The organism is Motilimonas cestriensis (assembly GCF_021295315.1).
GTDB classification, from domain to species: Bacteria; Pseudomonadota; Gammaproteobacteria; order Enterobacterales; family CBDFNC01; genus Motilimonas; species Motilimonas cestriensis.
The window spans coordinates 57672-115342 of record NZ_JAIMJA010000016.1; the positions used below are offsets into that span (position 1 = coordinate 57672).

Annotated in this window: 59 protein-coding genes (2 of these 59 cut by a window edge); 18 read left to right on the forward strand and 41 right to left on the reverse strand. The window is 44.3% G+C overall.

Annotated features, from left to right (window positions below; all coding sequences use genetic code 11):
* The 3 genes from K6Y31_RS15205 to rsuA form a co-directional block, all read left to right on the forward strand.
* A protein-coding gene (locus K6Y31_RS15205; protein ID WP_233053807.1) for a hypothetical protein crosses the window boundary here: on the forward strand, positions 1–163 show its 3' portion. It extends 29 nt beyond the left edge of the window; the window shows 163 of its 192 coding nt (coding positions 30–192); its start codon lies beyond the left edge, outside the window; its stop codon occupies positions 161–163.
* Between the two features lie 102 nt (positions 164–265).
* Positions 266–1048 (forward strand): substrate-binding periplasmic protein, encoded by a 783-nt coding sequence (locus K6Y31_RS15210; RefSeq protein WP_233053808.1) that lies wholly within the window; start codon positions 266–268, stop codon positions 1046–1048.
* Positions 1049–1192: 144 nt separating this feature from the next.
* Positions 1193–1879, forward strand: a complete 687-nt coding sequence (rsuA, locus tag K6Y31_RS15215) for a 16S rRNA pseudouridine(516) synthase RsuA (protein ID WP_233053809.1) — start codon at positions 1193–1195, stop codon at positions 1877–1879.
* Between the two features lie 52 nt (positions 1880–1931).
* On the opposite strand, the gene K6Y31_RS15220 is transcribed toward rsuA, so the two are convergent.
* The 4 genes from K6Y31_RS15220 to nadE form a co-directional block, all read right to left on the reverse strand.
* Entirely contained in the window at positions 1932–2285 is a 354-nt protein-coding gene (locus tag K6Y31_RS15220) for a DUF6572 domain-containing protein (RefSeq protein ID WP_233053810.1), read from the reverse strand.
* A gap of 1 nt (position 2286) precedes the next feature.
* Positions 2287–2775 (reverse strand): hypothetical protein, encoded by a 489-nt coding sequence (locus K6Y31_RS15225; RefSeq protein WP_233053811.1) that lies wholly within the window; start codon positions 2773–2775, stop codon positions 2287–2289.
* Between the two features lie 9 nt (positions 2776–2784).
* Entirely contained in the window at positions 2785–3444 is a 660-nt protein-coding gene (locus tag K6Y31_RS15230; RefSeq protein ID WP_233053812.1) for a YecA/YgfB family protein, read from the reverse strand.
* A 92-nt stretch (positions 3445–3536) separates the two neighbouring features.
* Positions 3537–4367: an ammonia-dependent NAD(+) synthetase gene (nadE, locus tag K6Y31_RS15235; protein WP_233053813.1), complete on the reverse strand. Its 831-nt coding sequence runs from the start codon at positions 4365–4367 to the stop codon at positions 3537–3539.
* A gap of 263 nt (positions 4368–4630) precedes the next feature.
* On the opposite strand from nadE, the gene K6Y31_RS15240 reads away from it, so the two are divergent.
* The 3 genes from K6Y31_RS15240 to K6Y31_RS15250 all read left to right on the forward strand — a co-directional run bounded on the left by K6Y31_RS15240 (position 4631) and on the right by K6Y31_RS15250 (position 8137).
* Positions 4631–5320, forward strand: coding sequence for an NUDIX hydrolase (locus K6Y31_RS15240; RefSeq protein ID WP_233053814.1), 690 nt, complete (start codon positions 4631–4633; stop codon positions 5318–5320).
* 97 nt (positions 5321–5417) lie between these two features.
* Positions 5418–7568 (forward strand): sensor domain-containing diguanylate cyclase, encoded by a 2151-nt coding sequence (locus K6Y31_RS15245; RefSeq protein WP_233053815.1) that lies wholly within the window; start codon positions 5418–5420, stop codon positions 7566–7568.
* 275 nt (positions 7569–7843) lie between these two features.
* Positions 7844–8137, forward strand: coding sequence for a hypothetical protein (locus K6Y31_RS15250; protein WP_233053816.1), 294 nt, complete (start codon positions 7844–7846; stop codon positions 8135–8137).
* 4 nt (positions 8138–8141) lie between these two features.
* On the opposite strand, the gene K6Y31_RS15255 is transcribed toward K6Y31_RS15250, so the two are convergent.
* A complete protein-coding gene (locus K6Y31_RS15255; RefSeq protein ID WP_233053817.1) occupies positions 8142–8810 on the reverse strand; it encodes a DUF2161 family putative PD-(D/E)XK-type phosphodiesterase in 669 nt (222 codons plus the stop codon).
* Positions 8811–8880: 70 nt separating this feature from the next.
* Here K6Y31_RS15255 and K6Y31_RS15260 point away from each other — a divergent pair, with 70 nt between their 5' ends.
* Positions 8881–9882, forward strand: coding sequence for a metal-dependent hydrolase (locus K6Y31_RS15260; RefSeq protein ID WP_233053818.1), 1002 nt, complete (start codon positions 8881–8883; stop codon positions 9880–9882).
* Between the two features lie 89 nt (positions 9883–9971).
* Here K6Y31_RS15260 and K6Y31_RS15265 read toward each other — a convergent pair whose 3' ends face one another.
* A complete protein-coding gene (locus K6Y31_RS15265) occupies positions 9972–10463 on the reverse strand; it encodes an Lrp/AsnC family transcriptional regulator (protein WP_233053819.1) in 492 nt (163 codons plus the stop codon).
* 127 nt (positions 10464–10590) lie between these two features.
* Between K6Y31_RS15265 and K6Y31_RS15270 the strand changes: the two genes are divergently transcribed.
* Positions 10591–11640 carry a PLP-dependent cysteine synthase family protein gene (locus K6Y31_RS15270; protein ID WP_233053820.1) on the forward strand — a complete coding sequence of 350 codons (1050 nt, stop codon included), beginning with the start codon at positions 10591–10593 and terminating at the stop codon, positions 11638–11640.
* A gap of 304 nt (positions 11641–11944) precedes the next feature.
* Here K6Y31_RS15270 and K6Y31_RS22445 read toward each other — a convergent pair whose 3' ends face one another.
* The 4 genes from K6Y31_RS22445 to K6Y31_RS15290 form a co-directional block, all read right to left on the reverse strand.
* Positions 11945–12547: a WHG domain-containing protein gene (locus tag K6Y31_RS22445; RefSeq protein ID WP_233053821.1), complete on the reverse strand. Its 603-nt coding sequence runs from the start codon at positions 12545–12547 to the stop codon at positions 11945–11947.
* A 128-nt stretch (positions 12548–12675) separates the two neighbouring features.
* Entirely contained in the window at positions 12676–13785 is a 1110-nt protein-coding gene (locus K6Y31_RS15280) for a substrate-binding domain-containing protein (RefSeq protein ID WP_233053822.1), read from the reverse strand.
* A 199-nt stretch (positions 13786–13984) separates the two neighbouring features.
* Positions 13985–15472, reverse strand: a complete 1488-nt coding sequence (locus K6Y31_RS15285) for a chitinase N-terminal domain-containing protein (protein WP_233053823.1) — start codon at positions 15470–15472, stop codon at positions 13985–13987.
* Between the two features lie 334 nt (positions 15473–15806).
* Positions 15807–17897: a glycosyl hydrolase family 18 protein gene (locus K6Y31_RS15290; protein ID WP_233053824.1), complete on the reverse strand. Its 2091-nt coding sequence runs from the start codon at positions 17895–17897 to the stop codon at positions 15807–15809.
* Positions 17898–18317: 420 nt separating this feature from the next.
* On the opposite strand from K6Y31_RS15290, the gene K6Y31_RS15295 reads away from it, so the two are divergent.
* Together K6Y31_RS15295 and K6Y31_RS15300 are read left to right on the forward strand one after the other, a co-directional pair.
* On the forward strand, positions 18318–18716 hold the full coding sequence (locus K6Y31_RS15295; protein ID WP_233053825.1) for a hypothetical protein: 399 nt from the start codon (positions 18318–18320) through the stop codon (positions 18714–18716).
* 182 nt (positions 18717–18898) lie between these two features.
* On the forward strand, positions 18899–19609 hold the full coding sequence (locus K6Y31_RS15300) for a DUF445 domain-containing protein (protein ID WP_233053826.1): 711 nt from the start codon (positions 18899–18901) through the stop codon (positions 19607–19609).
* An 89-nt stretch (positions 19610–19698) separates the two neighbouring features.
* Here K6Y31_RS15300 and trpB read toward each other — a convergent pair whose 3' ends face one another.
* From trpB to K6Y31_RS15390, 18 genes are all read right to left on the reverse strand, one after another.
* Positions 19699–20922, reverse strand: a complete 1224-nt coding sequence (gene trpB, locus K6Y31_RS15305) for a tryptophan synthase subunit beta (RefSeq protein ID WP_427901906.1) — start codon at positions 20920–20922, stop codon at positions 19699–19701.
* A 216-nt stretch (positions 20923–21138) separates the two neighbouring features.
* A complete protein-coding gene (locus K6Y31_RS15310; RefSeq protein ID WP_427901907.1) occupies positions 21139–21711 on the reverse strand; it encodes a uracil-DNA glycosylase family protein in 573 nt (190 codons plus the stop codon).
* Positions 21711–22061 carry a hypothetical protein gene (locus tag K6Y31_RS15315; protein ID WP_232802659.1) on the reverse strand — a complete coding sequence of 117 codons (351 nt, stop codon included), beginning with the start codon at positions 22059–22061 and terminating at the stop codon, positions 21711–21713. Before K6Y31_RS15315 ends, K6Y31_RS15310 begins: the two co-directional genes overlap by 1 nt.
* Before the next feature lie 351 nt (positions 22062–22412).
* Positions 22413–22829: an NUDIX hydrolase gene (locus tag K6Y31_RS15320; protein ID WP_233053828.1), complete on the reverse strand. Its 417-nt coding sequence runs from the start codon at positions 22827–22829 to the stop codon at positions 22413–22415.
* Between the two features lie 19 nt (positions 22830–22848).
* The gene (locus K6Y31_RS15325) at positions 22849–23649 is read right to left on the reverse strand and encodes a hypothetical protein (RefSeq protein WP_233053829.1); all 801 of its coding nucleotides are present in this window, start codon (positions 23647–23649) and stop codon (positions 22849–22851) included.
* Positions 23650–23992: 343 nt separating this feature from the next.
* Positions 23993–25156 carry an alpha-D-ribose 1-methylphosphonate 5-triphosphate diphosphatase gene (locus tag K6Y31_RS15330; protein ID WP_233053830.1) on the reverse strand — a complete coding sequence of 388 codons (1164 nt, stop codon included), beginning with the start codon at positions 25154–25156 and terminating at the stop codon, positions 23993–23995.
* Positions 25157–25235: 79 nt separating this feature from the next.
* Complete coding sequence (phnE, locus tag K6Y31_RS15335; protein WP_233053831.1) at positions 25236–26081, reverse strand: phosphonate ABC transporter, permease protein PhnE; 846 nt, start codon at positions 26079–26081, stop codon at positions 25236–25238.
* Entirely contained in the window at positions 26074–26871 is a 798-nt protein-coding gene (locus tag K6Y31_RS15340; RefSeq protein ID WP_233053832.1) for a phosphonate ABC transporter ATP-binding protein, read from the reverse strand. The genes phnE and K6Y31_RS15340 overlap by 8 nt, the downstream gene beginning before the upstream one ends.
* A gap of 5 nt (positions 26872–26876) precedes the next feature.
* Positions 26877–27764 (reverse strand): PhnD/SsuA/transferrin family substrate-binding protein, encoded by an 888-nt coding sequence (locus K6Y31_RS15345; RefSeq protein ID WP_233053833.1) that lies wholly within the window; start codon positions 27762–27764, stop codon positions 26877–26879.
* 222 nt (positions 27765–27986) lie between these two features.
* A complete protein-coding gene (locus K6Y31_RS15350) occupies positions 27987–28538 on the reverse strand; it encodes a DUF2878 domain-containing protein (protein ID WP_233053834.1) in 552 nt (183 codons plus the stop codon).
* A gap of 5 nt (positions 28539–28543) precedes the next feature.
* Positions 28544–29806 (reverse strand): SAM-dependent methyltransferase, encoded by a 1263-nt coding sequence (locus tag K6Y31_RS15355; protein ID WP_233053835.1) that lies wholly within the window; start codon positions 29804–29806, stop codon positions 28544–28546.
* A complete protein-coding gene (locus tag K6Y31_RS15360; RefSeq protein WP_233053836.1) occupies positions 29799–30581 on the reverse strand; it encodes a DUF1365 domain-containing protein in 783 nt (260 codons plus the stop codon). The genes K6Y31_RS15355 and K6Y31_RS15360 overlap by 8 nt, the downstream gene beginning before the upstream one ends.
* Positions 30578–31834 (reverse strand): NAD(P)/FAD-dependent oxidoreductase, encoded by a 1257-nt coding sequence (locus K6Y31_RS15365; protein ID WP_233053837.1) that lies wholly within the window; start codon positions 31832–31834, stop codon positions 30578–30580. The genes K6Y31_RS15360 and K6Y31_RS15365 overlap by 4 nt, the downstream gene beginning before the upstream one ends.
* A complete protein-coding gene (locus K6Y31_RS15370) occupies positions 31834–32559 on the reverse strand; it encodes an SDR family NAD(P)-dependent oxidoreductase (RefSeq protein WP_233053838.1) in 726 nt (241 codons plus the stop codon). Before K6Y31_RS15370 ends, K6Y31_RS15365 begins: the two co-directional genes overlap by 1 nt.
* A 10-nt stretch (positions 32560–32569) precedes the next feature.
* Entirely contained in the window at positions 32570–32995 is a 426-nt protein-coding gene (locus K6Y31_RS15375; RefSeq protein WP_233053839.1) for a nuclear transport factor 2 family protein, read from the reverse strand.
* Positions 32996–33033: 38 nt separating this feature from the next.
* On the reverse strand, positions 33034–34413 hold the full coding sequence (gene phrB, locus K6Y31_RS15380; protein WP_233053840.1) for a deoxyribodipyrimidine photo-lyase: 1380 nt from the start codon (positions 34411–34413) through the stop codon (positions 33034–33036).
* Positions 34410–35240, reverse strand: coding sequence for a MerR family transcriptional regulator (locus tag K6Y31_RS15385; protein ID WP_233053841.1), 831 nt, complete (start codon positions 35238–35240; stop codon positions 34410–34412). Before K6Y31_RS15385 ends, phrB begins: the two co-directional genes overlap by 4 nt.
* Positions 35241–35292: 52 nt before the next feature.
* On the reverse strand, positions 35293–36249 hold the full coding sequence (locus K6Y31_RS15390; RefSeq protein ID WP_233053842.1) for a YbgA family protein: 957 nt from the start codon (positions 36247–36249) through the stop codon (positions 35293–35295).
* A 308-nt stretch (positions 36250–36557) separates the two neighbouring features.
* Here K6Y31_RS15390 and K6Y31_RS15395 point away from each other — a divergent pair, with 308 nt between their 5' ends.
* Both K6Y31_RS15395 and K6Y31_RS15400 read left to right on the forward strand, forming a co-directional pair.
* Positions 36558–37121, forward strand: a complete 564-nt coding sequence (locus K6Y31_RS15395) for a mechanosensitive ion channel domain-containing protein (protein ID WP_233053863.1) — start codon at positions 36558–36560, stop codon at positions 37119–37121.
* Positions 37122–37143: 22 nt separating this feature from the next.
* On the forward strand, positions 37144–38481 hold the full coding sequence (locus K6Y31_RS15400) for a magnesium transporter (RefSeq protein ID WP_233053843.1): 1338 nt from the start codon (positions 37144–37146) through the stop codon (positions 38479–38481).
* A 56-nt stretch (positions 38482–38537) separates the two neighbouring features.
* On the opposite strand, the gene K6Y31_RS15405 is transcribed toward K6Y31_RS15400, so the two are convergent.
* The 3 genes from K6Y31_RS15405 to K6Y31_RS15415 are packed head-to-tail and all read right to left on the reverse strand — an operon-like array spanning position 38538 to position 40953.
* On the reverse strand, positions 38538–39617 hold the full coding sequence (locus tag K6Y31_RS15405) for a succinylglutamate desuccinylase/aspartoacylase family protein (RefSeq protein ID WP_233053844.1): 1080 nt from the start codon (positions 39615–39617) through the stop codon (positions 38538–38540).
* Positions 39604–40509, reverse strand: a complete 906-nt coding sequence (gene rimK, locus K6Y31_RS15410) for a 30S ribosomal protein S6--L-glutamate ligase (RefSeq protein WP_232802677.1) — start codon at positions 40507–40509, stop codon at positions 39604–39606. The genes K6Y31_RS15405 and rimK overlap by 14 nt, the downstream gene beginning before the upstream one ends.
* A 12-nt stretch (positions 40510–40521) precedes the next feature.
* The gene (locus K6Y31_RS15415) at positions 40522–40953 is read right to left on the reverse strand and encodes an ATP-dependent zinc protease family protein (RefSeq protein WP_233053845.1); all 432 of its coding nucleotides are present in this window, start codon (positions 40951–40953) and stop codon (positions 40522–40524) included.
* A gap of 239 nt (positions 40954–41192) precedes the next feature.
* On the opposite strand from K6Y31_RS15415, the gene K6Y31_RS15420 reads away from it, so the two are divergent.
* Entirely contained in the window at positions 41193–42173 is a 981-nt protein-coding gene (locus tag K6Y31_RS15420) for a zinc transporter ZntB (protein ID WP_233053846.1), read from the forward strand.
* Positions 42174–42234: 61 nt separating this feature from the next.
* On the opposite strand, the gene K6Y31_RS15425 is transcribed toward K6Y31_RS15420, so the two are convergent.
* Positions 42235–42576 (reverse strand): MaoP family protein, encoded by a 342-nt coding sequence (locus K6Y31_RS15425; RefSeq protein WP_233053847.1) that lies wholly within the window; start codon positions 42574–42576, stop codon positions 42235–42237.
* 107 nt (positions 42577–42683) lie between these two features.
* Here K6Y31_RS15425 and hdfR point away from each other — a divergent pair, with 107 nt between their 5' ends.
* Positions 42684–43529, forward strand: coding sequence for an HTH-type transcriptional regulator HdfR (gene hdfR, locus K6Y31_RS15430; protein WP_233053848.1), 846 nt, complete (start codon positions 42684–42686; stop codon positions 43527–43529).
* Positions 43530–43571: 42 nt separating this feature from the next.
* On the opposite strand, the gene fadA is transcribed toward hdfR, so the two are convergent.
* Positions 43572–44747 (reverse strand): acetyl-CoA C-acyltransferase FadA, encoded by a 1176-nt coding sequence (gene fadA, locus K6Y31_RS15435; protein ID WP_233053849.1) that lies wholly within the window; start codon positions 44745–44747, stop codon positions 43572–43574.
* A gap of 12 nt (positions 44748–44759) precedes the next feature.
* Positions 44760–46904, reverse strand: a complete 2145-nt coding sequence (fadB, locus tag K6Y31_RS15440) for a fatty acid oxidation complex subunit alpha FadB (RefSeq protein ID WP_233053850.1) — start codon at positions 46902–46904, stop codon at positions 44760–44762.
* Positions 46905–47186: 282 nt separating this feature from the next.
* On the opposite strand from fadB, the gene K6Y31_RS15445 reads away from it, so the two are divergent.
* Positions 47187–47387 (forward strand): hypothetical protein, encoded by a 201-nt coding sequence (locus K6Y31_RS15445; protein WP_233053851.1) that lies wholly within the window; start codon positions 47187–47189, stop codon positions 47385–47387.
* A gap of 30 nt (positions 47388–47417) precedes the next feature.
* On the opposite strand, the gene K6Y31_RS15450 is transcribed toward K6Y31_RS15445, so the two are convergent.
* Positions 47418–47747 (reverse strand): peptidoglycan recognition protein family protein, encoded by a 330-nt coding sequence (locus K6Y31_RS15450; RefSeq protein WP_233053852.1) that lies wholly within the window; start codon positions 47745–47747, stop codon positions 47418–47420.
* Between the two features lie 127 nt (positions 47748–47874).
* Between K6Y31_RS15450 and K6Y31_RS15455 the strand changes: the two genes are divergently transcribed.
* The gene (locus K6Y31_RS15455; protein ID WP_233053853.1) at positions 47875–48231 is read left to right on the forward strand and encodes a HopJ type III effector protein; all 357 of its coding nucleotides are present in this window, start codon (positions 47875–47877) and stop codon (positions 48229–48231) included.
* A gap of 132 nt (positions 48232–48363) precedes the next feature.
* Positions 48364–49041: a 2OG-Fe(II) oxygenase gene (locus K6Y31_RS15460; protein WP_233053854.1), complete on the forward strand. Its 678-nt coding sequence runs from the start codon at positions 48364–48366 to the stop codon at positions 49039–49041.
* Between the two features lie 42 nt (positions 49042–49083).
* Here the strand turns inward: K6Y31_RS15460 and K6Y31_RS15465 are convergent, their stop codons facing one another.
* The 6 genes from K6Y31_RS15465 to K6Y31_RS15490 all read right to left on the reverse strand — a co-directional run bounded on the left by K6Y31_RS15465 (position 49084) and on the right by K6Y31_RS15490 (position 56616).
* Positions 49084–49476 (reverse strand): GtrA family protein, encoded by a 393-nt coding sequence (locus tag K6Y31_RS15465; protein WP_233053855.1) that lies wholly within the window; start codon positions 49474–49476, stop codon positions 49084–49086.
* On the reverse strand, positions 49469–50443 hold the full coding sequence (locus K6Y31_RS15470) for a glycosyltransferase family 2 protein (RefSeq protein WP_233053856.1): 975 nt from the start codon (positions 50441–50443) through the stop codon (positions 49469–49471). The genes K6Y31_RS15465 and K6Y31_RS15470 overlap by 8 nt, the downstream gene beginning before the upstream one ends.
* Positions 50444–50499: 56 nt before the next feature.
* On the reverse strand, positions 50500–52575 hold the full coding sequence (locus K6Y31_RS15475) for a DUF2298 domain-containing protein (RefSeq protein ID WP_233053857.1): 2076 nt from the start codon (positions 52573–52575) through the stop codon (positions 50500–50502).
* 2 nt (positions 52576–52577) lie between these two features.
* Positions 52578–54572 (reverse strand): DUF2298 domain-containing protein, encoded by a 1995-nt coding sequence (locus K6Y31_RS15480; protein ID WP_233053858.1) that lies wholly within the window; start codon positions 54570–54572, stop codon positions 52578–52580.
* A gap of 267 nt (positions 54573–54839) precedes the next feature.
* Positions 54840–55193 (reverse strand): hypothetical protein, encoded by a 354-nt coding sequence (locus K6Y31_RS15485; RefSeq protein ID WP_233053859.1) that lies wholly within the window; start codon positions 55191–55193, stop codon positions 54840–54842.
* A gap of 274 nt (positions 55194–55467) precedes the next feature.
* Positions 55468–56616, reverse strand: coding sequence for an iron-containing alcohol dehydrogenase (locus tag K6Y31_RS15490; protein ID WP_233053860.1), 1149 nt, complete (start codon positions 56614–56616; stop codon positions 55468–55470).
* Between the two features lie 177 nt (positions 56617–56793).
* Here K6Y31_RS15490 and K6Y31_RS15495 point away from each other — a divergent pair, with 177 nt between their 5' ends.
* Positions 56794–57671 carry the 5' portion of an AraC family transcriptional regulator gene (locus tag K6Y31_RS15495; RefSeq protein ID WP_233053861.1) on the forward strand. Its footprint extends 4 nt past the window's final position, so the window shows 878 of its 882 coding nt (coding positions 1–878); the start codon lies at positions 56794–56796; its stop codon lies off the right edge, out of view.

The following is a 57671-nucleotide window of genomic DNA, read 5'->3' on the forward strand; positions in this document are numbered from 1 at the left end:
CGACAAAAAAACACAGCAAAAGCAAAGAGTAAGAAAGGAAATTGTACTGACTCATCAAGATCCAAAAGGACATAGTTTCCACGCTAGCTGTGATATGCAAGAGCAAGAAATCGTGTTTACTTCTCTTTGGGAAAACAACACAACTCCACAGGTTGGACTGTAAAGAGCCACTCGCGCAGCATTAAATGACTTTCGAACTGGTCAACATACAGATAAAAAGGCTATATTTATTTTATCTTTTGACCGCCATGAAATAATAAAGCTTATGTTGCTGCGCTTTGCACTCTCATTCTTTTTTCCATTATGCTTTTCTTTAAGTGCATATGCTCACACAAAAATAACCATTAAAGTCGGTGGCTATCCTTTCTCTCCTTACGTTACTAAAGCGTCCGATGGCACTTATTCCGGCTTAACCTTAGATGTACTTAAGCAGCTGAATAAAGCACAGAATAAATACAACTTCACCTTTGTCTCAACTTCTAGCCTATATCGCTACCAAGCGTTTAGCCGTAACCGTTTCGAATTAATCTTATTTGAAAATAAAATGTGGGGATGGCAACATGTCGACTTTCATACCATACCGCTCCCCCTTGATGACGGCGAAGTCTATATCACCCAGAATAAGCCCGATCGCGGCCAAGACTTCTTTGATGACCTAAAAAGCAAAAAACTGATTTTAGTCGATGGCTATCACTACAACATAACCCGTGATATCACCGACCAAACCCTGCTAAATAAACAGTTTGATGTTTCATTCGTGAATAACAATCACGCCAGTATCGAGGCCATCTTAAGAGGGCGTGGCGAGGTTGCCCCTGTTACTTGGTCTTACTTACAGTTTTATTTAAAGCATTATCCAGAAAAGAGAGCCTTACTATTAAGCTCTGAACGTTGGGATCAGCGCTACCAGCATCAAGCCTTGTTGAGCCATGGCGCACTTATTTCACAAGATGAGCTGATCGCTTACCTTAAGCAACTGGAGCAAAGTGGCACTTTGGATAAGCTGGCTAAAGACTACAATTTATCGCGCAAGATAAATTACAGATAAGTCCTAAAAACCATTATCTATCTCTTAGTGCAAGTTATAGATAACCTCATAAAGCGATATCCACTGGTTTCACTGCTGGTTCTTGATTAGACTGCAGCCTTGTTGAGTGGAGCGCCACTCATACCATCAAAAAAGAGAATCGGCATGCGTCTAGATAAATACCTATGTGAAACCACCCAGCTATCTCGGGCTGACGCCAAAAAAGCGATTTTGCGCGGCCGAGTAAAAGTAGCGGATGTGTTAATCACTAACCCAGCACAAAAAATAGATACCACACAAACCGTGTTATTTGACAGTGCTCCTCTCACATTAACCGGCCCACTCTACATTGCACTGCACAAACCGCAAGGGTATATCTGCTCGACTCTAGATGAAGTGTATCCTTGTGTCCTGAACCTTATTGAGCATGAGAAGAAAGACAAACTGCATCCAGCGGGTCGGCTTGATGTTGATACCACAGGCTTAGTGCTGCTCACCGATGATGGCCAATGGTCGCACCGCGTCACTTCACCCAAGAAAAGCTGTGAAAAGACCTATATGGTAGAGCTAGCAGAACCCTTACGTGACGATGCCGCAGAACGCTGTGAGCAAGGCATTATGCTACACAATGAAAGTAAACCGACTCTGCCAGCCAAGCTTGAGCTGATTAGCCCAACACAAGTCAAAATAACCCTACAAGAAGGCAAATATCATCAAGTAAAACGAATGTTTGCGGCGCTAGATAACAAAGTAATTGGATTGCACCGTGCCACGATAGGCCAAGTTGATTTAACAGATTTGGCGGAAGGCGAATGGCGTTTTTTAACTGCGCAAGAAGTAGCGCAGTTTTAATGTTTAAGACGCGCGAACATTCATGTTCGCGCAAATAAACAGTGATTCAACGTTAACCGTCACTGTCTACATACCCGGTAGCGGGGTTAGGGCCATAGCTAAATTTCACGCGTGTTTGCTCGTAAAGCATGGTTTCCACTTTTGCTAAAAAGGCTTCAGCGGCGGCATGAGGCTTGTGCTTAAACATCACTTCAATGGCCATGCGCATGCCTTTTGCATCAGGCTCTGCCTTGTATACTTCACCGGTACGAATAAACTCAAGATACGCATTAACCTTACTTTGCAGCGTAAATAAGTGAACATCTTCTTCATCCCACTCAAGGGCATCTAAAATGGTTAGCACTAAGGTTTCACTTTCCTTGTCGATACTCATCAAGTCGACTTTTTCTAACTGCTCTACGCTCATGTTAACTCTCTACTGCTTGTAAACTTTGCACTATTAATGCAGGAATATTATCAAGTTCACTATCTTGATTAAAATGCCCAACTACTGCGTCAGCCATTTTAACTAAACTCGCTTGCTGGTAACCGTCTGATTTTATTTGCTGGTATAACTGCTGTAAAAAGCCTTCAGCGCCGAGATGCTGCCATTGCGCTAAATGCACTAGTTCGCGGCAATGCAGTGACCAGTCATCAGCATGCTCTCGCAAAATGTAATAACCGTGGGCATATGCGATGGAGCGTAAATCTTTCGGCATAAACTGCTGTGCCAACATCCCTTTCAGGCCAGTCAGATTGGGCAACGGTAAAGTGTCCACCACCATGAACGCGGTTTGCTGTAAATATGGCTCAGGAAAGTAACCTTTCAAGTAAGGCTGTAATACTGCGCAGCCATGTAATTCACCTTCATGCTCACGCGCAAGAGCTTGCATCCAAGTTAATATTTGCTCAGTCACGTTTATTTCCTATTGGCTATCGTCAGCATCGCCTTCTTCGTCCCAATCATCCTCAGCAATTAAACCTGAAGCCAATGCCGCTTCTTCGACTAGGGCTGCAAAACCCAAACTGAAATCAGGCATTAGGCCATACATTTCTTGGCTAAAAGTTTGTAGATCGCCATTATCTTGAAATTCTGCTATCGCTTCTGCGTTGGCTTTACTCGCAAAAAAACTCAGGGTCATATAAGCCATCGAAAAGGCTTCAAATAAATCTTCATCTTCCGGCAAGGCATCCATGAGGTCTTGGGCATAAAAACCACTTCCCACCGCAAAACCTAAACACCATTCATGTAATGGGTGTCCCGCCAGAAAGTTAGCTTCACAACCTGCCGAAAACTCTAATTGTTTTGGCAGTTTCATGCCTTCTTCATAAACTTGATTGCCAATTTGATTATGCAGCGTAATCAAAGCAAACAGCTTGTCTTCTGCAATATCAGCAGGTAACTCGCCACCTAAAATCTGGCTTAACCAGACATCGGTCTCAATGGGCTTAGGGGCGCAAACCAAGGCGAATAAAAACCCTTTGGTCGCCATCAACGAGAAGGTGTTATTCGGTGTTTCGGCGCTGTTTAACCAAGCTGACAATAATACTTCATCTTGCTGGCTAAGACTTGAGGCTAGTTCCACGTTATTAGATCCAAAAATAGTGCGGTGGCAAACCGGTCGCCACCGAATAAACATCATAAATAGTTGGCCATTACTATCGTAACAACAGTAACTTAATCATAAATGGTAGGTATTGGCTGACGCTTGTGCTGAGTACGTTGGTAAATAGCAATCAACTTAGCTTCGATGTCAGCGGGCACCAATTTACCTTCTAAAAAATCATCGATTTGATCATAGGTCATTCCGAGTGCGACTTCATCTTCTAGTTGTGGCTTAAGTGATTCCAAGTCGGCAGTCGGCGCTTTATGTACTAACAGTGCTGGCGCGCCTAAGGCGTTAGCCAATGCCCGTACTTGTCGCTTATTTAAGCCAAATAAAGGCGCTAAATCACACGCACCATCGCCAAACTTAGTGTAAAAACCCGTAATGTTCTCCGCACTATGATCTGTTCCAACCACTAGCCCGTGAGTCAAACCTGCCACTTCATATTGCGCCACCATGCGCTGGCGCGCTTTCACATTACCTTTTACGAAATCAACAACACCCTCTTCCGGCAAACTCAAACCAGAGAGCAATAAGCCCGCAACACTGGCGGCATGTAACCCTTCGACGGCATCTTTAATATTGACCGTAACGCGCTGACTTGGTTGAATAAAATCTAGCGCTAATTGTGCTTCGTCTTCATCTTGCTGCACACCATAAGGGAGACGCATGGCGATAAATTGATAATCGGAACAGCCTTGCTGCTGGTTCAACCCTTCAATCGCGAGCTGACATAAACGACCAGCCGTACTTGAGTCGACACCACCACTGATGCCAAGCACTAAGCTTTTACAACCAGACTGGGTAAGGCGTGACTGAATAAATTCAATGCGTCGGTTTATTTCAAACTCAACATCGATTTCAGCCTGAACCTTCATTTCAGCCAAAATTTGCGCCTTCATACCTGTATCCCTTATTGCCACTAACGATAAATAGGTTACAAATTTAGCATTATCGGGCGGCTGGGCAAAGCTTACATCTTAGCCCTAATCGTAAAAATGGCTAATGCATGCGATCTGAACTAAAGAAATGACCAATTTGCAGCAACAAAATCTTTACCAAATGACAGAAAGTAACTAAATTTCATATAAGTACCTATTTGGTACTTAAACTAATAAAGACGCGCCTGGTAGTAGGCTCATCATGCATGCCCCAAGGATAAAATATGATTGGTACCATTGAAGTATGTTGTTTCCGTTTACAGCAAGGACAGCTGCAAGTATTGCTGTCTAAACGTAAAAGTGAACCCTACCTCAATCAGTTTGGCTTGATCGGAGGGGGGATACTGCCCGCGGAAGATACCGATATTCGCGACACAGCGATTCGAATATTGCGACAGCGCGCCAATATTTCCAGTCAATATTTAGAGCAAGTGAATACCTTAGCGAATAATCATCGTGACCCAAGAGATTGGTCTATTTGCTGCCTGTTTCTCGCCATCATTACACCAGAGCAAAAGGTACTGCCTCACTGTAAATGGATTAATGTGTTTGATTTAATTAACTCAAAAGTGAATTTAGCCTTTGATCATTTATCTTTGATTCAACAAGCCTTGCTGCGTTTAATCAACAAAACACAATATTCCAGCCTGCCGGTGCATTTTTTCCAAGACCAGTTCACCTTACCCGAACTACAAGATGCGTTTGAGACCATATTACGTAGCAAACTGCCCAAAGCCGCTTTCCGACGTCGCCTGAATCGGCCTGATATTTTAGTCGAAACCGGAGAGAAAGATCGCAGTCAGAATCGCCCTGCGGCATTGTATCGAAGTGCTGAGCAGCATTTATTGGTGCACTATGATCAACTAATGAAAGGGCACAGCACCACTCATTCCGAGATAGAAAGAATGCTTTAGGTCAAAACTCAGCCCGTTACTGTGTCATAAATTAATAAATTACTAAACCGGGTGAGCTTTTGTCTATATTATTCAGATAGACTCTTTGAGGATGCGAGTGGAACCGTTGGATTTATCTGTCACACAAGTTAATGAAATACAAAAACAGTTAGAGCAATGTCAGCAATCAAATGAGCTGATAGCCTTGACGCTCGAATTGTTTCTGTCGACGAGCCAAGTAACTGAAATTAGATTAATTGATTTGCATCCAGAGCCCTATCAACTGGCAGAGCAAATTGTAGGCCAAACTTGTGTGTTTAACTCAGCAGACGCCAATGCACTGCCTCGCCAACAACTTATAGCCGCAACAACAAGAGACCAAGAGGGTTGGCATTATCAAGCTACTCCAGCTAATAATTATCACATACTTGCTTGGCCGAAAAAGATCAGTCCCGATTTATGCTTGGTGTTTGCTAGTAAGCACTTTACCCGCACTTGGCTGAAGCAGCGCCCACTGCTTGAAGGGCTACTAAGACAGATAGGCTATCAATATCAACAACAAAAAACCCAGCGTTCTTTGGAGCAAAAAGTACAAGCTAAACAGGAATTTGCCAATCAAGCCAAAGCGCAAAAAGAACAAGAAGCGCAATTTATTGAGTCCTTGATGCTGCTGCAAAATATAAACCTTAAGCTGAGTAATGCACCCTCACTAGATCAACTGCATAAACAAGCCGTGGAAAGCTTGCGCTCCCCCCTCGGGTTTGATCGATCTGCGCTATTTTTGATGAATCCCCTAACATCCACTTTTAATCCAACTTACGGTACCGATGAACAAGGCAACACCACAGATGAGCACACTCATGTTTATGATATGCATAAAATGTCGCCCATATTTATGCAAACTTGCTTACAGACTAGAGAGTATTTTGTGGTGCTAGAGGACGTACCTCTTTTCACCAACAGTTGCATCGTTGGCTACGGCTGGAATGCAATGCTGATCCTACGCGACGGTGAAACATTACTGGGCTGGATCGCACTGGATAACCTAATTAATAGCAAGCCAATAACACGACATGATAAAGAAATACTGCGTTCGTTTTCTCATATGTTCAGCCAAATTTTAGTACGAAAACGCGCCGAAGAAAGCCTAAAGATGCTCTATAACAGCGCCGAGCAATTATCACACGCTGATACATTATTAGATGTTTGCCGAGCGGCAGTGATACTGGCAAAAAAAGAATTGATGTTGGATCGCGTAGCTATTTTTCTTACCGACGATAACGGCCAAACAATGCGCGGAACCTATGGCTCAGATCTCGAAGGCAATCTCGTCGATGAAACGGGTTACCAGAATATATTGCCTAATAACAGGTTAATTCAACATGCTATCGCTCATGACGATATCTTTGTTATAGAAGAGCCTGCCACTCTGTACCATAACGGGGAGGTAGTTGGCACTGGTTGGAACGCCCTGTTACAACTGCGCAGCGATAACAAGGTGATAGGCTTTATCATTGCTGATAATTTAATTCATGGCCATGCGCTTAACTTACATACTCAACAGTTAATCCGGATCTTTGGTACCAATCTTTCTGAAATGATTGCCCGCAAACAAGCAGAAGAAAACTTAATTAAACTCAATAAAGATTTAGAAAAAAAAGTACAACAAAGAACCCAAGAGCTAGAGTTCGCGAATCAAAACCTAGCGCAAACCAACTTAAAACTAGAACAGTTAACCCAAACCGATGCGCTTACTGGCGTGGCAAACCGTCGCTCTCTTGATCAGCGCTTACAATTCGCTTGGAATCACGCCTGTCGCAACCAAATCCCTTTGATCGTAACCATGTTAGATGTCGATAATTTCAAAACATATAACGATAATTATGGCCATTTAAAAGGTGATGATGCACTCAAAGCAGTGGCTCAGGTGCTCGCCGAACACTTTCGCCGTGCTGATGACACCATCGCCCGCTACGGGGGTGAAGAGTTTGCCATCATTATGCTTGGGGTTGAGTTAGAAGAAGCGGCTACGAGAGTTAATCAAGTCATCTCCGCATTAGCTAACAAGGCCATTACTCATCATGCTTGCGCCCATGGCATCGTGACGATCTCAGCGGGTATGGCGCAATTGGATTACGCCCAACCACAAAGCCAAGCAAACTTAGTGAACCAAGCCGACGTAGCCCTTTATCAAGCAAAAAAAAATGGCAAAAACCAGCTCATTATTTACTCGCTCAATGCTGCCGCTAGCGCACTAAAAAATGAGTAAACCCAAAACGGCAAATGTGCTTCGCCGTTAGCCTATTTTAATTTCCGCACTACTGCAGCCTGCCATTGCCGGAGAGCGCCTATTTGTACGCAATATTTCATTTTCATGGATGAAAACAAAGTACAGGCATCCGAGATCAGCATTTCTCATTTTTTTAACCCCATTAAAGCATGATGCTGTTTAATCCAATTGTCATACCAATGCATTAAAACAACAAGCATATTAGGATAGGTGGGAAAACAATGGAAATGTCTCTGACAGAAGCAATCGCTAGAATGAATGAAATTCAAGGTTATAAACAAGTGTTGCTTTATCACCACCACCAGGTTCGTAGTTTTTCTATCAAGGATGAGGTCAGCCTTAGCGCACTGAAACAAGAGCTGCAAACATTGCGCGCTTTTGAGTTGTTTATTTCTCATCGTGAAGGGGATGAAATAATAGTAAGTGGGGTAAAATTTGCTCAAAACCAATTCGCCGATGTGGCCCCAGTTGAACTGGCGAATAAGCTAAATCACGCTGGCTTATTCACGAAAGATATGAGCTATCGCCGTCTTGTCACGAGCCATTAACGCGTTAACGCCATTGGTTAATTTCGACGCATCCCTGTTTAGACAATTGATAGATTCCTTTCGATACGCGCTCAAACCAACCATACAAATTATTCGCCAACATCGCCCCAGCCTTTGGCTCATCGACGCCCTCTGCAACTTGCGCCGCCTTGGTTGCACCATGGCTTTCTAAGTAAAGCGCCAGCCTTATCATACGCTGTCGGTACACCGTCATTTTTTTACTGCTATTGTTAGCTCCCCCCTGCTCTGGGTCACCTTGACGTTGATGAAACTCATTTAAAGCCATCTTAACTTTGCCATGATTTTTACGCGGCTGATAGTCACCCGGCGAAACCATGGTTTCAACATAGGTTTGCTCGCCAACAAACGCTACCACAATTAAACCGAGGCCCAAGCGTCGCAGTAATTTAACTATACTCTTTTGCTGCTTTTTAATCGGAGCACAATCCGCAGGCACCGCAATATAAACATAATCCGTTAACGCCAAACGCTCAACGGCCTGTAGCACTAAGGTCAAATTAAGCGTGGTTTTAAGCTCAACCACCAGCATTTGCTCTGCACGCACAGCCATCACGTCACACTGCTTTATTTCACCTTTCACCAAAAAACCTTGTTGCTCTAGCATATTTTTAATTGGTGGGTATAAATCGGTTTCTAATCGTTTTATTGTCATAACTCGCACAGTAAAGTAATGTTTTAATTCAACAGCAGTGGTATCTTACCGCGAAAGGAAAATTACTGTTATGGATTCAGTCACGCAAATTGCGCTAGGCGCGTCAGTCGCCGCCGCAATAGGGTTTAAACCCTTTGGCAAAAAAGTATTACTAACAGGTGCTCTATTGGGTACGCTGCCCGATATGGACGTGTTAGTTAACTACGGTGATGATATTGCAAATTACACCAGTCACCGCGGTTTTAGCCATTCATTATTTGTTCTTACCGCCCTTGCCGGCGTGCTATTTTTGCTGGCTAGGCAATATTGGCAAAGTGTGAGAGAGCATCCATGGACTGGATTTTTGGTTATTTGGCTCGCGTTAATCACCCACCCACTACTCGACTCGTTTACCACCTATGGCACGCAAATTTGGTGGCCACTGACTTCTCCGCCAGTTTCTTGGTCCAGCGTGTTTATTATCGACCCGCTTTACACCCTGCCACTACTGGTGGCTATTATTGGCTTAGCCAAAAGCAAACACGCTTCACGCTGGCAAAAAATTAACACTTGGGCATTAACATTCAGCTGTTTATATCTCGCGGCCGGACAATTTTCAAAGTGGCAAGTGCAGCAACAACTGAGTGCCGATGAAGCCGCCAGTCAGCAAATTTTTGTGGCGCCTACGCCGTTTAATATTTTTGCTTGGCGCATCTTGCGTTACCAACAAGACAGTTACGCCGAAGGCTTTACTTATGTGTTTAACTCGCGGCCAATAAAGTGGCAGCACTACAGCACCGGTCGACAATATCTCAACCATTATCAATCTGACGATCTTGACCGATTAGAATGGTTTAGCCAAGGCTTACTGCTGTTTTCGCCACTCAATGAACAGCTGCAAGTGACCGACCTACGTTTAGGTATGGGCGGCTATTACCCATTTAGTTTTGCCATCGCGCAGAATGAGCCTAATAGTAATCTCTGGCAAACCATGGTGCCAACGCAACTGCCTTCCCCTACCGTTGATTTTTCAGCCTTGGTTGAACGTTATAGAAACATTGCCAAAGCCGAACCCGCTAGCGATGCAGAGTAATTGCCTGCAGTATCGTTAATTCGCGCCTCACGCTATGGCTTTTAGTGTTGCCGACATAAGGCGTGAGGTTATGTTAGTTGCGACATTAACTATGATTCGAAATAATGATCCTTGGTCAAGGCCGCTGAAAGAGGCAGTTCTGTGGTGTATTTGAGTTGCTCCATAGCAAAACTAGACGTGACCTCCGTTAACCCGGACACTCTGTTAACGAGTTTTTTGTAAAAGGCATCAAAGCTGCGCATGTCTTTCACTACCACTTTGAGCATGTAATCGTATTCTCCCGCCATCCGATAGCATTCCATCACTTCATCCAAATCCTTTACGTGAGATAGAAACGCCTCAGACCAAGTCGCGCTGTGCTGCTGCGTTTTAACTTGCACTACCGCGGTTAGATCTAAGTTGAGTTGTTGTGGATCCAGTAAAGCAACTTTATGACGAATAACACCTTCATCTTGTAGCCTTTTAATTCGCTTCCAGCAGGGGGTAGTGGTTAAGTTAACTTGCTCAGCGATATCACTGACCGACAAACTGACATCGCGTTGTAATAGTTCCAGTATCTTTATATCGACCTTATCCAGCATAAATTTCCAATTTAAAACAAATAGAAGAATTATTTTCTAAATTGTAGGTATTTTAGGGATTTATTGGCACATTTTTTCTCCCCGTTATTCTCTATCATTAAGCCATTATTTATTCAGGGCGTTCACCATGCCGCAGCAACCGACTTGGCTCCAACAAGCAATACAAACAATAGAAGCTGACGTGCAACGCTCAGCCGATACCCATTTAATCAAGCTCGACATGCCGCAATTTTCAGGCATTGATATATACCTTAAAGATGAAAGTACTCATCCAACGGGCAGCTTAAAGCACAGATTAGCACGATCGTTATTTTTGTACGGCCTATGCAATGGCTGGATCAAGCAAGACACGCCTATTATCGAAGCCTCAAGCGGCAGTACGGCCATTTCAGAGGCTTATTTTGCCCGCTTACTGGGCTTACCTTTTATTGCGGTAATGGCGAAAAATACCGCGAAAAAGAAAATCGAAGAAATTGAGTTTTATGGCGGCCGGGCCCACTTAGTCGATTCCACAGAGCAGATCTACAGCACCGCTCAGCAATTAGCTGATGAGCTTAATGGTCATTATATGGATCAGTTCACTTATGCCGAGCGCGCCACTGATTGGCGCGGTAACAACAATATTGCCGATTCTATTTTTAATCAAATGCAACGAGAGCCATACCCAGAGCCAAGCCACATTGTAATGAGTGCAGGAACTGGCGGAACCAGCGCAACGATAGGCCGTTACATTCGCTATCAGCAACTTTCCACCCAGCTGACAGTAGTAGATCCTGAAAATTCCGTGTTTCATGCTTATTACCAAACCGGCAATAACGATCTATCCAGCAACCAAAGCAGTCGCATTGAAGGTATTGGAAGACCCAGGGTTGAGCCGTCGTTTATTCCCAGCGTGATCGACAATATGATGACCGTACCCGATGCAGCGTCTGTTGCTTGTATGCTCTGGCTACACCAAAAATTGAATCGCAAGGTTGGCCCCAGTACAGGCACTAACTTATTTGGCGTACTCAAATTGGCGCAACAAATGCAAACTCAGCAACAAACGGGCTCAATTGTGACGCTAATATGTGACTCAGGTGAGCGCTATTTAGACTGCTACTACGACCAAGTATGGGTTGAACAGCATATTGGCTCACTGCAGCAGCACCAAACTTGGTTAGCCCAATGGAGTTAACATTGCTACTAGTTTAACCTCAGTTTTGCCTAAGCCTATTACAAATGGATAATGTATATTTTTACTGAAAATTTCGTTTTCAGGGATGAAAACGCAAAGCGTATTGGGACATATTCACCGCGTTTTGCAGGGGAAAGATACTATTTTGCTTATCCAAATTCGGGTTAGTTTAAATAAGCCGAATTTTGGATAAGCAAAACTGAGGTTTAGCAAATAACCCCAGTTCTGCTTGAGCCTGTTGCTTGCCCATAGAAGACGCTTGAATGATAACTTTAAAAGGTTATAAATCAATACAATGACTCATTTAAGCTTTATAAACCGCCTTATAACTGTCGGTTAATAAACCTGAATAAAGATTCTCTAATACTTGGCGCTTCGCTTCTTGCGATAGCGACTCCGATAATGGCGACAGCCGGTTTGCTTGAATGTGCGCCAAACCTTGGATCATCGACCAAGCAGAGAGGGACAAAACAGGTTCATATTTTGCGACAAACACGCCTTTTTCAATGCCTTCTTTAATCGTTTGCTGTAACAAAGCAAAGTTAGCATGAGCAATTTCCGCAAAGTTTTGATCTAACCATTTGTCTTTGTCTTCATAACTAAACATATAGTTAAATAAGCCGGGATGGCTTTCAGCAAAGTCCAAGTACATCATCCCCATGTCGATCAAACGTTCGGCAGGGGTTAATTGATGATCGGCACTGGAAATAAAGCGCGCCAATAAACGATTGGCTTGTTTGGCTAATTCAAAATTTAAGCCAGCGTCGTCAACAAAGGTGTCAACTACACTCGCGTAACTATGTTCGGTATGTGCCACCACTGATTCAACATCAGTTAGTTTTAAATGGCCAGCGTCTAGCGCAGCGATCACGTCAGAAATAATGGTTACTTTTAACACTTCACTCACGGGTTATCCTCCTTGATAACTAATAAAGTCAGTAACCAGTCTATAGCTATTTGCCTATTTTGTATTTGATAAAGCAAGAGTTTAACGAAAAAACTTTATCAAATAATTAGATAAACACCCGCTTATGATTATTCGCTGGCTAATGAATAACGGAACGCTCTTTTTTTATATTCTTCTAATTTTGCCGGGTGAATACGCTTATCGACAAGCTTAAAATCACCCGAAAAAACTTGTGGAATGAGCTTCGCCTGACCTTGAAGATCTAACTTAATAGCTTCTGCCATCGCGACCCCATTATCATCATTCATTCGCATCACCGTCACATCTAACTCACCGGATAAGATAGCGTCTAACTCCTTTTCGCCACCACCCCAACCATTAACTGCTATTTTATGTGTTAATTGTTCTTCTCTAGCAAGAGCAGAGGTTATGCCAAATGCTACATCCGTTGAACAAGCATAAATAAAGTCAACCTGCTGATGTTCCTTTAACATATCGCGGGTAGCCATCGCTGCGCTGTGCTTGGAAGCATCGGAATAATGAGAATCAACCAATTGAGCACCAGTAGCTTGTTGCATGCGAATAAAACTGTCGCCACGCATTTCACTCACATATCCAGGACTTCGATAAACTAAGCCATATCTTGCCTTAGGGTAGTGTTGGGTAAAGTAGCTATGCAGAAGCTTAGTGCCTTCTACGTGATCAAAGCCGACGTACATAAAGGGAGGGTTGGCTTGCCATGCTTTATAAGGCGTTGTGATATTTTGCAAAATAAGTTTCATCTTATGCTGCTCAAGCACATGGGCGATCAAATTTGCATGTTCGGATACATCTAAGGTAAAAATGAAGTAATCAGGCTGGTAGCGTTCTGCTTTTTCAATTAAGCGCTGTTGCTGCTCAACGGCAACAGTTGGCCGAGTGTAATGATTGTAGATTTGATAGCGAATATTAAGCTCATCTAAACGCGCGGTAAGAGAAGCAATGCTACGGCGCCAATAGTCAGACACTTGATGCCCGGGATACACCACGAAAATACGAATCTCTTCATCTTGCTCTACAGATAAGGGCTGACTTTGCCCTTGCACTAATTTTTCAAAATCGGAACTAAGCTTGATTTGTTCAGGAAAGGTTTGGTAAAACTCATCAAGGGACCAATATTCAGATGAAGAATTGCTTTGGGCGAAACCAGTTGAAGCAATTAAAAACAACCCCGCAAGCAGCGAAAAATTGAGCTTCATTGGTAAACTATCCTTATCTCATCGAACCACATACAAGCGCGTTGAGTATAAGATAAAACGACAATAATTGCTTACCTATGACCACACCTTTTCGCTGAACCGTCAATACACAAAATAGGCCGTCGCTAACGGCGACAGCCTACTGGACTCAACTTACCTCTAGTGGTTAAAAATCATTCAAGGTAAACACGTTTTGTCGCTACTTTGCCATTAAAACCACTGAGCCAGCATGGGGTTTCACATTGACCAAGTACTGAGTAGCAGAAACTACGGTCACTTTAGGCTGCTCTTGAGCTGCGTTTAGGTAACTAGCAGACAAGCCTGATACATCTTGATCGGTGTTTACTACTAATGTCAGCTCGGTCTCATCAGCAAGATACTTTTGACATTGTGCATCTGACAAATCAAAACTAACCACTAGGTTACCATTGTACTGAGCGTCTGTTTGAGTAGCACAACTACGACGCGACATACCATAACGGATAATATCACTCGCACCAGCAACCCAAAGCTTACCTTTATCCACCAACGCTTTAACGTAATCTAAGTGGCCTTGATAACGGGTTAACGGCACCATTTCCCATGATGTATCTTCTACACCGTGGAATGTACGTAGCGCCCAACCCCCTTTGGCAACTGCGTCATCAACGTAGGCACGTAAAATATCATCACTGCCTTCATACACCGACCAAATACCAGAGTTGGTGAACAGATCGTTTTTAATAAAATATGGGTCAAAGGTGTTCGCGTCATTCACGCCCCGAGCTTGCCAATAATTCACCGAACGCATGCCGATTAAGTTTGGCTCCGCTTTTAATGCGGCAATAGAGCCTTGCGTGGCTTGATCTTCAGGGAAGGCGTAAAACTCGATAGCGGCAGGTGCGTGTTGTTCAATTTTTTGCTGAGCTTGGCTGATTTCGACCGCATCAGACCATGTGTCGCCAACTGGGCTCACATGCATCCAAGAATGGTTAAATATTTCATGACCAGCAGCGGCAAACTTCTCTACAGCTTGCCAATGATAGTCGGCACAATTTCCCGCGATGACACCCACAGAGCCCTGCAAGCCACGCGCTTCTAGCTCAGGAATACCGTTATGAATGATACCATCCGTAATATAGGCACAAAGATCATCATGTTGAATGGTATAAGCAGCTTGAGCATTGTCTTTCCAAGTGGCCACTTGCGCTGACAGAGCAGCCCCTTGCTCTGTTACAAACGCCCACACTTTCGCTGGCGGTTGCTCATTTTTAGTCCACCACTGTGCTTGGTAAATCTTTTTACCAACTAAAATAAAGCTACCTGCCGGATAAGCGATTTCCGCTTGCCACGCAAGCAGCTCTGGCTCTTCGGCAATCACTTTGTGTGTCGCACTGTTAGTGCAACCATCGTCATTACAGAGAGATACTTGAAGTTGGTTTTCACCCGGTAAAAATTGCGTCTGACATGATGCAGACTGCTTACTGTTGCCGTTTACCACCAGCTCGCCAAAGCAAATTTCCTCGCCATTGTTAAGCAAGCGCCATTGCTGAGCATTTTCGCCCCACCACATATTCCAACTCACGGTATGTGTCTCATACACGCTTGTTTTAGTAGGTAATACATCGAGTTGTGCTGGGTTTGGCGCAGCCACTGCTGTGCCACATAAAATCGTCATTAGTCCTGCAAGATAAGTTAATTTAGCCATAGTTCCTCCGTGTGAATGGCGTTAAAGCCCTTTCATCATGCAGTAAAAACACAAGCAAACTAGGCGGTTACGCCCTTGGCTTCACCAATGACCAAAAAGAAACAACAAAAAAATTAATAATCAAACACTTACATACGATCAAACATAGCTTTTATTACACCAAATACGCAGTTGCTAGATTATCGGTTTAAAACATCCCAGCGTACTATTTACTAGAGCAGCTTTATCTGCAAAATATAATTAAAACATTCACCAAAAACACTCAAAAAACAAAATTTAAACAGCTGTAACAACGACTTAATATCAAGCAAGTTAGTCTGTAAACATCACCAAATCACGCACTTTGACTCCACCACTGAGGGAACAACTCTTGGATCCATTGCAAATAACTCTTAGAAACGGGCACCACGTCGCCACAGTCTAAACGTAATTGCCATTTGCCTTTTTGCAGCTTTTCTAAGCAGACAACTCGATTAGGATTAACCAACCAAGAACGATGTACTTGTAGCAAGGTTTGATTGTCAAAATACAATTTAATGCCCGTCAATCTTAATAAAATATAACTCGGCTCGGCTTGGCCATCTAAATACAGACCACTGTAGCCGCGCTCAGCCTTGATATACCTTAATTTATCTTTGCTCTGCGCAATCGCGTGTAACTCACCCAACAATTGCGGCTGGCGGCATAGCTGCATTAAATACTGTCGACACTGACCTAATTGATCCGTTAATTGGCGATAGTGCCCCTCATGATTATGCTCAGGGCTCACTTGCAGTTGCAGCACACAAGCATCCAAGTCATCTAGCAGTAACTGAATAGACTGACTATCTTCACCATGCTGCGGATCATCGCTGGCCGCAAGTTGCCGATCGCCCTGATATACACTGGCCGACTTCACCCCCGGTTGGCGGGAAAACCAACTGACTAACTCTTGGTGCAAAGCTTCAACACTGCGACTCTGTTGCCACACCGGTAAAATATCGCGAGCGGGCTCGGTATTCGATTCGATAGCGAGCGCTTGCTGTTGCCACGACTGCAGTTTTTGCACCATTTGCTGCATTGGCTCAGGAACATCTTGATGGTTATGTGCCCCCTGTTCGATTAAAGACACTAAATCAGGCAAGCTGATCGGCGCTTCTTGTTTAGCTGGCTTAAATTTGCGATAAGCCATCAACAGAGAAAGTAAGATGGCAAGGCTAATGAAGCCAGCAATTAACCATTGTCGGCTATCGATCCAAATACTTTGCCAAGGTGCATCAAACTGATGGATCTGCAGTAACACGCTGCCCGAGCCAGACGCATCGCCAGGCAAAGTCCAAAGAGCAGTACCAGCCAATCTTTGTTGTTGGGCAAAGTTCAATTTCGCGTCGATCCCTTGCGGGCTATCATAAGATAGCCAAATCTGTTGTTCTGGATGATACAGCCAAGCCGTTTTTGATTTGCTATCAAAGCCTTGCTGCCATGACGGGTCCTTAGTAAAACGCTGAATATCTTGCTGAGAAAAGACACCACTGGCTCCCGTCTGTTCATTATCCCAAGAGCCTAGTGGCACACCTTTGGTTGGCTGACCCACTCCCGGCGAGCTCACCCCTTGCCAACTGGTACCTTGACTCGCGATCATCAAAACTAACTTGTCACTTTGGCCACCCAAGGCATTAAAACGTGTGATCGCGGCGCCAACGCTCAACTCTCCGGCTGGCGCGTTTAATGGCACATAATGACCGGTTTTATCATTCCAGCTACCATGAAAATCAATACTTAATAAGCTAATAAAGTCGACATACAACTGCATTTCAGGCAACGGCCAATGCTCCATCATCTGATCATCAGCACTCAAGGTGACACTCAAGCCATATTCTTGCCCGGTTTCCTTTGTGAGTGCTAGCAGCGCGGCACGCGTTGCCTTGATTAACGTAAAATATTGTTCGCGTTGCTGCCAATTAGCTGGCTGACCACGATGCTTCATCACCGGCGAGCGCCAATCTAACTCAATACCATTAAAGCCGTGCTCACGCACAAAGTTAGCCGCACTGCGAGCAAAGGTGTCAGGATCACGCGCAGCATTGGCAAAATACTTGGAATAACTCCACCCACCAATGGCGATGAAGGTTTTGATATGAGGATAAGCTTTTTGCATTTGCCGCAACTGGTTATAACTTCCGCGCTTGCCACCTAACGGTGAATCATTTTCATAGATACGATCAACATCGGCGTATTTATCCCCTAATGCCACTTCACCTTGCTCGGTGATGTTAGCGTAGGCATAAATCACATGCGTTAAGCGTTCGGCAGGAATATCAGTAACATGATAAGACTGACTATAGGTAGCCCAAAATGGAAAATAACCGGCTCGGATCGACTCAGCAAAGGCTGAATGAGACCCAAACAAAAACAGCCAAACTAGGCTGGTAACAAACAATTTCATAGCTGCAATCCTTTGCTGCAATAAAAACATAATGACGAGGTAAGCTTCCCTTATCCACATCATACCGAGCCAACACGCTAACTCGGCCAAAATCAGGATCGACAATATACCCTGAACCGAGCAACAAAAGGACAGCAAAGCTCACAAAGTCCTAGCGAGCCAGCATTAGTCAAAAATTATTAGCACAAAACTTAACGAGTGATGTGATTTCGAGCGATTACCTCAAAAATATATTTCCACGGGCTACATAGAACAAAATAGCGATAAAAAAGCGCTTTATCGGCGTAAATATTTATTGCTAAAAAGAACGGAAATGTACTAATTTTGCTTACAGATAACGAGGCCCCTAGATCAACACGTTAGGTAAAGATCTAGGCCATATATTTTTGCTTATTTTCATTTTTTACCGGGATTTAAAACATGATTGAACAATTTTTGGGTGATTGGCAGTTACTACCCGAACGTGCCGACATTGAGTTTGGCAGCCCCCCTGTTAGCGGGCACTGTTTAATAAGTGAAGAAGACGATACATTGGTTATTTCATTTTTTAGTAAAAATGAACGGGACGTAGAAAAAAAGCACCATTATGAACAGGTACCCGATGGTAAATTCCGCCCGTATACTGGCAAAGGCTCAGGTGATGAAGATTGTTTGGAGCTTAAAAAGCCTAATTTATTAGAAGCAATTATCCTAAAAGATTCCGAAGTATTTTTTAGTAAAACCTTAGAGATCAAACCCGATGGCTGCCTAAAACTCATCATGACCAGTGCTCTACCAAGCCACGAACTCGTATCAAATACTTACTACTTTGAAAAGTAGACGCCTCTATACCCAAGTTACTTCAAGATGCTTGGGTATATAATATCGGTGAGGCTTGCGCAAAGCAGGCCCTATTAGCCTGTAACACGCTATACACCATCAATCACCCATTAACGCCATAAGCCACTTCCAGAAACCCTAAGCGATTGCTAAAATTGCAACTTTTTTGGAGGCATTTAGTAATGAACAAAAGTTTAGTGACCAATCTACTGGCTTTAATCGCCCTTGCTGCGGGTTACTGGCTAGACCAATCGATGCTATTATTTGCCGGTTTATTTGCTTTCTCGGGCGCCATCACCAACTGGCTTGCTATACACATGCTATTTGAAAAAGTACCGGGTTTGTATGGCTCAGGCGTGATCCCCGCTCGCTTTGAAGATTTTAAGTTAGGCATTAAAAGCCTAATGATGGAACAATTTTTTACCACAGAAAACATCGACCGATTTCTCAGCCAAGAAATGAACAGCGCAGCGTCTATTGATCTAAAGCCAGTGATTGAAGAAATCGATCTAGAACCAAGCTTCGATGGCCTAGTCGAAGTGATTTTAAACTCACAATTTGGCGGTATGTTAACCATGATGGGCGGACAAGAAACGTTAGCGCCTTTGAAGCAGCCGTTTATTGAGAAAATGAAGCAGTCAATGCTGGACATCAGCCAGCAAGACGAATTTAAGCAGAACTTAAAAGCCCAGCTTGAACAGCCCGATATGCTCAACGATATTCGCGCCAATGTCGACAGTATTATCGACCAACGCTTGAGCGAACTAACGCCGCAATTAGTTAAAGAGATTATTCAGAAAATGATCCGTGAACATTTGGGCTGGTTAGTCGTCTGGGGCGGCGTATTCGGCGGGGTAATTGGGGTGTTGTCTGCGCTTGTCGGTGTAAGTTAAGCTCGCACTCGCTAATGACTATTAAATAGAATATGGGCCATTATTTTGCATAAGTGAATAACGGCCCACCGCCTAAATCGCGGCTCTGATTAGCTTAACAGTGACTCAATACCATATTCAGGCCCATAATTTTCAATCACAAAATCAATGTCTTTATCACCACGACCCGATAGGTTCACCAAAATAGAGCCTTTCTCTCCTTGCTGCGCCAGCTTAATGGCGTGCGCAATGGCATGAGACGATTCAATAGCGGGAATAATGCCTTCCATACGCGACAGTTCAAAAAAAGCATCAATGGCCTCTTTATCATTGATGTGCGTGTAATTAGCACGGCCAGACTCTTTTAAGAATGCATGTTGTGGCCCCACTGACGGGTAATCCAAGCCACTTGCAACCGAGTAAACCTGTTGCGGCTCGCCTTCACTGTCTTTAAGCATATAAGACTTAAAGCCATGCATAATGCCCGGCTCACCCAAGGTTAGCGTAGCAGCATGCTCACCCGGGTCTAGGCTACGACCCGATGGCTCAACGCCATATAAAGTAACGTCTTTATCTTCCAAAAATGCACTAAACAAGCCCATCGCATTAGAGCCACCGCCGACACACGCGACTAAATTGTCAGGCAATTTACCTGTCATTTGTTGAAATTGCTCACGCGCTTCATTACCAATAATTGATTGGAAGTCACGCACCATCGCAGGGAATGGGTGCGGACCCACGACTGAGCCAATGGCATAAATTTGTGTGATCGGGTCTTTCATATAAGCTTCAAACGCCGCATCAACCGCTTCTTTTAAGGTTTTTCTGCCATGAGTCGCAGGGATCACCCGTGCCCCGAGAATGCGCATGCGCACTACGTTTGGGTGCTCTTTTTTAATATCTACTTCACCCATGTAAATATCACACTCAAGCCCAACTAACGCCGCTGCCGTTGCTAGGGCCACACCATGTTGACCTGCCCCCGTCTCCGCAATCAGCTTCTTTTTGCCCATTTTTTTCGCCAGCAGCGCTTCACCTAAACAATGGTTAATTTTATGGGCGCCAGTGTGGTTAAGGTCCTCACGCTTTAAATAAATATCGGTGCCGTATTTTTCTGATAAATTTTGTGCATGAAAAATAGGACTAGGTCGGCCAACAAAATGTTTATATAGCCGGGCAAGCTCGGCGCGATATTCAGGATCATTTTTACACTCATCGTAAGCCACGCTGATTTGATCCATGATTTTTTGTAGCTCTTCAGGAATAAAGCTGCCGCCAAATTCACCAAAATAGCCCTGTGCGTTAGGCTCTGGATGTTGAAAGGTATTTTCCATTTTCGTCATATCCTTATTTTGAAAAGAGATGCCTTTTTATAACGACAAAACCACAATAAAAGTATGACTACTTTGAAAATCTGTTAGCTCGGGCATATTTTCATGGGACGAAATGATGGAGTTAGCAATAAAACGAGCCTCGCTTATGGGGCCTCATATAACCAATCAACTTGAGAAACATGTTTCAAGCATCTCCAGGTTGATGGCATAGATGGATTAAATAAGCTCTGAAACCCGTTTGCGTAACTCAGGTACTAACTCAGACTCAAACCAAGAGTTACGCCTTAACCAAATATTGTTTCTTGGGCTAGGATGAGGCAAGGGGACAATACTGGGCCAACATTGCTGCCACGCGCGCACCTGATCAGTCACCGATAATCGAGCGCCTCCTAAGTGATAATCCTGAGCATACTTGCCAATAACAAGCGTTAACTCGACCTGCTGCAGTTGCGCGAGTAACCTTTCCCGCCACAGTTTTGCACATTCCGGTCTTGGTGGAAGATCGCCACCCTTACCCGTGCCAGGAAAGCAAAAACCCATAGGTAAAATGGCAACTAACTTAGGGTTATAGAATTTTTCACGATCTATACCTAACCATTCTCGCAATCGCTCACCACTCGCATCATTAAACGGAATGCCTGATTCATGCACCTTACGTCCCGGTGCTTGGCCAGCAATTAAAATTTTGGCATCAGGATGGATTTGCACCACAGGACGCGGCTCATGAGGTAAATGCGCTAGGCAATGGCGGCAACTACGTACATCCTTTAATAAGGTTGAAAATGACACTATTGGCCACGCACCGTAATATTAGCGTCACTAATCACGACGGTGATATCCGATCCTAAGGTATAAGAAGGCACGATAGCGGTGCTGATTTTACCACTGGCATAATTCGCTTTAAATTTTATCGCCCCTTGCTCCTTAACCTCAAATGGCACTTCTTGGCGCGGCGTTAGCGACCCCAAGCTTTTAATCTGACCATCCCAACTCGCGGTAACATTAATGGCTTCACTGCTGCTATTTTTGATATAAAAAGTGGTTTTCGCCAACTGTAAGTTAACCGCATAAACCACAATCGCAACGAACATAAGGAAAAACGCCAGCGCTCGTTTCGACAATTTTTTGTTTACAGGCATCACCACACCTTAGTAAATATTAAAGAATGAGGCTGGTATTATGGCTCATAATAGTCTCATCAGAAACAGTGGACCCTGCTTGTTTACGCAATGAAACGACTCCCTACACGCGCTTTTTTTAGCCCACATCAATCAGCCCCCGCGCCCTCCCTTTAGCTAGCAGAGATCAGATTAACAAACACCTTGCCAACTGTATCGAGATCACGACCTTCACAGTGCTGATTTTCAGGCTTAATTCGCTGTTGGGTGAAAGGCATTACGGCGTTCAATACGGCTGCTAATAGATAAAAAGCCCAAGCGCTCCGCAACATAGTCCAACGGCAAAAATACCGAACGCACGAACTAAGCGCATTACCATTGAACTGCTGTGTAACCACAGCCCGTTAATCGGAGATATTCTGCGAGGGCGAGCTTATCCGCATCAGTATCCAACTCATATTTGGCATCGGCAAACGATCGCCAATACACCGCATCCGCTTCAAATGCGGCAATGTCACCCAACCAAGATAACACGGCATAATAATGAATGAGTTGAAGTTCAGTGCTGGGATGGTATAGCGAGCAAATATGCACAAACTGCTGCGCCTGCACACCTAGCTCTTCTTTTATTTCTCGCAATAACCCTTGCTCAGGTGACTCGCCAGCCTCTAAATGGCCGCCGGGGATCGCCACTAAATTTGGATCGCAAGCCTTGTGCTCAGAGCGTTTTTCCAGTAACACTTGGCCATCTTTGATTAACAAAAAAGACGCACATGGATGGGTTTTCATGTTTTTTCACTCCGTTCGATTAAGCCAGTTTGCAGCCGCGAGTTAAATTCGCCATTTGATCATGATATTCAATCGCTGGCTCACGGGAAAAATCGCGACCAATCGCCTTAACTAATCTCACCACGGAAAACTGCTGCGCCGCATACTCGTAATCTTTCGCCCAATCTTCATAAACTTGGGTTTCACAATCGAGCGGCGTTTTGAGTTTAATGGTTTTAATCCGCATCCGATAAGGCTTAGGCGTTAAGCGCGCTCGATAACACTTTTGCTTATTGGATAGCTGCACATACAGCCAATCCACATGCAGCTTATGCAACAAGTTAGTATGAGCACGTTCGGCGGGGTCTAAATACGTTCGACAGATGACGCGAATACCTTTTGCGGTTTCATAAATCCGAAAGTCGCCGCCAAGCTGCGGATAACGCGTTAGGTTTTCTTCAAACTTAAACACAATGCGTTCTTTTAGGCTTAACTTACGCAAGGGCTTGAAAATATCGAGCCAACCTTTACGGTAATGATCCAAATCCAAAATGGTGTATTGCGTGGTGTTCCAAATTTTTGCGCCATAGCGACAGACCGTCACTATATTCTTATCATCAATAATCTGCGCCACATGCTCTTTAATCACAGCATCGTATTCATTTAATGGCTTCGGCTGCTGCTCGGCAATGCGCTGTTCAATCACCTTAGCTCGTAGCGCGCCTTCCTCGGCAGCCACCGCTTTTGAAACATTTGAGCCAACCAGTAATTGAATGGTTTCGACTTGGTTGCCAACCCTTATATCGAACGGTTCTTTGACCCAAAATTTAAAATATTTCATGCCGTTAAAATTATGAATAAATGAGTAACAGCCATTCTATCGACTATTTTTCTAGGGTCGAGAATAACTTAAATCAAGATTCTCAGACCATAAATCCTGTTCGATATAATCAAGTTGCTTGTTCAGAAACATCTGACTGTTTCGCCGTTCTTATTTTCATCTTTAGCCAACTAAATCAACGGTGGTTTTAGCCACCTCTTCGGGGGTTAAATTGGACGTTTTAAATAAACAAAGTGACTTTATTTTAATTACACTGGTTTTGCGCTATTGCCCATCATCCAAAATTTCAGGTTCAACTTCGTCTGAAGTGAAGCGAGCCCGCTTAAAATAGTTAATATAAAGTTTAAGCTAAGCTACTTTTAGTAAATACTTTCCTACCCTTAACCCAAGTAGATGAAATGGACAAAGGCGAGCCATCTAACTCATTAAGTAGAATAAAGTCAGCATCGAAACCTTGCTCTATTTTACCTTTTGTATCGCCTAAACTCGCTGCTTTGGCTGGATTTTCACTCACAAATTTCCATGCTTCATAGAGAGATAAACCATTGCTCGTCATCGCTGTAAATGGTGCGCAGAATAAACTTGGGTAGTGATAGTCACTACACAGAATATCAACTAAGCCATGCTCAATTACCTCTTTTACGCTGATCGCACCAACATGAGAGCCTCCTCTCACCAAATTAGGCGCCCCCATTAGAACCGCAGCTCCGCCTTTTTGGCATTCGCGAGCAGCTAATTCCGACATCGGAAACTCTGCTATAGAAACCCCTAATGCAATTGAGCGAGCAACCTCTTCTAGCGTTTCATCATCGTGAGATGCCAGCGAGACTCCCTGTTCAGCGGCAATGTCGGCTAAGGCTTTAGCTTGTTCCTCGCCCAGTTCTCGGTATTGCTGCAGCTGATGAAGAAATTGATTAATATCCTCTACCGACATTGAAACGCGCCTACGCATGCCCGCTAAGTAACGTTGTATTTTCCGCTCGTTATTTAAAGGCGGTAAGTGATCATTTAATGATAGTAAATGTATTCTTCCACTAAGAAGCCAATCCACTAATTCTTCATGCTTCTCAACATTCACTTTCTCGTGGCGAATATGAATGCGTGCTTGGCAACTAAACCGAGGCATTAACCTCTCGATCGCGAGTAGTAGCTCGCGCACAGTGTCACGACTTCTGGGGCCCGGCTCAAAGCCATCGGTAATACTGTAGTAAAAAGTAGTAATACCGCTTGCTACTAAGCTGGCGTCGTTAGCGGCTAATGCCAACTCTAAGGGGAAATGGGCTCCTGCACGTGGCGCGATATGTCGTTCGAAGGCATCACCGTGTAAGTCGATAATACCGGGGAGAATATACTGGCCTTGAACATCAATTCGCTGGGCATCAGGGTCACTAACCGCCTCGCCAATCGCACTAATTTTACCGCTTTTAATCAACAAAGATACGGGTTCACTCCAGCCTTGTTCACTTAATATTTTAACATTTTCAATAACTACATTGTTGTTATTCATTACTTTCTACTATCTCTTAATTTGTACACCGAGCCTGATCGAAGGTTTGCAAGACTAAGTTTTGCTTATTCCAAGGTGATTATTTGCTCTGGCCTAACAGCCGGTTGCGAGTTGAAGAAGAAAACTGTTCTACTGCAAAAACCAAAATGAAAATCATCAAGACAATCATTGCTGCTTGGTCATAGCGGAACATTTCCATCGAAACAGCTAACTCAGCACCTATTCCACCCGCGCCAACTAAACCTAAAACAACCGAAGAGCGCACCGCCTTTTCTAAGGAAAATAGACTAATGTTGATAAAGCTGGGCATCGCTCCAGGCATTAATACAACTGCAATTCTGTCCATAGGGCTAGCACCAATTGAAGCCAGAGCTTCTGAAGGCCCGGGGTCAACTTCCTCCATAGACTCTGCAAAAAAGCGCGCACAAAAACCTATTGTATCAACGATGATAGTTAAGGTTCCGGCGAATGGCCCTAACCCCACTGAGGCAACAAAAAATAGCGCCCAAGCTAAGTCTGGCACGGTTCTAAAAAAGCTAACCACCGAACGCGTAATATGACGGACTATCGGATGCGGTGAAGTATTGCGTGCAGATAAAATAGCAATGGGGATGCTAACCGCGATACCAATCACCGTTCCGACCAGCGCCATTTGAAACGTAACCAGTATGGCGTTGGCCATCGGCCAAACGCGATCGGTAGCTGGCGGTACCATTTCGCCAGCTATTGTGGCCATGTTTGGAAAACCTGATAGCAATTCAGATATTGATAGGCCTGCGTTAGCGGTAGACCACAAAAAAAACAGAACAAATAAGGCAAATAGAACGTGACTTATAATACTCGGTCGCTCAAATCGAAGCGGCGTTTCAAAGGTTGCTTTGGTCATATCGGCGTCTTTAGTAAACTCATTATTTAGCTTATCCATAAAATGCTCGCAAACTTTGTAGACTTTGCGTATGTGTCACGCTGTCTAAAGACAGCCTGCGCTCTTGCAACCCTAATACTCGATCGGCATATTTCAATGCATGCTCAATATTATGTGAGACAAAAAATAGCGTCAGGCCGTTATCTTTTACCAACCGCTCAAACAGCTCCATAATCTCTTGTCCTGACTGAGGGTCGAGACTTGCTGTTGGCTCATCTGCAAATAAAATGGTTGGTTGCTGCATTAAGGCTCGAGCAATGGCCACTCGTTGTGATTGCCCACCAGAGAGTTGGTCGCAGCGTTTAGTGGCTAGATGCGCCAAACCAACTTGCGCTAAACAATCCATGGCACGCTCTCGAACCTCTTGCCTTGCAAAGCCATGCAGCCAATTTCTTGGCCCTTGGCAATAGGCTAAATTACCGTGAATGACATTACTTAAGACAGACAAACGCGGCACTAAGCAGTGTTTTTGAAAGACAAAACCCACTTTATTTCTCACTTTACTTAAGCTTCGTCCTGACTTTTTATCAATCGCCTCGCCATCAAAAACAATTGATCCCGAATCAGGTTCAATTAGTCTTAAACAACAGCGCAACAAAGTACTTTTTCCCGCGCCATTTGAGCCTATGAGAGCAACAGATTGAGAGGCAAATATAGAAAAATTAACATCAGAAAAAATGGGTGTACTGTTGTTATCAAAGCTTTTTGAAAGCCCACTCACTTGAAGTAGGCTTGAAGCTGCCGAAACGCTAGCACTTGCTAGCGAACTCGGATCGGCATAATTGCTCATAGAGATTAATCTCCAATGAAGTCAGAGTATTCAGGGTAACCAGCAGTTGCGTACATTGAACGTACGTAATTGTAATCACTATCTTTGATGCCAGTAAGAAAGCGCATTCCAGCGTATTTTTGGTTATCTTTACCGGTTAAAATCGCAGCTACTAGCTCATCAGAGTGATTAACAAAAGCCTCTTTCATGGTTTTAACCATTTTGTCATTCACATGGCTGCCAGCCATTAGTACATCATTTGGAAGGTCAGGACCGCGAGCAACCACGCGAAACGCCCCCGGCTGTAAACCACCTTTTTCAATCTCTTTATTTCGCAATGAGATAAATTTCAAATGATTAATACCGATAGCGGCTACATCGCCTTTTTTAAGTGCTTCCCATAAAACAGGGACCTTGGTATTAATCACTTCCACGTCTTCTGATGGATTTAGACCTGCATCAGCTAAAGCCTGAATTGGGCCAAGATGTTTAGAAGTAGAACCAACAGAGCCCAAGCCGATTTTCGTTCCTTTCAAAGAAGCTGCATCAGTATAGGGGCTGTCTGCCATAGTGATGATTACAGCGAAGTAATCAGGGCGAGAAAAACCCGCAACGATTCTTGCCTTTGAACGCTTTTGCATTACAACGTATTCAGCAGGGCCAGTTAATACAAAGTCCACCTTATTAAAGCGTAATGCTTCAACTGCAGCGGTACGGTTAGTAACGGGCAAGAATTCAATGTCATAACCAGTTACTTTAGAAAGTGTTTCTTTAAACGCACCAAATTCACGCTGTAACTCTTCCAAGCCGACAAGATCTGTTACGGCAAGCTTAACTGTCTCTGCACTTACTTGAGGTACAAATAAAAGAACTAAAGCGACTGCCATACCTGCTTTCTTAATCCGATTTAACATTTTGATTCACCAAACTTTTGTTTTCGTTGAAGGAAGTAAAATAAGGATAGTGGCGGAGAAGTGTTATGGTTTAGTGATGGAAAAGTGATGGATACGTGACTAGGACATTGGATGTATAGATAGCTAACCTAAATTTGGCTTAATCCAGTCACAGCTAGATAAGGTATGCTTTAACGCTTAGTAGTTACGCAATAAACTAAATAAATGATCTCAAGAAGAAAATCAGCTCTTACGCTTTAACCATACAGAAAAGTGCACATAAGCAGGTAAGGCTAACGCCCAAAGCACAGCGATAATTAACGCAGAACTTAACGCCCCCAAAGGCAACTCTACTGCCCCTAAACGATAACCACCGAGATAACTTAAAGGGCCTGAGATACTGCCCATTAATGCCACTAACAATAGCGGCAAACGGCGCAGCCAAGCCAAGCTATGATTGAGCGCTACCGCAAAATGAAACCACAAAAAAGCCAGCCACACCGGTAATATTGCCTGATCGGCAAACACAAACACACCGCTCAGAGACAGCGCCGAATCTACCAGCATGCCCACAAAACTCACCCCAATTAATAAAGGCAAATCTTGGCGTCGCGTTGGGCTAAGATAAAAATGCAACAACAGTAATGCACTGACGTAAGGCCAAGCATCTTGCTGTAATAAAATCGCGGCAAACCAAACTAACTGAAACATCAAAGCATTAAGCCAAATAAAATGCTTGGCTAGCCAGCTAGATTCAGCCGCCCAAGACGGCTGTTCGAGATTAATTTTCAACATAGATTTCAACGGTGATAAGTCACGTAGTCAGGACTGCGAAAATCTGGTTTAGCAGCCACCAAATGCACGGTACTAATGCTGCGCTCTAAAAAGCCCCCTTCGCAATAACAAAGGTAAAACTTCCACAATCGGATAAAGTCTTCGCCGTAACCTTGTTGGCGAATGTCAGCCAATGAATGCTCGAAGCGATGCAACCAGTCCTTTAACGTTCGCGCATAGTCCAGACCGATATCATGCAGCTGCATCATTACCATGTCAGTTTTATCCGCAATATGATGACTCATCACGCTCACCGAGGGTAAACAACCACCAGGGAAAATATAGCGTTGAATAAAATCAACACCAGTGCGATAACTGTCATAACGCTGATCGGCAATGGTAATGGCTTGAATTAACATTTTACCCGACGGCTTAAGGCGGTCACTGCAGGTGCGGAAAAAGGTTTCTAAATATTCATGACCAACCGCTTCTATCATCTCGATTGACACTAGCTTGTCGTATTGGCCTTCCAGCTTGCGATAATCTTGTTTCAGCAAAGTAATTTGGTCTTGTAGCCCCAGCTCCGCCACCCGCGCACAAGCGTAATCATATTGCGCATCAGAAATGGTGGTAGTAGTGACTTTAACGCCATAATGCTGCGCGGCATAAATGGCTAAACCGCCCCAGCCAGTGCCAATTTCTAATAAGGTCTCGCCGGGTTTTAACTCCAAACGTTCACATATCAGGTGTAATTTATGTAATTGCGCTGCTTCTAAATCTGCTTCTTTACTCGGATAAATCGCACTGGAGTACAGCATTTCTTTATCTAAAAAAGTGCGGTACATATCGTTGCCCAAATCATAGTGGGCTAAGATATTTTTGCGCGAGCCGTGTTCAGAATTACGATTCGACTTGTGCACTTTTAAATGACGCAAACTCGATAGCCAAGCAAAGCGTTTTTCAAGCTTATCCAGTACCGTTAAGTTTCGCCCTAACACTTGGATCACTTTGGTCAAATCAGGGCTGGTCCATTCACCTTGAATGTAGCTCTCACCGGCGGCAATACTTCCACCCAATAATAACTGACGCCAAACGCGGCCGTTATGGATTTCAATTTTCGCCTGCAGCTCAGCGTTGGCATCGCCAAAATGCATTACATCCGAGCCGTCTTCAACCGTTAAACCCGCCTCACTTAACTTACTTAAAATGGCAAATAAGGCTTTTTTCGCTAATTTGTCTAACCAGTGCACCGACTGCGGTTGCAGGGTCGCCACGTTTGAATTATCCATTTTTTTGCTCCGTCGATGGCCCTGGATGAGGAATATAAGGCACTTTTTTTAAATAGAGTTTCAGTGCCTGCCAATAAATACCCGCCAGGGTCTTAATAGCCATAGATGGCAATTTTAATACTTGTTTACGTAAGTTTTGATTGGTTAGATCTACCCGCTGCAACATTAAACTCGCGTCAAATAATTTGGCTTCGTTGCGATTTTCCATATGCAGACGTAATTGCTTACCCGGCGCTTTAATCCGCCAGTGATATTTCATGTTTAAATCCATAAATGGCGAGACATGAAATACCTTATCGGTCGGCTGGTTCGCTTCTATATCAACCAGATAATAATGCAGTTCGTTCCAAGGTGTATTGCTGACTTCCGCCAACAAATAAATCAGCTCGCCAGCATCGTTATAGCAGTAGTAAAAATTCACTGGGCTGAAATAAATGCCAAAACAACGTAATTGCCCCAGCATCAGTACCCGACCATTCAGTGCCACTCCGCCTAAGTCTTGCACTTTTTGCCACACCGCTTGACGACTGACAGGCTGGTCTTTATGCAGGTAATCTTGGTGATTGAAGCTAAGGGGTGCCCAGCGATTTTGTTTAAACCAAGAGCCAAGCTTTTCTACCGCGCCCAGTTCGTCTAAATCCAGCGCTAAAAAAAACACTTGGTATTTAAACTCATGACCCACAGGGGAAAAGCGGCGATGGCGCACAATACCAGTGTAAATAGCACTGTGCTCAATAGTAGCATCTTGGTTTAACGTCGCAGGGGCGCTACTCATAATTTCAAACCAAAGCGCTGACACACATCCAACGCACTGCGCACACCATCTTCATGAAAGCCGTTGTACCAATACGCGCCAGCAAAGTGAGTGTGATTACGACCGCAAATTTGTTCACGATTTTGCTGCGCGGCCAAACTAGCTTGATTAAATACAGGGTGCATATATTTGAAACTGCGTAATATTTTACTGGGGTCAATGGCATGATTTTGATTTAAGGTAACGCAAAAAGTCGGTGCATCGGCTGGCAGGTTTTGTAATATGTTCATGTCGTAAGTGACGCTGGCAGGGTTGTCGCGCTGACCATTTAACTGGTAGTTCCACGCAGCCCAAGCCTTTTTTCGCTTAGGTAACAAACGCGTATCTGTGTGCAATACCACGTCATTTTCGCTGTAGGCTAAGTCACCTAATATTTTTTGCTCTTGTTCGGTGGCATCACTCAACATGGCTAAGCTTTGATCGCTGTGACATGCTAATACCACTTCATCAAAATAAGTTTGCTGGCCGTTATTTAAGGTTAGCACCACGCCCTCAAGACCGCGCTCAATCTTAGTCACCGCGGTATTTAAATGAATTTTATCTTTAAATTCAGCTACCAGCGGCTCGACATAATTACGCGAGCCACCTTCAATCACATACCATTGCGGGCGGTCGTTGACGTTAAGCAAACCGTGATTGTGGAAAAAACGAATAAAGAACAACAGCGAGAACTGCTCCATCTCCACCAAGCTTGACGACCAAATCGCCGCGCCCATCGGCAAAATGTAGTGCTCGGCAAAAAACTCACTGAAATTTTGTTGCTTGAGAAAGTCCCCTAACGTCAGTTCAGGATCAATACTTTGCTCCGCCCAAAGCGCCTTACACTTACCATTAAAGCGCATAATTTCAGCGATAAAGCTCCAAAATTTCGGATTAAGAATATTACGACGTTGTGCAAATAAGGTATCTAAATTATGGCCATTGTACTCTAGCCCAGTTTGCACATTGTTTACGCTAAAGCTCATTTCGGTCGGCTTCGCACTCACACCTAGGTGCGCTAACAAACGCTCAAAGTTTGGGTAAGTGCGATCATTAAATACAATAAAGCCGGTGTCGATGGCCCAGCTGCGACCATCCACTTCTACATCCACCGTGGCGGTGTGACCACCAATATAATCATTGGCTTCAAACACTTGAATATCATGCTCTCGGTTTAATAAATAAGCAGACACTAAACCTGAAATACCGGTTCCAACGATGGCGATTTTTTTCATTATTTTTGTATCCTTGAAGCCAATTTTTGCCAACAGAACTCAGGCAACAGGGCTAATGTTTTTAAAATAAAGGTAAATTTCTTTGGAAAATGTACGTCAAACTGATTGCGTGCCAATCCTTGCATAATGGCCTGACTGGCTTCGGTCACCTCAATGCGCATCGGCATTGGAAAGTCATTTTTTGCCGTCAGTGGCGTTTTCACAAAACCGGGGCTGATCAAACTAACCTTGATGCCCTGAGGCTTTAAATCAATCGCTAAAGTACGCGCTAAATAACTGACTGCTGCTTTGCTGGCACCATAAGCTTCGGCTCTTGGCAACGCCACATAACTGGCACTTGAGCCCATTAAAGCGAGCTTGCCGTCATGCTTGATAAGGGGTAAAAAGCTTTCTAAACAATAACCTAATCCAACGAGATTAGCATTGATAACGCGTTCAAACAGTGCGCCATCGAAGTGTTTCGGGTCATCAATATATTCACAAGTTCCCGCATTAAGAATAACTAAATCCAGCGCAGTGATTTTCTTTGCTGCCTGCGCCATGGCCGCGCTGTCGTTTAAATCAAAACATAAAGCATGGAGATGCTCACCAGCTTGCTGCTTTAACTCGGTCAAAGCAGCCTCATTACGACCACAAGCCCACACCAACCAACCTTGCTTGATGTAATCCAATGCCAGTTGCTTACCGATGCCTGAGGTGGTACCGGTGATTAATACTTGCTTCATGCAGCTATCCTCATTGCTTGGCCCGTTTCTTCACTTGGCGAATACAAGCCCCTAACATTGGAATGTTTTCGTATAGCATTTCGCCTAAATCGACGTAGTCGCGGTGATAAGTGATCTTATCGGTAAACTTAAGATGACTCGCTCCGTTTACACAGATAGCTTTACCACCGTTGAGCTTAGGGTGGCGATAGGTCATCACCCAGAAGATGCTGGCTTGCTGCTGCTCTTGAATCGCCTCATGGATGACAAAATCACATTGTTCCAAAGAATGATATAAGCCGGCAAAGTATTCCGTCAGCGCCACCAAGCCATTCACTTCATGGAGCGCGTCAACAAACTGTATCTTAGGATCGTAAACCTCCCCTAGGCGCTCTAAATTATGCTTGTCGAGCTGTTGATACAGTTTTACAAACTGGCTGATGATGGCTGATTTCACTCACGTTTCCTTTTTAGCTATAAAATGCATTTAACTGATTAACCTTTACCTAACACGGCAAATGCATCCAATGCTCGTTGGCGCGCAAAACTATGCTCAACCAGCGGTTTAACATAACGAATAGGCCGCTCGTTGGCTTTGGGCATATGAATATTTTTTGCCGTTAAATTAATCAATTCCGTACAATATTTACGGATAAAGGTGCCGTCGGGATCAAACCGCTCACTCTGGCGGATCGGATTAAAAATACGAAAATATGGCTGTGCATCGCACCCCGTACTCGCCGCCCATTGCCAACCACCATTATTCGACGCCAAATCGGCATCAATTAACTGCTGACTAAAATATTGCTCGCCGCGGCGCCAATCAATTAGCAAATGTTTGGTTAAAAAGCTCGCCACCACCATGCGTAAGCGATTGTGCATCCAACCGGTTTCATTTAGCTGGCGCATCGCTGCGTCCACCAGCGGATAACCGGTGCGACCTTCACACCAAGCAGCAAAGTCATCATCATTTTGACTCCACTGAATATTGGCGGCTTTAGGGACAAAGTTATAACCCATGGATAATTTAGGGTGTGCGATCAGTAAATGACGGTAAAAATCACGCCACGCTAACTCACTGATCCAACAAAATGCGCCGCTTTCCTGCTCATTTAACGCATCGGGATAATGCTGTAACACTTGATGTAAACACTGCTTGGCGCTGAGCGCCCCCACCGCAAGGTATCCTGATAGGCCACTGGTTTGATCAAGGGCTGGCATATCGCGATAGGTTTTATAATCTGCCACCTTATGTTGCACAAAAGCGCTTAAGCGTTGTTGCGCTTCATCTTCGCCAGCAAGCCAAGCACTGCTATCACGCTTGGGACAAGCCAGTTCAATCTTAATCGCTTCGACGGCAGGGCCAATGGCAATTGGCTTGGCCAAGGGCGATGCCCATTGCTGCGCCACTTTTTCTAGCCACTGCTTACGAAACGGAGTAAACACTTTAAACATGGTACCCGCTTGGGTGAATACCGTGCCCGGCGCCATGATGCTATGACCTTCAAACAGCTGTAACGGCAAGCCAGCTTCTAGCACAGCGCGATCACGGCGTACTTCATTTAACTCAGGCTCAGTGTTAGCAAAGATTTGTTGAATTTGATGCTGCTGACAGAAATCCAATAAAAACGAAGGGATATCCGTAAATAAATCGACCTGATGATGCAAGGTGGCGACGCCTAGCTGCGCCAACTCGTTTACCACTGATTGTAAGTTTTGCTCGATAAAATCCGCTTGGATCGGCGCTAAGTTGTGCTCTTGCCATTGTGCTGGACTGCTGATAAATAACGCCAACGTCGTGCCACTGGCCATGGCTGCGGCTAACGCGGGGTTATCACTTATGCGTAAATCTTTTCTTAACCAAACTAAGTTCATTGCCACGCCTCCTTCGGCTGGCGACTATCGGCAACCCTTAAACCCAAATTCACTTGATGCAAAACGGCAAACTCTCCGGTTAAATAAGCGCGTGCGCCATGTTGATTAAATAACTGTTTCTGATTAGTAGTCACTTGCGCCGGTAAATCAAACAAGATGTCATTCGCTTCTAAACGATCAATTACTAGCGGCAATTGTGTTAAATCGGGTAAGTGCAGCGCGGTAACCCTGTAACCAGCTAAAGCCCATTCATTGGCTTGCAACAATAGTCGCCACCAAGGCCGTTCACCCACTTGTAGCAACCAGACTGCAAGCCCTTGATTGGTTTGATTAGCCAGCTGCAATCGGGTGTAAAAACGTTGTTTTATTTGTTGTTGCAGCCAGACCATCACGATAGTGCCATCAGCCCGAGTGACACAGTCTTCATCACATTGTTTTAACCAAGGAATCAAAACTTTATTCATCACCAAGCCATAAGGGTAGAGAGAGGTAAGTTGATCTAACAGTTGATTCAGCTTGCTCGCCTTTAGTGCAAATGAAGCTGCCAGCAATAACTCAATTTGTTGCTGCCAGTTATCTAATACTTCATTATTTGGCTGCTGCTCTAATAAGGGCTTCACTTGGCTAATTGGCACGCCTTTTTCTAGCCAGCGCACTATTTCGTGAACCCGCGCAATATCTTGCTCACTGTATAAGCGATGGCCCTTAGCTGTTCGCTGCGGGTTAAGTAAACCAAAACGGCGCTGCCAAGCACGCAGCGTGACCGAGTTTACCCCTGTTTGCTCAGACACTTCGCGTATCGGATATAACGCCTGATTAGTGCTCATAACGTAACTTCAACCTTCGGTCTGAATATTGCGATTAAATTTAAGCATTTGCTTAATGCTCATAGCGAAGTTTCAGCTCTTCTGGGTGCGGGTTCAGATATATTTGCTGCTCGATATACGCATCTGGATATAAGGTTTGATAATGCTTAATCAAGGTCATGGCGGCCAATAGCGGGATCAAACCCTGACGATATTTATCAATGGTTTTAGCCAATTGCTGACGCTCATCGCTGCGCAAGCTGCGCTTTAAATAGCCTTGAATATGAGACAAGGTATTGGCATGGCTCTTACGCGTAGGATGGCCTTTTAACACCTGCATAAACATCACTATGTATTGATCCGCAATGTCGTCAACGTCACCTTCTGCATGGGCTAAAAGTGGCCCAAGCTTGTAGTACAAGTTCACATCATGGGCCATCAATAGGTATTTATAGCGGGCGTGGAATTTGTACAAGGCATCGCGGGTCGCGCCGTCGGCACGTAGTTTTTGCCAGTCATGATAGGCAAAGACCCGGGTAATGAAATTTTCACGTAATACAGGGTCGTTCAATCTCCCTTCTTCTTCTACTGGGATAAGCGGGTGATCGGCCATCACTTGGCCAGCAAACACACCAACACCTTCTTTTACGGCATCTTTGGTGCCGTCTTTGTATAAATTAACGCGCTCCATGCCACAGGTTGGCGATTTGGCACAAAAGATATAACCGGTAATACCACCAAGTTGAGCAGATTTATTGGTAGAAAACTCGCGTAGTTTATCAGTCACATCAAAGCTGTCATCAGAGGCTTTAATACGAATATCACCCAGTTGATTAACCAAGCGAATAGTTTTACGTGGCGCGCCCATGCCTATCGCCATCTCAGGGCAAATAGGCTGAAAATCAAAATATTGGCTTAAGTCATGACGACAATACTTACTTTGTTTATGGCCGCCATCAAAGCGCACCTCTTGGCCTAACAGACACGAACTGATACCGATTTTTATTTTTTCTGGCTCAAACTGATACATAAACAAAGTCCTTGTACACAAAAGATGCTTTAAAGTTAGTCAGAAGTTGTACTAACAACAAATATATGTACAAGTATTTAATGCCTTTGGATCACTTTAGCCGTATTTTTACTGTATTTTATTCAATTAAGATTATCGGCATGGCCAAATGGTGACTCTAATCATTTAAATTGGGCGATTAACTTGGCCTAGGTTGGAGGAATTTGTTACTTGGGGGTAAGGTTTTCTCGCCTTAAAAACCGAAATAAAGGTTGATCCTGTAAGTATTTACTTTACATTTGCCCTACTATTTTAGGGTGGGAATAATGATGGAAGTCATCTATTTAGTCGCAGAGCAATATAAGCTGCTAATTACCATATTGGTTATTGCAGGCTTTCCCAAAATTGTAACAATACAGAATCGTATCTTAGAAAATATGGTGCGGGGCCGTACTGACCCCCATCGCCGCTACCGAGCGGGGTTACTGTTAAAGATTATCTCTGCCTTTGTATTATTGTGTTTGCTGTTGATTATTTGGGGCATTGAACTGCGCGGGCTGTTAGTCGTTGGTTCATCGCTATTTGCTATGCTCGGTGTGGCCTTGTTTGCGGGTTGGTCATTGCTGAGTAACCTTACTTCCTTCTTGTTACTCTTTATCCAAAACGATTGCCGTGTCGGTCATTGGGTTCGAGTGGTTGACGGAGCAAATTTTGTTGAAGGCCGGATCATCGAAATGGGTTTGATGAATGTGGTGATGGAAAATATAGATGGCAATAAAGTAATTTATCCTAATAATTTATTTATTGTTCGCCCCGTGATGGTGCTTACTAAGCCACCGGAAAAAGCCAAGAAAGTGCACACTAAACGCCTAATAGGCAAAACTCAGGCCTAAATGCACTCGCAAAGGAGGCATAATGGAACAAGACATTAGCCAAGTGATTTCACAAATCTCTGCAGCCCCTTTAGAGCAGCAGGATGCCTTGTTTAATTTGGCGGAAAAAGAGCTCGACGATGGTGCAATAGCACTGATTCTAGAATCTCAACCCATTGAAAAGCGTATTCACTTATGGCGTAGCCTGTCGTTAAATCACAGTGTTGATGTATTGACTGAAATGCGCTCGGATGCGCGATACTCGATTATCCAAAGCCTTTCGTCAATTGAGTTAGACTTAGTTTTATCTCGTTTAGACAACGCCGACCTAATCGAATGGGCCGACTATTTACCCGATGAAATAGTACAAAAAGCCTTAAGCTTGATCGATGAACAAGAGATTGAGCTATATGATCAAGCAAACGAATATAACGATGAAGAAATAGGCCGTTACGCCGAACGAAAAATGTGGGTGCTGGCAAAAAGCTTACGGGTGCGCCACGCCCTAAGATTAATCAGCCGGGATCCCAGTAATACCCAACCAACCATTTACCTAGTAGATAAACATGGCACTTACTACGCAACATTAGCGACACATAAATTACTCAATGCACCATTGGACGCTCCAGTATTATCCTTGGCGGATCAAGAGCAACCCGCACTTCAAGCCGATTTAGGGCTATTAGAAGCATCAGAGCTGATTGAGCATGCTGAATATGACTGCCTACCCATAGTCAATGAGCATAACCGCTTGATCGGCCAAATTAGTGTGCGTCTGGGGATGTCGATTATTCGCGAAGAATATGAAACCACCTTAATGGCACGCGCCGGTTTAAGTGAAAGTGAAGATTTATTCGCGCCAGTGATCGACAGCGCGAAAAAACGCGCTGTTTGGCTGGGAATAAACCTTGTTACAGCGATTTTTGCTTCCATCACCATTGGCTTGTTTGAAGACGTGATTTCCGAAGTGGTTGCATTAGCAGTACTGATGCCAATCGTTGCTTCTATGGGTGGTATCGCCGGTAGCCAAACATTAACCTTGATGATCCGCGCGATGGCGCTGAATCAAGTTTCTGCTGGTAACTTAATATCTCTAATTAAAAATGAGTGTGGTATTGGCGCATTAAATGGTTTGCTGTGGGCGCTTGTTATTGGCTTACTGGCGGGGCTTTGGTTCCAATCGCCAATGATCGGCGCGATTATCGCGTTAGCCATCTGTATCAACATTATCACCGCCGCGTTATTCGGCGTGCTCATTCCAATGGTATTAGACAAGCTAAAACTCGACCCTGCATTAGCGGGCTCAGTGGTGTTAACCACGGTGACCGATGTGGTTGGATTTTTTGCTTTCTTAGGCACGGCGACAATGCTGATCCTGTAATTAACAAGTATAAAAAAACCAGCATCGACGCTGGTTTTTTTAGTTAGCTTAGATAGTTAAGGCTGAGAGCTGCCACTATCATGGACAAACCCGGCACGTAATAACTCTTCATCGGCATCAATCACTTCACCAATATAAGTGCCCACTTGTTGCTCGACCAAGTGATCAGACTCAGCAAAAAAAGCAATATGGAACACAGCGTCGCCTTCGTTCGCCAGCGGTAAAGTTTGCTGGCCAATGACGATGCCGCTACGCGGCGCTTTTAGTTCCCACTCACCATGCCCCAACGGAGCGCTGATATAAGCCAAGATTTGGCCTTTATTGACCCGCTCTCCTAAATAGACTTGGCTACGTAACATACCATCGCTTTCAGCGCGAACCCAACTGCTTGAGCGCGCAATCACCGGCTCACTCAAACGCTTTTTACGCGACGACCGCAGCATGCCTAAGCTGCGCATGACGCGCTCTACACCTTGAAGACCAGCCGCGATTGCGATTGGATCAAACCTTAATGCTTCTCCCGCTTCATAGGTAATAACGGGCACATTTAAATTTTCTGCTTCGCTACGCAACGAACCATCACGCAGTGATGCATCAATGATCACTGGCGTGCCAAATGCCAACGCCATAGCATTAGTGGCAGGGTTATCTAAATTAGCGCGAATTTGCGGCAAGTTAGTGCGATGAATAGCGCCAGTATGTAAATCAATAATGTGCGAGCAATGTTTGACGATGTTATCAAAAAACATATGGGCCATACGCGAGCCTAACGAGCCTCTTGCCGACCCCGGAAAGCACCGGTTTAAGTCGCGGCGATCAGGTAGATATCTGGATTTATGAATAAAGCCAAATACATTCACCACCGGCACGGCCACTAAAGTCCCTCTAAGCTGTTGCGGGTTAATTTTCGCTAACAACTGACGAACGATTTCCACACCATTAAGCTCATCACCATGAATCGCGGCGCATACCATTAGCACGGGGCCTTGATAAGCCCCATTAATCACTTCAATGGGGAAGTCCAACGTGGAGTGGGTATATAGCTTCGCCGCTTCTAACGCTAATGTTTTACGCTCACCCGGTAGGATTTCCTCACCCAGTAAGGTAAATGACCGATTCTTTTTAGCCCTTGCCACGTGTCGCTGTCCTTTTTGATGCCGCATTTTGCTCGACAAAATCGATCACCAACGAAGCAATATCTTTGCCTGTTGCCTTTTCAATGCCTTCTAAGCCCGGCGAGGAGTTGACTTCCATCACGAGTGGGCCACGGCTTGAGCGTAATAAATCAACCCCCGCCACATTAAGCCCCATGGCTTTGGCTGCCGCAATCGCAGTGCGACGCTCAGCTGGGGTAATTTTCACTAAAGAAGCACTGCCGCCACGGTGTAAGTTAGAGCGGAATTCGCCTTCACCCGCTTGGCGTTTCATCGCAGCGATCACTTTTTCACCAATGACAAAACAGCGAATATCCGCGCCACCTGCTTCTTTAATGTACTCCTGTACCATAATGTTAGCTTTTAGGCCCATAAAGGCTTCAATAACACTTTCCGCTGCTTTACGCGTTTCCGCCAATACTACGCCAATACCTTGGGTGCCCTCTAACAGCTTAATCACCACAGGTGCACCACCAACCATGTCTAATAAATCTTTAACATCATCTGGCTTACTGGCAAACCCCGTAATAGGCATGCCAGTACCTTTGCGCGACAGTAATTGCATTGAGCGTAGCTTGTCACGCGAACGGGTGATCGCCACCGACTCATTAACTGGGTACACGCCCATCATTTCAAACTGGCGCAAAACCGCACAACCATAAAAGGTAACGGATGCGCCGATGCGTGGAATAATCGCATCGAAGCCGCTTAATTCTTCACCTTTAAAATGAATTTCAGGTTGCTCTGAATTGATGTTCATATAACAACGCAGCGCATCTATCACTTTAACTTCGTGGCCGCGCTGCTCACACGCTTCAATCAGGCGACGAGTGGAATAAAGATTTCTGTTACGAGATAAAATACCAATTTTCATTACATTTAGTTCCTAGTGGCTGGCAAGGTATGAACCTTCCGGATCCACAATTATGCGACCGTTCATCGCGGTGCGCCCTAACAGCATTCTGAACATCATGCTGTCGCGATTTGTTAGGGTTATTTCTATCGGCCAAGACTGCGCCGCTATCTCAAGCTTAGTCGTAATCACGTAACGCGTTTCGGTATGACCACCAGAGTCGGTCACCTTACGTTGATCTGAAACCGGTGCTTCACAAATGAGTTCAACATCATTATTTTGTTGCTCTGGGTGTAGCCAAAAACGTACCCAAGTGGCGTTATCGCGCTCAAACTCTTCAATTTTAAATGCATGTAAGCAGGACGTTCTTGCGCCTGTGTCTACCTTAGCTTTGATCTGTGAAATACCCAATTCTGGCAAGGCAACCCACTCTCGCCACCCCACCTTTAATTTGTTCTGATCCACATGAAACTCCTTTGCGCCAACCCATGCTTAATTGAGATTATTAAGGGGCATGCTTTTTATACCTAAACCCTTAACCACACAAGCAAAATAACACGACCTTGTAATTATTTATAGCAACCACGTATATACCCAATCAACTTGAAGATGCATGCATCTCCAAGTTGATTGGGTATATAGTTATACTCTAGTGCTTTTCCGCTATGATAGGGCACTAATTGTCCACTTAATGAGAATTTAACATGCCGATAAATGGTCTAGTTCATGGCTTATTACTCGATGGTAAAGGTGGTGCAACTCCTGTTGATACTCATCAAGCCATAACAGAATGGCGCCCTGAAGATGGTAAACTATGGCTGCATTTTGATTATACTGACGCGACGTCGCGCCACTGGATAACACAAGAGTCAGGCCTATCTGAACATGTCGTTGATGCATTGTTAGCTGGGGAAACTCGGCCGCGAGTAACAGGGACTAACTACGGCAGTGCCAGCTTAATCTTTCTGCGTGGCGTCAATTTAAACCCAACTGAAACCCCTGAAGATATGGTCTCGATTCGCCTATATGTTGATGACAACCGCATTATCAGTACGCGAAAACGCCGTCTGTTGTCTATTGACGATATTCGCAAACAACTGGCGCAGGGTGATGGACCCACTTGTATTACGGAAGTGATCAGTTCCCTGACTGAGCGACTCACCATGCGGATGCAGCATGTTATCGATAATTTAGAGCAACGTATCGACAACATAGAAGATGAACTTTACCAAGAAGAAGAGTTAACAATCGGCCAAGAGATATCTTCTATTCGCCGTCAAACCATTACCTTAAAGCGCTATATTGCACCGCAACAAGCGGCACTGAGTAAGCTTTATGAAAGTAATTACCCCTGGATTGACGAAGCGTTTCGGCATGAGTTTAAAGAAACGGCCAACCATTTGATGCGTTATGTTGAAGAGTTAGAGGTGATTGTAGAGCGCGCCCAAATTGCTTACGAAGAGCGATCGGACCTGCTGTCGGAACAATTAAACCAGCGCATGTATGTAATGTCAGTGGTGGCCGCGATTTTTTTACCGTTAGGCTTTTTAACTGGGCTGCTAGGCATTAACGTCGGTGGCATCCCGGGCTCTGAAAACCCTGCTGCATTTTACATTTTCATTGCTTTGCTAGTGTCATTAACCGGCTCACTCATTGGCTTGTTTTGGTGGAAAAAATGGTTGTAAGACGATTATTTAGGCATAAAAAAACGGCATGTACTGCCGTTTTTTGCATCTTTTGTGATGTTTACTCTTCGTCTTCTTCGGTTTCTACTTCACGACTGAGTTGGCTCTTATTTGGATTACCGGTTACGCCAAAGAACGTCTTGCCTTTCGCTAACGTACGGTACTTAATCCATACCTTCTCAACAACTGATTCAGCCGGCAGTTCGCCTTGCGCCACTTTAACAAAACGCGCTTCTTCATCAGTCATGGGCGATTGCTCACCTTTAGCTAAAGCCATCAAAGAGTGTCCAATACCTTCTAATAGCTCTGCTTCCTTGATGGTAAAATCACCACTACGCTTAAAACCATAAGGAAAAGACTGGTCGTCATAGAAAGCTTTACCACATACAAAACTGGTAGCCATAATTAATTTTCCTTCTTTTGCTGATTTTAGTTGCATTCAGCTGAATCTTAGTCATTATTCGCAATTACTAAATCAAAATTTTTTTTCCTCTAGCGTGAAGGTTTTTGATGGACACCGAACTACTTAAAACCTTTTTAGAAGTGGGTCATACTCGCCACTTTGGCAAGGCCGCAGAAAACTTATATCTCACCCCTTCAGCGGTCAGTTTTAGAATAAAACAGCTAGAAGGCCTATTAGGCGTGGAGCTATTTAGTCGCCACCGCAACAACATTCAAATAACCCCTGCGGGTGAACGGATGCGGCCCTACGCAGAAGCGATGTTAAACGCTTGGGATCGCGCACAGCAAGATATCGCGCTCAGTGAAAACAATGCATTACAGCTATCGATTGGTGCAGCCCCTAACCTTTGGGACGCGTTTTTACAGCCCTATATCAATTTGGTTTATACCTCACTGCCCGGACTGGCTTTACGTGCAGACGTTATCTCACCACAGTTAATGTCGCGTCAATTGCTTGAGCGCAGTTTGGATATTGCAGTATTGTTTGATCCACCTAAGGTTGACGATATTAAGCGTGAGCTGTTGCAGCAAGTTGAGTTGGTGATGGTCAGCAGTGATATGAGTTGCGATCCGTTAGTCGAAAATATAAAGAACTATATTAAAGTTGACTGGGGAACGGCATTTAATATGCAACATGCCCGAGAGTTCTCAGACTTACCTCAGCCCATTTTACATACCAGCTCAGTGCGCATCGGGTTAGACTTTATGCTGCAAAATGGTGGTGCCGCTTTTTTACCCCAAGCTTTGATTCAATCATATGTTGAAGCTGGCGAGTTAGTACAAATAGCTGATGCTATTAGTCTAGAGCGCAGCGTTTATGCGGCTTACTTACCCGATAGCGATCGTATTGAGCAAATTCAGCAAGTGGTTAAGTATTTTCAAAACGCGCAATAAAAAAGGATAGTGCAATATCATCCTTTTTTATCGAACAGCGAGTTAGTTTTTAACTCGCTCAAACACCGTTGCGATGCCTTGCCCTAAACCGATACACATGGTGGCTAAACCAAATTGGGCATCTTGGCTTTGCATTACATTAAGTAAGGTGGTGCAAATACGCGCACCAGAACAGCCTAATGGGTGCCCTAAGGCAATCGCACCACCGTTCAAATTGACCTTGCTTTGCCAGTCATCCAGTTGCAACGCTTGCAACACCGCTAACGACTGCGCAGCAAATGCCTCATTGAGCTCGATCACCTGCATGTCAGCTAAACTTAACTGCGCTCGCTGCAGCGCTTTGTGTGATGCCTCAACAGGCCCTAAGCCCATCACCGAAGGCTCACAGCCAGAAATAGCCATGCTGCGCACTTTTGCCTTTATCGGTAATCCAAGTCGCTTGGCTTTAGCCTCACTCATTAACAACAGGGCAGCTGCGCCATCGGATAAAGCAGAAGAAGTTGCGGCTGTAATCGAGCCATGGACGGGGTCAAACACTGGACGCAGCTGTGCTAGCTGCTCAAGATTGGTTTCACTTCTTATTACTTCATCAAACTCGATGGCACTTAAGCAACCATGTTGATCATGCCCCAAGGTGCTGACCACTTCATTCGCAAACAGGCCAGCTTGACTAGCAGCATAAGCTTGTTGATGTGATCGGACAGCAAATTCGTCTTGTTGCTGCCGTGAGATTGAAAATTTACGCGCCAGCAGTTCAGCGGTCAGTCCCATCATACCCGCCGCTTTAGCCGAATATTTAGCAATACCGGGATGAAAGTCGACGCCATGCGTCATGGGCAAATGCCCCATGTGCTCTACGCCGCCCACCAGCATCACCTCGCCGTCACCACACATAATGGCACGCGTGGCATCGTGCAGCGCTTGCATTGACGAGCCGCACAGCCGATTCACCGTCACCGCACCAATATTAACTGGCAACCCAGCCAGCAATGCGGCATTGCGGGCAATATTAAAGCCTTGCTCTAACGTCTGCTGGACACAGCCCCAATAGATATCTTCGACGTCATCAGCCATTAACGCATCATTACGTCGCAGTAGCTGTTGCATTAAATGGGCACTTAAGTCCTCTGCGCGAACATGACGATAAATTCCCCCTTTACTGCGCCCCATTGGCGTGCGGATCGCATCAACCACGACCACTGAATTTAATTCAGCCATAGCTTCGCTCCTTTAATAGTAAATTTCGCCAGCAATGGCTTTTTGTCTAAGGGATTCAGGGACCTGATATAAACTCCCTAAATGACTAAGGGCATCGGCTTTAGCAATAAATTCAACTAAGCCGAGATGTTGCAACCAGGCAATAGCGCCACCACGAAAAGGTGGAAAACCTAAGCCATAAACCAGTGCGATATCCGCTTGTGCAGGACAATCAATAATACCTTCATCTAAACAGTGCAGTACTTCGTTAACCATTGGGATCATAAGGTAATCGATGATTTCTTCATCCTCGATGACGGCATCAACAGGGTAATGTTGAGCGAGTAAATCATATGCCGACGAAGCGATTTCTTTAACAAACAAGCCATTTTTGTCGCGGCCATAATGATAAAAGCCTTCGCCATTTTTCTGGCCAAAACGCTGAGCTTGATAAAATATATCAATACAATCCGTTTGTTGTTTAGCCATCCGCGTAGGATAACCTTGCGCCATCACTTCACCGGCATGATGAGCGGTGTCAATACCAACCACATCAAGCAGATAGGCCGGCCCCATCGGCCAGCCAAACTGGCCTTCCATGACCTTATCGATTTGGGCAAAATCCACACCTTTAGCAATTAAATAGGTAAAGCCAAAAAAGTAAGGGAAGAGCACTCGGTTAACAAAAAAGCCGGGGCAGTCGTTCACAACAACGGCTGATTTACCCATTTTGCTAGCCAATGCCACCACGGTATTAATGGTTTCTTCTGATGTTTGATCGCCACGGATCACTTCTACCAGCGGCATGCGGTGAACAGGGTTAAAGAAATGCATACCACAAAAACGCTCGGGGTTGGTTAAGCTTCTTGATAATAAGGAAATAGGAATTGTGGAGGTATTACTGGCTAACACGCAATCTTGACTAACATGCTGCTCTGTTTCTGCCAACACTTGCGCTTTTACTTTGGGGTGTTCGACAACGGCTTCTATCACCACATCGGCATTAGAGAGAGAGCCGTAATGTAAACTCGGTATGATATTAATGAGGGTTTCACCTAAGGTTTGGCCATCAATTCGGCCCCGTTCAAGTTGCTTATTAAGTAACTTATTGGCTTCTCGCATGCCTAACTTAAGCGCCCCAGGGTTGATGTCTTTCATCACGGTTGTTAACTGATTGCTCGCACCTTGATAAGCGATCCCTCCGCCCATGATACCTGCACCTAGCACGGCTAAATGCTGAACATCTTTGCCTTGTTTAGCTATTTTTTTAGCTTGTTGCTTAAGGTTTTGATCATTAAGAAAAATGCCCACCAGCGAACGGGCGACATTGGTTTTAGCCAGTTTGACGAAGTGCTTATTTTCAACCATCAAAGCTTCATCACGCGCTAACCCAGCTGCCTTTTCGATAGCTTTCACCGCAGTAATCGGTGCAGGATAATGATGACCGGCTTTGGCTGCGACCATAGCATTGGCGGTAGCAAAACACATACCCGCCTCAACAGCACTTAAGGTTAATGGTGATTTTTTTTGCTGACGTCGTGCTTGCCAATCTAGCTTGCCAGCAATCGCTGCACGCAACATGTCTAAAGCGGCATGCTGCAGGTGTTCATGGTCAACCACCGCATCAAGCACGCCCACCGCCAGTGCCGCTTGGGCGTGAAACTGCTTACCCGTAGTGATCCAGAGCAGAGCATTATCAGCGCCTATCAAGCGCGGTAATCGCACCGAACCGCCAAATCCGGGCATAATGCCCAGTTTTACTTCGGGCAAGCCAATCACTAAAGAAGACGTCGCAATCCGATAATCACTGGCCAGCGCACATTCACAACCGCCACCCAGGGCAAAACCACGCATGGCAGTGATGGTAGGCACATTAAGATCTTCTAATCGATTAAAGATGTCATTGGCTTTAATCAACCATTCACTTAACTCATTATCAGGCAACGCAAACTTAGGCAAAAACTCGGTAATATCAGCGCCCACCATAAAGTCAGCCTTATTATGGCTAACAATCACCCCCGACAACTCACTCATACCTTGTAAACATTGCAACGCTTGATCGAAAGAGACTAAGGTGCATTGGTCAAATTTGTTCACTGAACCCGCACTGTCGAAACGAATTTCAGCTATTCCATGCTCGTGCTGTATCACACTAAGTGCATCACTTTGATATAACATTGAACCTCCTTGCCCCCCTGCTGCGTAACAACAATACGGAGAGAAAATATTCCTCATTTGATTCTAAGTTTAGACAGGGAATATAAACAAGGCGTGACATTTATTAGAAACTAGCAACAACCACCAACGACTAAATGCTCAATTAAACAATCTATTAGCCACACGAGAAATTTAGGAATTAACTAGTTAACCATAATTCATAAAAACTTGATAAATTAACTAGCACTTTTGACTTATTACTCTATTATTGGCTTTATTGTTACAAAATAGGGGAGACCTACGATGAGAGAGATAATTGCACTCGGTATTCTGATTCCAACTATGCTGATTACCTTGTTTGCGCTACATCAGCACACATTGTTTGCTTTCCAGTTAGGGATTTTCTTACCAATAGCCATATTTCAATGTGCTTCCCAGCTATTAGAATTAAGCCAAAAAAAAGCCTCAGTCGTTCACATTAAACACCATGGCTTTTACCAATAACCTAAGATTAGACTGCGTAATAAATGGAAATCACTGATTCAATAATTTAATGATGTAGTTAACAGCTTGACTGACTTGTGGGTCAATGGGCCCTTGGACCTGCAAGTCAGTCAAAGCTTTCTTTAAGACCTGCAGTTGCTTGGGTGTTGGTGGCTGATCATTAAGTAGTAATGTTTGCGCGTCCCCCTCTACCGATATTGCTAAGTGTATTTTATTCGAATCGGATAAATACAAGAACAAGTCCTCTGAATATGGGTCAACGCCATCTACAGTGAACGGCGGCGACAACACTTGCTCTTCAGCCTCAGCGGCGGTTAAACATAAATAAACGCTCAACACCATTAGGCAAACCTTCCACATACGCGCTCCTTTTTCCTCTCTAGGGTTGGCGTTATCCAACCTCATCACTTAAAATAATGCGCTTACTTTATGGCTAGTGATAACTTTCTATCACAGCCTTACCTTAATCTAAGCACAAGGATAGGCAATGAGCATAGCTGAGCTAATTTCACAATTACAAACCCAACCAAATAGCATTGAATTTAATGATGTGATGGCGGTCATTGAAGCTAATTATGACTACACCGCCACTGAGTTTAGTAATGGTGCCGGCAATGAACTCGTCATCAACGCGGCGGGCACCAATGAAGGCTCATGCCGTTTATTCGCTTTCGCCCAACTTAACCAACTCGATCAAGCGCAAACCTTAGCCTTGTTTGGCCGTTTTTATCGCGAAGACGTACTACAACACCCTGAAGGTACTGATCACGCGAATATTCGCAACTTTATTAAGTACGGCTGGGATGGCATCACATTCCAAGCAATCGCCTTGGTTGCAAAGTAGTCATCCCAAGCGATAGGCAAACTTAGGTTTGCTTATCTTGCCCTGCGTTTCACCGCCACAACAAAATTATTTCGTTTTACTCTCAAGCTCTTTCTATTGTAAATAGTCAGCCCACTTATTCGGATTGAGCTCATGTCAGCGTTAATTAAACAACTGCCCCCTTCTGATGGTACTCCCACCCACTTTGAAGCAATAGCTCAGGCATTAACCAGACAAGGTTACTGCATTATTCCTGACGCCTTAATTTCTGAGCCGGAGTTAACTCAAGCGCTATTTTTGCAGGCTTGCCAAATGCCAGATAAAGCCTTTAGTGCTGCTGGTATTGGTAGACAAAAAGATCATATGCAAAACAATTTCGTGCGTCGCGATGAAATACACTGGATTGATGGTAAAACCCCCGCCGAACAAGCTTGGTTAGATTGGAACTATCGCCTACAACACTTTTTAAATCGACGTCTGTTTCTTGGCTTATTTTCTTATGAAAGCCATTTCGCGCATTACCGCCCCGGCGCTTTCTATAAAAAACACATGGATGCGTTTCGCGGTGAAGCCAACCGAGTATTAACGACGGTTTTCTACTTGAATCCAAGCTGGACTACGGAAGATGGTGGCGAGTTAGTGCTCTACCCTGAACATGATCCCGACAATCAAAATGCGCAGTTAGCGAAAGTAATGCCTACATTTGGCACCATGGTGATATTTTTGAGTGAGGAATTTCCTCATGAGGTACTACCCGCGATGCGCGATCGCTACAGCATCGCAGGTTGGTTTAGAGTTAACAATACTGAAAAATTAGATCCACCGCGCTAGGCATACATTGAAAGGCGGTAGCAACTTCGGTTGAGGTTACCATTATTTAAATACCCAAAATTTATTCAGTAAAAATATCACTACTGGAGTAACAAACATCAATAACGCTAAATAAACATAATGATGCAAACCCAGCCAGTCGATGGTAATCCCAGCCCAGGCTAAATTAAGTAACAGGCCGATAGCCGCCGTTTTAGCAAAGCGCATAAAGGCTTTTTTCTGGCAGGTTGCCGCTTGTGCTTCGGTTTTAAAGGTCCACTTAAATTGCCCCAAATAAGACACGCAAAAAGCGACTAGAAAACCAATAATATTCGCCGGCAATTGCGTAACATCGACCCAAGCATACAAAACATGGAATGCTAGGGCATGGGTGAGCGTCGCGCCCACCCCAACAACAGCGAAGGAAACCAGCTGACCTAGATTAATATTATGCACATTTATCTGATGCTTCAGCTTGCTGATCATGACTGTCATAGATTCCCTCAATTACATAAAGTGGCCGACTTTTCACTTCTTCAAAGATTCGTCCAATATATTCACCTAATATCCCAATACCAATCAGGTTTATCGCGCTGAAGAATAAAATTAAGGAAATTAAAGAAGCATAACCAGGCACTTCAACACCTAGCACTAAGGTTTTGAAAATAGTAAATGCCATATAAAGAAACGCGATAACGGCGACACCGGCACCAAGATAGCTCCAGATCCGAAGAGGGGCTGTAGAGAAGCCTAAAATACCGTCTAGAGCAAAGTTCCACAACTTCCAGTAATTCCATTTCGTTTCGCCCGCAACACGCTGTGGTCGATGGAAGTAAACGTATTCAGTTTTAAAACCGGGGAACGCAAACAAGCCTTTCATAAAACGCGCCTTTTCAGGCATTTTACGCACTACCTCTAACACCTTTTGATCTATCAAACGAAAGTCACCGGCGTTTTGCGGGATATCCACTTTACTGATACGGCCAATTAAGCGATAAAACGCCATAGCGGTTTTACGCTTAATAAAGTTGTCTTCACGGCGATCGCTGCGTACCGCCACCACAGAGTTAGCACCTTGGCGCCATTTCTCGACCATTTCAGTAATTAATTCAGGTGGATCTTGTAAATCCACATCCATCGGGATCACCGCTTGGCCTTTAACATTGTCTAACCCTGCAGTTAATGCCACATCTTTACCAAAGTTACGCGATAGGTTAATTAAGCGCACGTGGCTATCTGGAGCAATGGCTTTTTGATGCAGGATCTCAAAGGTTTTATCTGTGCTGCCATCGTTAACAAACAATATCTCATAAGACGATACCGCCTGCTCTAAGATTGGTGTCAGCGTATCTAAAAATAGATCGATACTTTCTTCTTCGTTCAGCACGCATACTACGACGCTAAGCTCTGGATTAATGACCATACATTCCCCTTTTTAAATGACTCTCTTCCATGAGATGGTGTTATTTAGGCATTGGCTTATTGTTGACGGCGCATCCAAATCCCTTTTGGCGGCTGACCGTTGCGATTAAAGCCAAACCAATCATAATGGCTTTTTATTTGTTCGTTTATAGCATGCCAGTTTTGCTGCTGGCCAGCATCAAATACCACATACTCAACCCGATGCGCTTGCAGCCAATCACGACTCCCCCCCAAGGTACCAGCATAGAAGCTGCGTATTTTCTCGGTCATTTTCCACACTTGTGGCACTTCACCGTGCCAAGTACGTAAGTGGGAGGGCCAACCCATCAGCACTGGCTTATCGTTAAAAATAGCGTAAACACTGGAGTGCATATAAGCATTGTCAGGCACATTTTCTAACACGACACCACGTGGGGCTTGCTTTAAAAAGTTAAACATATCGCGGTTTTCAGGATTACCTGTAAACCACTCGTGCCCTTGCAACTTACCCATGTGCGCTTTGTTGGCATGGGTTAAGTAATTCACCACGTCGATCCCCGCAGTAGCGGTTAGCAGCAACACTATGATGGCCGGCAATTTGATCCATAACTTTTCTGCGCCTAAGCAGATAGCACCAAACAAAACCAATGCGCCAACATATATCCAGCCCCACCATTTCATCACGGTATTAGTGCGGATAAACTTACCGCCGGTCGGATCATCGATATAAATCATTTCACTGATCAGCAATAACAAACCAAAGGTTAGTAAGAACACCACCGTCAACTGGCGCCATTTGCGATCAAATAATGCCAACAACATCAAGGATAAAACCGGCCACTGCATACCAACAAATCTTGCCCAAGGCGTATGATCATTACCTGTTACTAGCTTCACTGGCGTGGATACGCCCCCACTGGTAAAGCCAATTAAGAATGGATACACCAATACTCCGGCAAATAAGCCGCCCCCGATAAGAGCCGCCCAATCTGGCTTTTGCTTTTGCCAGTAAGTTAACGCTAACCAGCCGCAAAGTAACAAACCTTGCAACGGAAAAACCCAAGTATTGGTGATCAACATCAATGGCACCGTGGCGCCTAACATCGCGGTGCACAATCGCACCGCTTGCTGTGCTTGAATAGTCATGATCAATACTAGTGTAATTAACAGTATTAAAAAGCCGCCTATCGGAGGATGATAATCACCAACAAAATACTGATAGCCAAAGTTTTCTAGTGGTAACACACGTAGCTCAAATTGCTCATTTGGCTTGTCGATTGGAAAGAAAATGTCCGCCATTTCAGCATTGGTTTTATCACCGCCCTCATGGGCCTTTTCATCATGAGAACCGGTAAAACGAGCACCCCGTACTAAATTCATAAAAGCATGATTAGAGAACTGATGACGATAGCTATTTTCCGCATTAGTAATATCGCGCTCACTGGCTGTTTCAACAAATCCTTGTTGCAGAATTTGTGGCTCGGCAGGCTGTTTATAAACTAAGTGCAGTAAAGGTGATAAGCCGGTGCCACCAAAAGCCAAGGTGGCGACTAATAGCAATTTAAGCCAAGAAGACTTCACAAAATGACCGGCTAAGTGCCACGCTAACGTGACCGGTAAAGCCATTAAAATACAGAAAGATAAATTGTATGTCGTACCTATATCTAGGCTGAAAATACGCCCAATGAGCGCACCTAGGTAATGCTGGAATGCGTAGTAGAAATCAAATTTATGAGGTGAGTACCAATTATCATCAGGGGGCAGCGTGTCGCCGCCCATGTAGTTGCTTATAAAATAGAGATCGGTAATGCGCTCTGAGCTGACATTGATGGCCGGTAACGAAAAGCGCCAAATAAAGGCATATAAAAATGCCAAGCCAAATACCAGCTCAGCACTCCAAAAACCACTCACTTTAAGTTGATCCTTTTGCTGATGCACCAAGTAAGCACTAGCTAACGAGGTAATCGGCCAAAGCCAATTCAGGGAGCCTAAACCAACAAAGTGTTCAACAAAGAAGAAAACTAGGGCAAACAGTAAAATGCCTAAGGCACGCGCTAAGGCAAAGTTAGGTAGCCAACGACGGCAAAACAAGGTTAAGCCCGCTAGATTAAGCCAAATAATCCCCAGCGTGAGGGTGAGATAAATATAATGCATGGTTAATGACTTCCTTGTTCTTTACGCTGCCAAATACCCAGTCTTAAATCGCCATATTCTTTAAACGGCAGCCAAACATAATCGCGGGCAATCTGCTGCTGGATCAACAGCCAACCTTGTTTGTTTCGATCAAAATCTGATTGTCGATAAACAATATATTCAATTTTATGCTTTGCTAACCAATCTAAGCTGTTGTCTAATTTCCCTTCAAACAGCAACTGCGCATCACGTCCGCGTTGATAAATAAAGTCAGAGTTACTGCGCCATTGTTTTTGGTGTGACGGCCAACCGGTAAATGAAGGTTTATCGGCAAACAATGCCATCGCCGATGCAGGGGTGTAAGCCATACGATCTAGCCCTTCTAACACCACGCCATCGGGTGCATCTTTTAGGTATTGCAGCATTTGTCTATTTTCGGGCAACTTAGTTAGCCAATGATGACCATTGAGCTTACCAAACGATGACTTGTCTGCAGCGTCAAAATACTCAATCATGGTAATGCTATAGCTACCTAACGCTAATATTGGCACTAAGCTAACCCAACGCAACCACTTGCTCGGTTTAGCAAATAATATACTGCCTAGAGCGACTAGCATGAATACCTGCGTCCATGACCACCATTTTAAGCTAGTGTTAAAACGCTCCCAGACACCGCCCATGGGATCATCAATAATAACTAACTCTGCTAAGCCTAAAAACAGTCCACTCATCACCATGATAAAGGCAACAATTGGAAATTTTCGTACCATAAATGCAGCTAAGCACCATAGGCAAAGCAGTGGCCACAGCACCAAAAGCCATTGCTTAAAGTCAACGTGTTGGCCTTCACCAACCCACTTTATCGGCGTGCTTAACGCTTGGCTGGTGAATTCAAATAAAAAAGGATAAGACAAGATCAGCGGAACCAGACCGCCAATCAAGACAGATTTATAACAAAGTGAACGGCCACTAACCTGACGATATATCAGCCAACCAAATACCAATAACGCTTGTAATGGCACCACCCAAGTATTAGTGATCAACATTAACGGCCCTGTTGCCACTAAAATAGCGGTTAGTATGCGTTGCTGAAATAAACGAGTATTAATACGCTCTAATTGGAAAATACAGGCAAGGGCTAGCAGCAATAAAGCAAAACTACCTAAAGGTGGGTGATAATCACCTTGAAAGGTCAGATAACCGATGGTTTCAAGTGGCAACTCCAAATTGGTATCAGGTGCAACTCCTAGCGTTTCTTTAGCAAACTCAGTATTCATCCTAGCATCGTACATACCGATATAACGTACGCTCGCCCAAAGCTTACTTTGCGCCGTATAGGTTGGTTGATTCTCTGGATAGTCATAGAGATAAGAAACAAACGGGGAGACTCCCGTACCGCCCGCCACAACCGCCAACAACAGCACTATCTTTAAGTATTTATTACGACACCAAGTGCTGACAATCGACCACACTAAGCTAAACATAAACGCCATCATTACAGCGCTGGCTAAATTATAAGTATGCCCAACACTTAGGTTAAGCACTCGGCCCAATAAAGCAGCTGCGTAATGTTGAAAACCATAGTAGAAATTGAAAGTGTAACCCGGAAGCCAATTATCAGGAGGAGGAAGCTGAGCGCCACTATAATAATTACTGACAAAGGATAAGTCGGTGAGCGCTTCAGAGCCACCATCAATGTCAGGAAAAGCCATTTTCCAGAGCAAGCCATATAACAAGCCAAGAACAAAAACAACTTCGTGTTTCCACAGTATTTGAAAAAAACGTTGCCGTTGCTGATATAGCAACCAAACCGAGGTGAGGGTGGTAAGGGGCCATAGCCAATGCAACTGACCCAAGCCAATGTAGTGCTCAATAAAGAATAAAATCAGACAAAATAATAAGGTGCTTGCGAATTTACTGACCGCATAATTACCTAAGTAACGCTGTCCAACAACGCCAACTGCAGCCAAATTCGTGCAGAGAATTAGCAAGGTCATTGCTAAAAAAATCAGACTCATAGCCCAAAACTTCCATGATAATGCGATATGATTAATTGGCCTAAGCCAGCTAAGTAACTTGTTCCCGCTACAATCCTTGTATCAAGAAAACGCAGTGTAACAAACAAAGACCCGTTTATCTTCGACCTGTTTGGCAAAAAAGTGCTAATAGCAGCGGGTTTTCAGCAAAAAATAACGCAGTTAAACTGCAATTCAATCTTAACGGTTGGTATAAAAAAGGCTACCAAATGGCAGCCTAGTCAATTAATACTGATTAATCCTGTCAAATCAATCAAGCACTAAGTTATCCATTACATTTTGTAGTTGCAGCCCTTTCGACTGACGGATTTCTGCTCTTTTAAGTTTGTTGTGAACTAATTCTAACGTCACGCAAAGCGGCTTTTGCTCTTCTTTATCGAAACAATAAATAGTGAAGTGTGTTTCCAACCCAACTTTCTGCTTAGGCGTACTGCGAATAACAGATACCAACGAAAGATTATCACCGACAATAGGGCTATTATTTAAATAAAAAGTCTGACTATTAATCAGTTTTTTAACTAAACGAACATCCGCTCGACGCTGTTTGTATAGCAATGCAAATGTAACACTAAGCAAAGCAAAAATGGCAAAATAAAAAATCATACATTCTACTCCTTTATGGATAAGCAATTGAAATAAAAAGTAGTCATTACAATTACTCGGGCCTGTCTCCACATCCTTGCAGAGAACAAACTGTTCAAACAATAAACAGTCATACGGTAAATTTTGCCTGATGGATTGGAAAAAAAATGTTGGCTAGGTCTAATTTAGTCTCAGTTTTAGATTTAAATGACTAAATTATTTATTTTAAAAGCTATCAATAGCTAAATTAATGATAAATACGGACAAAACGATTAATTTTGTCCGTATGACTGGGTTATTTAAGTGCGGCAGTTAAAATTTCGCGGCTGTGTTCAAGTGTTATGGCTTGATGCTCACCAAGTGCTACCATGCCATGCTGCTCTAGCTGGGCAATAATAGTATTAATTGCAGCCTCTTTATCGCTACCATATTCAACTAGCTGAGTGGCAACGCCTAAACCTTGGTAAAAGTGCTCTATGGCATCGATTGTACGCTCAGCTAAATCTTCACTGGGGTCCAGATTAAATACCGCTTGGCCCATTTGCTCTAATTTTGCGCGCTTTGCTTCAATCTGATTGCGGAGCAGCCACGGCTGTACTATCGCCAATGAGCGGGCATGATCAACGCCGTATAAAGCGGTAAGCTCATGGCCGATCATATGTGTCGCCCAATCTTGTGGCACACCTGACCCAATTAAGCCATTTAGCGCTTGGTTAGCGCTCCACATTAAGTTAGCTCGCCATTGATCGTTATCTCGTTGATCATATTGCTCACCGAGTGTTTTTAGGCTGCTTAGTAGTGCTTGCGCATAACCATCTTGCACTAATGCGCCAACGGGCATGGTTAAGTATTGCTCACAAGTATGCACCCAAGCGTCAACAATACCATTAACCAACTGACGCTCTGGTAAGGTTTTCATTACGTCAGGATCCATCACCGCAAACTTAGGCTGTACTGCTGGCGCCATAAAAGCCAATTTATCTTGAGTCGCCGCACGGGTAATAACTGCGCCCATGTTCGATTCAGAGCCTGTGGCAGGTAAAGTTAAGATCGCACCTATAGGTAAAGCATCGGTCACTTGGTGCTTGCCGATCAAAATGTCCCAACCTTCGCCATCATATACCGAGGCTGCCGCTACATATTTAGCACCATCAATCACCGAGCCACCGCCCACCGCGAGGATGTAATCAAGCTGTTGTTCTTTCACCAGTTCAACCGCGCGATCTAACGTTTCAGCCGTTGGGTTGGCTTCAACACCGGCAAACTCTACAAACTGATGTTGTTTCAGACTATCAACTACTTGGTCATAAACACCGTTGTGTTTAATCGAGCCGCCACCGTACAAAAACAGTACCTTTTTATCACTCGGGATAGCATGACTAATGCTGGCTATTTGCCCTTGACCAAAATGGATCTGTGTTGGATTCACATAAGAAAATTTCATTCGATGCCCTCGCAGTATCTTGCAGTTATGGGTTTCTAAGTGGTTTGTACAACCTAAGCATGTATATTAGTCGCTAAAGCCGCTTTAAAATAGGCATATTCTGCGCGATTTATTGCCTATTCCTACCAAAAGAGATATGTTGGACTTTATTTACCGCTATCAGGAAGAGGGTAGAACATGCACCCCTTAGGTCAATTGATGCTGTCTTATGCAATACAGCACAACTTAGAGCAACTGGACGGCGTTGTTGATACTGCGATAAAAAGCGTTAAGTTTTATCGTACTGGCCAGAGTAGCCAGCGCCAACCTTTGTTGTATCAATCTGGCATTATCATTATGGGGCACGGTGACAAAAGGGTGCATTTAAATGAGCGGGCGTTCAGTTACGGGCCAGGTGATTACTTGGTGCTAGGTGTGCCTTTGCCGCTAGAATGTGAAGCTTTTAGCCGAGATAACCTGCCTATTTATGGCATCGCCATTGACGTAGATCCACATACATTATTGCAACTGGTTAACCAACTAGAAAAGCATCACGCTAACACAACCGCTTCGGTCGCTCCTGAGTGTGGACTGGTCGCAGAACGAATGGATCAAGCGATGCAGCAGACTTGTGAAAGGCTACTGCAAGCATTACTAAACCATGCCGAAGCCGAAATTTTAGGTGAGCATCTTGTCACTGAACTGATTTTTAGAATTTTGACAGGGCCAAGAGGAAAAGTTTTATTTAACCTAGCGCAACAAGATGGCCATTATGCGCGCGTAGCTAAAGCGCTAACCTTAGTACATCAAGACTATGCCCAACCGCTTACTGTTGACAACTTAGCTGCCAGCGCGAGTATGAGCATATCGGCATTTCATCGCGCTTTTCGACAGGTAACACTAGAATCACCGTTGCAATATTTAAAGAAAGTTCGTCTTAATAAAGCAAAAGAGCTGATCACATTAGAAGGTAAAAGGGTCAATGATGCTGCTCAATTAGTCGGTTACAGCAGTCCCTCTCAATTTAGTCGAGAGTTTAAACGACATTTTCAAACAACTCCCAAACAAATTACAGC

What these genes read in the sequence shown, in the direction of transcription:
- K6Y31_RS15210 (WP_233053808.1), top strand. Translation starts at nt 266, where the DNA reads ATGTTGCTGCGCTTTGCACTCTCATTCTTTTTTCCATTATGCTTTTCT.
- rsuA (WP_233053809.1), top strand. Translation starts at nt 1,193, where the DNA reads ATGCGTCTAGATAAATACCTATGTGAAACCACCCAGCTATCTCGGGCT.
- K6Y31_RS15220 (WP_233053810.1), bottom strand. Translation starts at nt 2,285, where the DNA reads ATGAGCGTAGAGCAGTTAGAAAAAGTCGACTTGATGAGTATCGACAAG.
- nadE (WP_233053813.1), bottom strand. Translation starts at nt 4,367, where the DNA reads ATGAAGGCGCAAATTTTGGCTGAAATGAAGGTTCAGGCTGAAATCGAT.
- K6Y31_RS15240 (WP_233053814.1), top strand. Translation starts at nt 4,631, where the DNA reads ATGATTGGTACCATTGAAGTATGTTGTTTCCGTTTACAGCAAGGACAG.
- K6Y31_RS15250 (WP_233053816.1), top strand. Translation starts at nt 7,844, where the DNA reads ATGAATGAAATTCAAGGTTATAAACAAGTGTTGCTTTATCACCACCAC.
- K6Y31_RS15255 (WP_233053817.1), bottom strand. Translation starts at nt 8,810, where the DNA reads ATGACAATAAAACGATTAGAAACCGATTTATACCCACCAATTAAAAAT.
- K6Y31_RS15260 (WP_233053818.1), top strand. Translation starts at nt 8,881, where the DNA reads ATGGATTCAGTCACGCAAATTGCGCTAGGCGCGTCAGTCGCCGCCGCA.
- K6Y31_RS15265 (WP_233053819.1), bottom strand. Translation starts at nt 10,463, where the DNA reads ATGCTGGATAAGGTCGATATAAAGATACTGGAACTATTACAACGCGAT.
- K6Y31_RS15270 (WP_233053820.1), top strand. Translation starts at nt 10,591, where the DNA reads ATGCCGCAGCAACCGACTTGGCTCCAACAAGCAATACAAACAATAGAA.
- K6Y31_RS15280 (WP_233053822.1), bottom strand. Translation starts at nt 13,785, where the DNA reads ATGAAGCTCAATTTTTCGCTGCTTGCGGGGTTGTTTTTAATTGCTTCA.
- K6Y31_RS15285 (WP_233053823.1), bottom strand. Translation starts at nt 15,472, where the DNA reads ATGGCTAAATTAACTTATCTTGCAGGACTAATGACGATTTTATGTGGC.
- K6Y31_RS15290 (WP_233053824.1), bottom strand. Translation starts at nt 17,897, where the DNA reads ATGAAATTGTTTGTTACCAGCCTAGTTTGGCTGTTTTTGTTTGGGTCT.
- K6Y31_RS15295 (WP_233053825.1), top strand. Translation starts at nt 18,318, where the DNA reads ATGATTGAACAATTTTTGGGTGATTGGCAGTTACTACCCGAACGTGCC.
- K6Y31_RS15300 (WP_233053826.1), top strand. Translation starts at nt 18,899, where the DNA reads ATGAACAAAAGTTTAGTGACCAATCTACTGGCTTTAATCGCCCTTGCT.
- trpB (WP_427901906.1), bottom strand. Translation starts at nt 20,922, where the DNA reads ATGGAAAATACCTTTCAACATCCAGAGCCTAACGCACAGGGCTATTTT.
- K6Y31_RS15315 (WP_232802659.1), bottom strand. Translation starts at nt 22,061, where the DNA reads ATGCCTGTAAACAAAAAATTGTCGAAACGAGCGCTGGCGTTTTTCCTT.
- K6Y31_RS15320 (WP_233053828.1), bottom strand. Translation starts at nt 22,829, where the DNA reads ATGAAAACCCATCCATGTGCGTCTTTTTTGTTAATCAAAGATGGCCAA.
- K6Y31_RS15325 (WP_233053829.1), bottom strand. Translation starts at nt 23,649, where the DNA reads ATGAAATATTTTAAATTTTGGGTCAAAGAACCGTTCGATATAAGGGTT.
- K6Y31_RS15330 (WP_233053830.1), bottom strand. Translation starts at nt 25,156, where the DNA reads ATGAATAACAACAATGTAGTTATTGAAAATGTTAAAATATTAAGTGAA.
- phnE (WP_233053831.1), bottom strand. Translation starts at nt 26,081, where the DNA reads ATGGATAAGCTAAATAATGAGTTTACTAAAGACGCCGATATGACCAAA.
- K6Y31_RS15340 (WP_233053832.1), bottom strand. Translation starts at nt 26,871, where the DNA reads ATGAGCAATTATGCCGATCCGAGTTCGCTAGCAAGTGCTAGCGTTTCG.
- K6Y31_RS15345 (WP_233053833.1), bottom strand. Translation starts at nt 27,764, where the DNA reads ATGTTAAATCGGATTAAGAAAGCAGGTATGGCAGTCGCTTTAGTTCTT.
- K6Y31_RS15350 (WP_233053834.1), bottom strand. Translation starts at nt 28,538, where the DNA reads ATGTTGAAAATTAATCTCGAACAGCCGTCTTGGGCGGCTGAATCTAGC.
- K6Y31_RS15355 (WP_233053835.1), bottom strand. Translation starts at nt 29,806, where the DNA reads ATGGATAATTCAAACGTGGCGACCCTGCAACCGCAGTCGGTGCACTGG.
- K6Y31_RS15360 (WP_233053836.1), bottom strand. Translation starts at nt 30,581, where the DNA reads ATGAGTAGCGCCCCTGCGACGTTAAACCAAGATGCTACTATTGAGCAC.
- K6Y31_RS15365 (WP_233053837.1), bottom strand. Translation starts at nt 31,834, where the DNA reads ATGAAAAAAATCGCCATCGTTGGAACCGGTATTTCAGGTTTAGTGTCT.
- K6Y31_RS15370 (WP_233053838.1), bottom strand. Translation starts at nt 32,559, where the DNA reads ATGAAGCAAGTATTAATCACCGGTACCACCTCAGGCATCGGTAAGCAA.
- phrB (WP_233053840.1), bottom strand. Translation starts at nt 34,413, where the DNA reads ATGAACTTAGTTTGGTTAAGAAAAGATTTACGCATAAGTGATAACCCC.
- K6Y31_RS15385 (WP_233053841.1), bottom strand. Translation starts at nt 35,240, where the DNA reads ATGAGCACTAATCAGGCGTTATATCCGATACGCGAAGTGTCTGAGCAA.
- K6Y31_RS15390 (WP_233053842.1), bottom strand. Translation starts at nt 36,249, where the DNA reads ATGTATCAGTTTGAGCCAGAAAAAATAAAAATCGGTATCAGTTCGTGT.
- K6Y31_RS15395 (WP_233053863.1), top strand. Translation starts at nt 36,558, where the DNA reads ATGGAAGTCATCTATTTAGTCGCAGAGCAATATAAGCTGCTAATTACC.
- K6Y31_RS15400 (WP_233053843.1), top strand. Translation starts at nt 37,144, where the DNA reads ATGGAACAAGACATTAGCCAAGTGATTTCACAAATCTCTGCAGCCCCT.
- rimK (WP_232802677.1), bottom strand. Translation starts at nt 40,509, where the DNA reads ATGAAAATTGGTATTTTATCTCGTAACAGAAATCTTTATTCCACTCGT.
- K6Y31_RS15420 (WP_233053846.1), top strand. Translation starts at nt 41,193, where the DNA reads ATGCCGATAAATGGTCTAGTTCATGGCTTATTACTCGATGGTAAAGGT.
- K6Y31_RS15425 (WP_233053847.1), bottom strand. Translation starts at nt 42,576, where the DNA reads ATGGCTACCAGTTTTGTATGTGGTAAAGCTTTCTATGACGACCAGTCT.
- hdfR (WP_233053848.1), top strand. Translation starts at nt 42,684, where the DNA reads ATGGACACCGAACTACTTAAAACCTTTTTAGAAGTGGGTCATACTCGC.
- fadA (WP_233053849.1), bottom strand. Translation starts at nt 44,747, where the DNA reads ATGGCTGAATTAAATTCAGTGGTCGTGGTTGATGCGATCCGCACGCCA.
- fadB (WP_233053850.1), bottom strand. Translation starts at nt 46,904, where the DNA reads ATGTTATATCAAAGTGATGCACTTAGTGTGATACAGCACGAGCATGGA.
- K6Y31_RS15445 (WP_233053851.1), top strand. Translation starts at nt 47,187, where the DNA reads ATGAGAGAGATAATTGCACTCGGTATTCTGATTCCAACTATGCTGATT.
- K6Y31_RS15450 (WP_233053852.1), bottom strand. Translation starts at nt 47,747, where the DNA reads ATGTGGAAGGTTTGCCTAATGGTGTTGAGCGTTTATTTATGTTTAACC.
- K6Y31_RS15455 (WP_233053853.1), top strand. Translation starts at nt 47,875, where the DNA reads ATGAGCATAGCTGAGCTAATTTCACAATTACAAACCCAACCAAATAGC.
- K6Y31_RS15460 (WP_233053854.1), top strand. Translation starts at nt 48,364, where the DNA reads ATGTCAGCGTTAATTAAACAACTGCCCCCTTCTGATGGTACTCCCACC.
- K6Y31_RS15470 (WP_233053856.1), bottom strand. Translation starts at nt 50,443, where the DNA reads ATGGTCATTAATCCAGAGCTTAGCGTCGTAGTATGCGTGCTGAACGAA.
- K6Y31_RS15475 (WP_233053857.1), bottom strand. Translation starts at nt 52,575, where the DNA reads ATGCATTATATTTATCTCACCCTCACGCTGGGGATTATTTGGCTTAAT.
- K6Y31_RS15480 (WP_233053858.1), bottom strand. Translation starts at nt 54,572, where the DNA reads ATGAGTCTGATTTTTTTAGCAATGACCTTGCTAATTCTCTGCACGAAT.
- K6Y31_RS15485 (WP_233053859.1), bottom strand. Translation starts at nt 55,193, where the DNA reads ATGATTTTTTATTTTGCCATTTTTGCTTTGCTTAGTGTTACATTTGCA.
- K6Y31_RS15490 (WP_233053860.1), bottom strand. Translation starts at nt 56,616, where the DNA reads ATGAAATTTTCTTATGTGAATCCAACACAGATCCATTTTGGTCAAGGG.